The sequence below is a fragment of the Gluconobacter sp. P1D12_c genome (assembly GCF_018812105.1).
In the GTDB taxonomy this organism is placed as follows: Bacteria; Pseudomonadota; Alphaproteobacteria; order Acetobacterales; family Acetobacteraceae; genus Gluconobacter; species Gluconobacter oxydans_A.
Genome location: NZ_JACSIQ010000007.1, coordinates 170,996 through 216,668 on the forward strand (window position 1 = coordinate 170,996; position 45,673 = coordinate 216,668).

Annotated in this window: 36 protein-coding genes and 1 riboswitch (1 of these 37 only partly in view); of the genes, 24 read left to right on the forward strand and 12 right to left on the reverse strand. The window is 56.5% G+C overall.

Annotated elements, in window-relative coordinates:
* The 6 genes in view from pstC to KP705_RS10090 are tightly spaced (at most 17 nt apart) and all read left to right on the forward strand, a layout consistent with a single transcriptional unit that may run on beyond the window.
* On the forward strand, nt 1-445 hold the 3' end of the coding sequence (pstC, locus tag KP705_RS10065) for a phosphate ABC transporter permease subunit PstC (protein ID WP_046900721.1). 524 nt of this gene lie to the left of the window's left edge; only the last 445 of its 969 coding nucleotides appear in the window; its start codon lies off the left edge, out of view; it ends in the stop codon at nt 443-445.
* On the forward strand, nt 442-1,314 hold the full coding sequence (gene pstA, locus KP705_RS10070) for a phosphate ABC transporter permease PstA (RefSeq protein WP_046900722.1): 873 nt from the start codon (nt 442-444) through the stop codon (nt 1,312-1,314). Before pstC ends, pstA begins: the two co-directional genes overlap by 4 nt.
* 17 nt (nt 1,315-1,331) lie before the next feature.
* Nucleotides 1,332-2,102: a phosphate ABC transporter ATP-binding protein PstB gene (pstB, locus tag KP705_RS10075; RefSeq protein ID WP_283092261.1), complete on the forward strand. Its 771-nt coding sequence runs from the start codon at nt 1,332-1,334 to the stop codon at nt 2,100-2,102.
* Nucleotides 2,103-2,108: 6 nt separating this feature from the next.
* Nucleotides 2,109-2,831 carry a phosphate signaling complex protein PhoU gene (gene phoU, locus KP705_RS10080; protein ID WP_046900724.1) on the forward strand — a complete coding sequence of 241 codons (723 nt, stop codon included), beginning with the start codon at nt 2,109-2,111 and terminating at the stop codon, nt 2,829-2,831.
* Complete coding sequence (locus KP705_RS10085) at nt 2,828-3,550, forward strand: response regulator (RefSeq protein WP_046900725.1); 723 nt, start codon at nt 2,828-2,830, stop codon at nt 3,548-3,550. The genes phoU and KP705_RS10085 overlap by 4 nt, the downstream gene beginning before the upstream one ends.
* A gap of 3 nt (nt 3,551-3,553) precedes the next feature.
* A complete protein-coding gene (locus KP705_RS10090; protein WP_046900726.1) occupies nt 3,554-4,813 on the forward strand; it encodes a cell wall metabolism sensor histidine kinase WalK in 1,260 nt (419 codons plus the stop codon).
* Between the two features lie 59 nt (nt 4,814-4,872).
* On the opposite strand, the gene KP705_RS10095 is transcribed toward KP705_RS10090, so the two are convergent.
* Both KP705_RS10095 and KP705_RS10100 read right to left on the reverse strand, forming a co-directional pair.
* Nucleotides 4,873-6,288 (reverse strand): amino acid permease, encoded by a 1,416-nt coding sequence (locus KP705_RS10095; RefSeq protein ID WP_215764401.1) that lies wholly within the window; start codon nt 6,286-6,288, stop codon nt 4,873-4,875.
* 169 nt (nt 6,289-6,457) lie between these two features.
* Entirely contained in the window at nt 6,458-7,699 is a 1,242-nt protein-coding gene (locus KP705_RS10100; protein WP_046900728.1) for a lytic transglycosylase domain-containing protein, read from the reverse strand.
* A gap of 63 nt (nt 7,700-7,762) precedes the next feature.
* Between KP705_RS10100 and fliL the strand changes: the two genes are divergently transcribed.
* The 5 genes from fliL to KP705_RS10125 are packed head-to-tail and all read left to right on the forward strand — an operon-like array spanning nt 7,763 to nt 13,024.
* Nucleotides 7,763-8,236, forward strand: coding sequence for a flagellar basal body-associated protein FliL (fliL, locus tag KP705_RS10105; RefSeq protein WP_046900729.1), 474 nt, complete (start codon nt 7,763-7,765; stop codon nt 8,234-8,236).
* On the forward strand, nt 8,236-9,342 hold the full coding sequence (fliM, locus tag KP705_RS10110; RefSeq protein WP_252348326.1) for a flagellar motor switch protein FliM: 1,107 nt from the start codon (nt 8,236-8,238) through the stop codon (nt 9,340-9,342). The genes fliL and fliM overlap by 1 nt, the downstream gene beginning before the upstream one ends.
* Before the next feature lie 18 nt (nt 9,343-9,360).
* Entirely contained in the window at nt 9,361-9,864 is a 504-nt protein-coding gene (locus KP705_RS10115) for a DUF6468 domain-containing protein (protein ID WP_046900730.1), read from the forward strand.
* Between the two features lie 5 nt (nt 9,865-9,869).
* Nucleotides 9,870-10,589 (forward strand): MotE family protein, encoded by a 720-nt coding sequence (locus KP705_RS10120; RefSeq protein ID WP_046900731.1) that lies wholly within the window; start codon nt 9,870-9,872, stop codon nt 10,587-10,589.
* Entirely contained in the window at nt 10,589-13,024 is a 2,436-nt protein-coding gene (locus KP705_RS10125; protein ID WP_046900732.1) for a hypothetical protein, read from the forward strand. The genes KP705_RS10120 and KP705_RS10125 overlap by 1 nt, the downstream gene beginning before the upstream one ends.
* A gap of 5 nt (nt 13,025-13,029) precedes the next feature.
* On the opposite strand, the gene KP705_RS10130 is transcribed toward KP705_RS10125, so the two are convergent.
* Nucleotides 13,030-13,686, reverse strand: a complete 657-nt coding sequence (locus KP705_RS10130; protein WP_232309175.1) for a TetR/AcrR family transcriptional regulator — start codon at nt 13,684-13,686, stop codon at nt 13,030-13,032.
* A gap of 115 nt (nt 13,687-13,801) precedes the next feature.
* On the opposite strand from KP705_RS10130, the gene KP705_RS10135 reads away from it, so the two are divergent.
* The 5 genes from KP705_RS10135 to KP705_RS10155 all read left to right on the forward strand — a co-directional run bounded on the left by KP705_RS10135 (nt 13,802) and on the right by KP705_RS10155 (nt 22,572).
* Nucleotides 13,802-15,010 (forward strand): efflux RND transporter periplasmic adaptor subunit, encoded by a 1,209-nt coding sequence (locus KP705_RS10135; protein WP_080951443.1) that lies wholly within the window; start codon nt 13,802-13,804, stop codon nt 15,008-15,010.
* Nucleotides 15,011-15,016: 6 nt separating this feature from the next.
* Nucleotides 15,017-18,193: an efflux RND transporter permease subunit gene (locus KP705_RS10140; protein ID WP_215764402.1), complete on the forward strand. Its 3,177-nt coding sequence runs from the start codon at nt 15,017-15,019 to the stop codon at nt 18,191-18,193.
* Complete coding sequence (locus KP705_RS10145; protein WP_046900734.1) at nt 18,190-19,644, forward strand: efflux transporter outer membrane subunit; 1,455 nt, start codon at nt 18,190-18,192, stop codon at nt 19,642-19,644. Before KP705_RS10140 ends, KP705_RS10145 begins: the two co-directional genes overlap by 4 nt.
* Nucleotides 19,645-19,656: 12 nt before the next feature.
* Nucleotides 19,657-19,998, forward strand: coding sequence for a hypothetical protein (locus KP705_RS10150; RefSeq protein ID WP_046900735.1), 342 nt, complete (start codon nt 19,657-19,659; stop codon nt 19,996-19,998).
* Between the two features lie 357 nt (nt 19,999-20,355).
* The gene (locus tag KP705_RS10155; RefSeq protein WP_046901001.1) at nt 20,356-22,572 is read left to right on the forward strand and encodes a TonB-dependent siderophore receptor; all 2,217 of its coding nucleotides are present in this window, start codon (nt 20,356-20,358) and stop codon (nt 22,570-22,572) included.
* 64 nt (nt 22,573-22,636) lie between these two features.
* Here KP705_RS10155 and pnuC read toward each other — a convergent pair whose 3' ends face one another.
* From pnuC to KP705_RS10170, 3 genes are read right to left on the reverse strand one after another with little or no spacing between them, the layout of a single operon-like run.
* Nucleotides 22,637-23,197, reverse strand: coding sequence for a nicotinamide riboside transporter PnuC (gene pnuC, locus KP705_RS10160; protein WP_046900736.1), 561 nt, complete (start codon nt 23,195-23,197; stop codon nt 22,637-22,639).
* Nucleotides 23,188-24,330 (reverse strand): phosphotransferase enzyme family protein, encoded by a 1,143-nt coding sequence (locus tag KP705_RS10165; protein WP_046900737.1) that lies wholly within the window; start codon nt 24,328-24,330, stop codon nt 23,188-23,190. Before KP705_RS10165 ends, pnuC begins: the two co-directional genes overlap by 10 nt.
* A 4-nt stretch (nt 24,331-24,334) precedes the next feature.
* Nucleotides 24,335-26,710, reverse strand: a complete 2,376-nt coding sequence (locus tag KP705_RS10170) for a TonB-dependent receptor (RefSeq protein ID WP_215764403.1) — start codon at nt 26,708-26,710, stop codon at nt 24,335-24,337.
* An 83-nt stretch (nt 26,711-26,793) separates the two neighbouring features.
* Nucleotides 26,794-26,926, reverse strand: a riboswitch (TPP riboswitch).
* 138 nt (nt 26,927-27,064) lie between these two features.
* On the opposite strand from KP705_RS10170, the gene KP705_RS10175 reads away from it, so the two are divergent.
* The 3 genes from KP705_RS10175 to KP705_RS10185 all read left to right on the forward strand — a co-directional run bounded on the left by KP705_RS10175 (nt 27,065) and on the right by KP705_RS10185 (nt 31,072).
* Entirely contained in the window at nt 27,065-29,146 is a 2,082-nt protein-coding gene (locus KP705_RS10175) for a S46 family peptidase (protein ID WP_252348327.1), read from the forward strand.
* 118 nt (nt 29,147-29,264) lie between these two features.
* Complete coding sequence (locus tag KP705_RS10180; protein ID WP_200898329.1) at nt 29,265-30,494, forward strand: MFS transporter; 1,230 nt, start codon at nt 29,265-29,267, stop codon at nt 30,492-30,494.
* Entirely contained in the window at nt 30,491-31,072 is a 582-nt protein-coding gene (locus KP705_RS10185) for a YdcF family protein (RefSeq protein WP_235271765.1), read from the forward strand. Before KP705_RS10180 ends, KP705_RS10185 begins: the two co-directional genes overlap by 4 nt.
* Here the strand turns inward: KP705_RS10185 and KP705_RS10190 are convergent.
* Nucleotides 31,066-32,325, reverse strand: a complete 1,260-nt coding sequence (locus KP705_RS10190; RefSeq protein ID WP_099211765.1) for an AGE family epimerase/isomerase — start codon at nt 32,323-32,325, stop codon at nt 31,066-31,068. The genes KP705_RS10185 and KP705_RS10190 overlap by 7 nt on opposite strands.
* Before the next feature lie 161 nt (nt 32,326-32,486).
* Between KP705_RS10190 and rpe the strand changes: the two genes are divergently transcribed.
* The 4 genes from rpe (at nt 32,487) to KP705_RS10210 (ending at nt 37,289) form a co-directional block, all read left to right on the forward strand.
* Nucleotides 32,487-33,161 (forward strand): ribulose-phosphate 3-epimerase, encoded by a 675-nt coding sequence (rpe, locus tag KP705_RS10195; protein WP_046900742.1) that lies wholly within the window; start codon nt 32,487-32,489, stop codon nt 33,159-33,161.
* Nucleotides 33,161-34,828 (forward strand): heparinase II/III family protein, encoded by a 1,668-nt coding sequence (locus KP705_RS10200; protein WP_046900743.1) that lies wholly within the window; start codon nt 33,161-33,163, stop codon nt 34,826-34,828. The genes rpe and KP705_RS10200 overlap by 1 nt, the downstream gene beginning before the upstream one ends.
* Before the next feature lie 10 nt (nt 34,829-34,838).
* Nucleotides 34,839-35,957 (forward strand): glycosyltransferase family 4 protein, encoded by a 1,119-nt coding sequence (locus KP705_RS10205; protein ID WP_046900744.1) that lies wholly within the window; start codon nt 34,839-34,841, stop codon nt 35,955-35,957.
* Nucleotides 35,958-36,062: 105 nt separating this feature from the next.
* Nucleotides 36,063-37,289 carry an SMP-30/gluconolactonase/LRE family protein gene (locus KP705_RS10210; protein ID WP_046900745.1) on the forward strand — a complete coding sequence of 409 codons (1,227 nt, stop codon included), beginning with the start codon at nt 36,063-36,065 and terminating at the stop codon, nt 37,287-37,289.
* 19 nt (nt 37,290-37,308) lie between these two features.
* Here the strand turns inward: KP705_RS10210 and KP705_RS10215 are convergent, their stop codons facing one another.
* From KP705_RS10215 to tyrS, 4 genes are all read right to left on the reverse strand, one after another.
* Nucleotides 37,309-37,914: a response regulator transcription factor gene (locus KP705_RS10215; protein WP_046900746.1), complete on the reverse strand. Its 606-nt coding sequence runs from the start codon at nt 37,912-37,914 to the stop codon at nt 37,309-37,311.
* The gene (locus KP705_RS10220; RefSeq protein WP_046900747.1) at nt 37,911-39,035 is read right to left on the reverse strand and encodes a sensor histidine kinase; all 1,125 of its coding nucleotides are present in this window, start codon (nt 39,033-39,035) and stop codon (nt 37,911-37,913) included. Before KP705_RS10220 ends, KP705_RS10215 begins: the two co-directional genes overlap by 4 nt.
* The gene (locus KP705_RS10225) at nt 39,032-39,577 is read right to left on the reverse strand and encodes a hypothetical protein (RefSeq protein ID WP_235271766.1); all 546 of its coding nucleotides are present in this window, start codon (nt 39,575-39,577) and stop codon (nt 39,032-39,034) included. Before KP705_RS10225 ends, KP705_RS10220 begins: the two co-directional genes overlap by 4 nt.
* A gap of 94 nt (nt 39,578-39,671) precedes the next feature.
* Entirely contained in the window at nt 39,672-40,922 is a 1,251-nt protein-coding gene (tyrS, locus tag KP705_RS10230) for a tyrosine--tRNA ligase (protein WP_046900749.1), read from the reverse strand.
* Between the two features lie 189 nt (nt 40,923-41,111).
* On the opposite strand from tyrS, the gene KP705_RS10235 reads away from it, so the two are divergent.
* Entirely contained in the window at nt 41,112-43,901 is a 2,790-nt protein-coding gene (locus KP705_RS10235; protein WP_215764405.1) for a TonB-dependent receptor domain-containing protein, read from the forward strand.
* 115 nt (nt 43,902-44,016) lie between these two features.
* Here KP705_RS10235 and KP705_RS10240 read toward each other — a convergent pair.
* Nucleotides 44,017-45,673 (reverse strand): pyrroloquinoline quinone-dependent dehydrogenase (locus KP705_RS10240; protein WP_215764406.1); only part of this gene is annotated, 1,657 nt, incomplete at its 5' end.

Below are 45,673 nucleotides of genomic sequence, written 5' to 3' on the forward strand. Positions count from 1 at the left end.
CGGAACCGGCCTGATGACCGCGGGTCTTGTTCTGGCGATGATGATCGCGCCTTTCATGACGGCGGTCATGCGGGATGTTTTCAGCGCCATGCCAGGCATGCTTCGTGAAAGTGCATACGGGTTGGGGGCAACGCGTTGGGACGTGATGTGGAAGGTTGTCGTGCCCTGGTCCCGGTCGGGCATGATCGGCGCAATTGTTCTGGGTATGGGGCGTGCTCTGGGTGAGACCATGGCCGTGACATTCGTGATCGGAAACGTGACAGCCGTCGGCTGGTCTTTGTTTGCCCCCCGAAGTACCGTGGCCTCTCTCATTGCACTGCAGTTTCCGGAAAGCCCGGCCGGGTCGCTTCGCCTGTCTTCTTTGCTGGCACTGGGTTTCATTCTCATGCTGCTGTCGTTTGCCAGTCTGTCTCTGGCCCGGATGCTGAGAGGGGATAGCAAATGAGCAATATGACTACGCTTTCTCCCGGCTGGGCTCCCAATCCTTGTGGCGCGCGTCGTCGCCGGAAAGATCGTGTCGCGACTATTCTGGGCATGATTGCGGCGGGAATTCTCGTGCTGGTTCTGACGTCCATTCTCTGGACGCTTCTGGCACGCGGTATCGTTGGTCTGTCGGCAGGGGCTCTTTTCAAGCCCATGGGTCCACCAGGCTCTGGAGGCGGGCTGGCAAACGCTATTCTTGGTAGCGTGATTCAGACGGCTTTGGCGCTTGTTATGGCAACCCCGCTAGGGCTGGGTTGCGGCATCTATCTGTCCGAGTATGGCTCCAAGCAGAACCGTTTTGCCTCGTGCGTGCGCTTTGTTTCTGATGTGCTGATGTCTGTTCCATCCATTCTCGTGGGGCTGTTCGTCTATCAGGTTCTGGTGGCGCCTTTCGGTCACTTCTCTGCTTTTGCGGGTTCCGTGGCGCTCGCCATTCTTGCTGTACCCATCATCGTACGCACAACGGAAGATATGCTGCGTCTCGTACCGGTCTCGATGCGTGAAGCCGGAGCGGCGCTGGGTGCAACGCGCTGGCGCGTTACCCTTTTTCTCTGTCTGCGTTCGGCTAAAACCGGCGTTTTGACAGGCATTCTTCTGGCTCTGGCCCGTGTGAGTGGAGAGACGGCTCCCCTGCTGTTTACATCACTCGGTAATCAGAACTGGTCTTTCAGCCTGAACCACCCCATGGCCAGCCTGCCGGTGACAATCTACCAGTATGCGGGTGCATCTTACGACGACTGGGTACAGCTTGCTTGGGCTGGTGCTCTTCTGGTGACACTGGGTGTTCTGGCCATCAATATTGCCGTTCGTTTTTCGGCCCGGCGCGGATGACTTTACAGGATTTCAAAATGAACGAGACCAAGCCGCAAGTGGCCCTCGCCGTTCGCAATCTGAACTTCTACTACGGGCAGAACCATGCCCTGCACGATATCAGCATCGACTTTCCCGCCCGGAAAGTGACGGCGATGATCGGCCCCAGCGGATGTGGCAAGTCCACGCTTCTGCGGATTTTCAACCGTATGTACGATCTCTATCCGGGACAGCGTGCAACGGGAGAGGTGATTTTCGACGGCCGCAATATTCTTGAAACCGGGCTGGACCTGAACATCCTGCGCGCGCGGATCGGAATGGTGTTCCAGAAACCGACACCGTTCCCGATGTCGATCTATGACAACATCGCATTCGGTGTGCGCCTCCATGAGCGCCTGAACAAGGCGGACATGGATGTGCGTGTGCAAGACGTGCTGACACGTGTCGCCCTGTGGAACGAAGTACGGGATCGCTTGAATGCGCCGGCTGCGGGGCTCTCGGGCGGTCAGCAGCAGAGGCTTTGTATCGCACGTTCCATTGCGACACGCCCTGAAGTTCTGCTGTTGGACGAGCCAACGTCCGCGTTGGATCCGATCTCTACCGCACGTATTGAAGAACTGCTGGACGAGCTCAAGGAAGAGTTCACGATCGCGATCGTGACGCACAACATGCAGCAGGCGGCACGTTGTGCTGATCAGGTTGCGTTTTTCTACATGGGACGGCTGATTGAAGTGGACGCGGCAGACCGCATCTTCACTAATCCAAAGCAGCAGCAGACCCAGGACTACATCACCGGAAGATTTGGATAATCCGCCATGGCTGACAGATCTCACATCGTCAAAAGCTACGAGCAGGAGCTGGGTCAGCTCCGGTCCATGATGTCCCAGATGGGTGGCATCGTAGAGAATCAGGTCGCTCTGGCGCTTTCTGCCATAGCCGATCGAAATGAGGAGGCTGCGGATGCGGCGGCCCGTCAAGATCCGGACGTAGACGAGCTGGAGCGGGAAGTCGAAAGTCTCGCCATTCGCCTCTTGGCTCTGCGAAGCCCGATGGCCAGCGATCTGCGCGAGATCGTTGCGGCGCTGAAAATCACCGGCGATCTGGAGCGTATTGGCGATTATGCTTCGTCTATCGCGCGTCGGTCCCTTCGTATTCGCGGCGCTGACGGGCAGATTTCGCTCTCGGGTCTGCGGAGCATGGGGCGTTTGGTGCAGGACAATCTGCGCCGGTCTATCGATGCGATCACGCAGCAGGATTCCAATCGGGCCATGGAAGTCTGGCACGCAGACCGCGCGGTTGATGAGTACTACACCGCGCTGTTCCGCGAACTCGTGACGTACATGATGGAAGATCCACGAAACATCCGTGCCTGCACGGAGCTTCTGTTCATTGCAAAGAATCTCGAACGGATTGGTGATCACGCGACCAATATCGCCGAGCGCGTGTTCTACGCAGTGACGGGAGACAACCTGCCAGCCGTTCGTCCGCGCGGTGCTCCAGCAACTGCCGATACTGCTTCAGAGCAGCCAGACCGGTGAGCGGAAGCACCCAAATCAGGGCAAAAGGCCTTATCCTCGTTGTCGAGGACGATCCCGCTTTGCTCCTGATGATGCGATATAACCTCGAGCAACGAGGTTATCGTGTCGAATCTGCGGCCGACGCTGAGACCGCACTTCAGTTCCTCGAAACGGCGCGTCCAGACGCAGCTGTTCTGGATTGGATGCTCCCGGGAATGTCGGGGCTTGATCTGTGCAGGCGTATTCGCAGCAACCCGATCCTGCGGGATCTGCCGGTTCTGCTTCTGACAGCGCGGTCAGGCGAGCAGGACGCTATCCGCGGGCTGGATACAGGCGCGGATGACTACCTGATCAAACCCTGTAGCGTTGACACTCTAGATGCCCGCCTGCGCGCTCTGCTGCGGCGACACCAGTCTTCTTACGACGTGTTGTCTTTCGCGGATATTACCCTGGACCCTGAAACCCACAGGATTGAACGGGCAGGTCGTCTGCTGTCGCTGGGGCCAACGGAATATCGTCTTCTGGATCTGCTGATCCGGAATCCCCGCAAGGTTTTCTCCCGGGAAGATCTTCTGCGGCGGATCTGGGGACAGAATATCCATGTGGAAATTCGCACGATCGACGTGCATATCCGCCGGCTTCGCAAGGCAATCAATGGCCCGAACGAGCCGGATCTGGTGCGCACTGTCAGGGCTGCGGGTTATGCTCTGGATGATGGTCCTGTCACGGATGGACTTTGACGGGTGAGGGCTGAAAGCCTGGCAGCCGTCTCTCATGAAGGTCTGCCTTTCTGGGCCGGGCTTGTTCTTGTGGGAGCCGCGGTTGCCGGGTGGGGATGTGCATTTCTGGCATTCCGGCGACCGGCATTACCCCTGCCGGTATTGACGGAACACTCAGCTCTGTCATCCGCAGTACCAACGTCAGAGACTGTGCTCCCGATCGAAATTTTCCCGGGCAGTGTTCTTTTGCTGGACCGTCTGGGAGCAGTTCTTCAAGCGAACGAAGAAGCGCTTACACAGTTTGGCGATAGTGTTGGCGCCATTCTCCGTCATCCTGCCGCGCGTTCCGCTCTCTCGGCCGCATTGCGCGTTGCTTCTGACAGCGCAGATGACCTGCCTTCAATGTGCTCGACAACGTTTACGCTGGATGTTCCTGTCCCGCGTACGCTTCATCTGTCACTCAGACGAATTCCTGCCCAGCATGACCGGCATACACGCGTGCTTGTCATGCTGTCGGATCGGAGTGAAGCACAGGTTCTGGACAGGATGCGGATCGATTTCGTGGCCCATGCCAGTCATGAGCTCCGCACGCCTCTAGCCTCTCTGAGTGGATTCATTGATGCCCTGCGAACCGGTGGAAGCAGCATGAATGAAGGGACGCGGCAGCAGTTTCTGGATATCATGGCCCAGCAGTCTGCTCGGCTGAAACGCCTGATTGATCGGCTGCTTTACCTGTCGCGCGTGCAGGCTCACGAACATCAGCGTCCCCGTGATCTGGTGGAAGTCGCGGATTTGATGGCCATTGTGCTTGGCGAAGTGGCGCCCCGTTTTGATGAGCCGGGATGCTCTCTGAACCTTGCCATTGAGGATGACCTGACGATCCGGGCTGATGAGGATGAGATGGTTCAGGTGCTTCTGAACCTGATCGAAAATGCCTTGCGATATGGCCGTGAAGAAGGGCGGCCGTTTGCTGTGACGCTATTCGCCCGACGGGCCCCTGAACGGGATGACCGCTGGCCTGAAGAGGGGGGCGTACTGCTTGGAGTGGAAGATAATGGTCGCGGCATGGAAGCACATCATCTCCCGCGGCTGACAGAACGATTTTATCGGGTGGTGGACAAGGTGGAGCCTGCCAAGCAGGGAACGGGCCTCGGCTTGTCTATCGTTCGGCACATTCTTGACCGACACGGCGGGAGACTCAGAGTTGCGAGTGCCCCTGGGCGCGGTACGACGTGTCTTGTGTGGCTTCCGCCTGTTGGCGCATTACCCGCCGAGACTTCCTGATTTCAACCTGAGCCCATAAAAAAGCGCCCCGATAACGAGCGCTTTTTTTGTAGGGTAGCTCAGTGGGCTTTTCGGGTGCGCGCCAGAAGGAGCCATCCGCCTACGAGGATAAGGCCGATGAGCGGAATGGCGCCGATGGTGATTGTGCCATCTGGATAATCGAAAGCCATCATCAGAAGAACGAATGCCAGAAATCCCAGAGTTGCCCAGTTGGTGTAGGGGGCACCAGGCATGGCAAAGGTTGTTGGAGCAATTTCGCCGCGATTAATGGCTGATCGCAGGCGAAGCTGGCACAGCAGGATGAAACCCCAAGTGCTGATGATTCCGATAGCCGAGAAGTTCAGAACCACTTCAAACACACGGGACGGGATCAGGTAGTTCAGGCCAACGCCCACCAGATAAACAGAAAGCGTCGTTAGAATGCCCATGTAAGGCACGGAGCTTTTGTTCATCTTCGACAGCACCTGCGGGCCAGATCCCCCTAGGGATAAGGCACGCAGCACGCGACCTGTGGAGTATAGGCCTGAGTTGAGGCTGGACAACGCCGCAGTCAGAACGACAATGTTCATGATCGTGCCGACCCCTGGAATCCCAAGAGCCTGAAAGAACGTCACAAACGGGCTGACGCCAGCATGATAAGCTGTCCATGGCAGCAGACAGACGAGCAGCACAACTGAGCCAACATAGAAGAGACCGATACGCCAAATGACGCTGTTCACAGCGCGAGGCAGAATTTCACGCGCATCGTGGCATTCGCCAGCGGCCGTTCCGATCAGTTCAATCGCAGAGTAGGCAAACACCACACCTTGCAGAAGCAGGAAAACCGGCATGATTCCATGTGGGAATAAGCCACCGTTCTCAGTGATCAGATGAAGACCGGTGTTATGACCTGCAACAGGCATCCGGCTGCCGAGAATAAGCGTTCCGGCGATGAGGAATGCGGCAAGTGCCACGACCTTGATGAGTGAAAACCAGAACTCCATCTCACCGAAGTAGCGGACGCCGATCATGTTCATCGTGCCAACGATGCTGAGAGCGCCAAGAGCGAAAACCCACTGGGGGACGTCCACGAAAACGGCCCAGTAGTGCATGTAAAGGGCGACGGCAGTGATATCGACGATACCCGTCATGGCCCAGTTAAGGAATGAGAGCCAGCCCGCAGCATAAGCGGCTTTTTCGCCAAGAAATTCGCGGGCATAGGTCACGAAGCTACCGCTGGTTGGGCGGTACATGACCAGTTCTCCGAGGGCACGGAGAATCAAGAAAGAGAAAACGCCACAAACGGCATAGATCAGCGCAAGGGAAGGACCGGCAACCTGAAGGCGGGAGCCAGCACCAAGGAACAGTCCGGTTCCGATGGCGCCACCGATGGCGATCATCTGAACGTGTCGACGACCAAGATCCTTGTGATACCCTTCTTCGCTGATGACATCTTCCGATGATGGAGTGTGATCGTGAGCAGGGCTGGTCGTCATCTGCGCATCCTGAGGGCCGGGATCGGCGTGGTGAATCAATGTCTGGACGTGGGTCACCTACACTTCGTGCGTGGCAGGTATGTCCAATCTGCATGGGAACATACGGCAAAGTCTGCCCATTGCCAACGAGCATTGAGTTTCCTTACGGAAATTAAGACTTTTGAGACATTTAATGTCCGGGTGGGACCGCCATGCAGGCCATCCCCTGGGCTGTCAGGCTGCTACAGGCACTGGCCGCGCCAGCCCGACTGATGCCAGCAAGACGGGCTCTATAGAAGCGTGTCCCGTGCGACAGAGTAGGCTGGACCTGAATTTGCGAAGCCTGAAGCGGAGAGAATGCAGACTGGCGAGCCATATTCGCTGCAAACCGGGCTTGCCCGGGATTCGCGAATGCTCCGACCTGGATACCCCAGTCTCCGTAAGTTCCAGGGGCGCGATAGCTCACGGCCGTGGGCGTCAGGCTTGCAGAGGAATGGGAGGTTCGAGGTGGTGTGGGAATAACCGGCGCGGGCGGCAAAAGCGTGCTGGCCACGGTCGATTGTTCGACCGTGGCGGCCGGGGCTTCAAGTTGACGGTTGGGGGCCGATACCGGGGTGCAGGCCATGCTCGGGTCATAGGCCGCATCTGGGTCACAGGGACCGAGAGGGGGAAGGTCCGGCGGCATCGTATCTGAGGGTACGGAAGTAATGTGCCGTCTGGACCAGGCTTTCTGGACGCTCTGTTGTGTTGAACCGTACTGCCCTGAAGGCTGCGCCATGGCCAGTTGGGTGCTGGTATCAGGCGCCTCTGCGACTTCCATGGGAGATGCGTTCAGTTGCTGTGACGACGCGTAGGCTGCCAGTGGACCCGTCATGGCGATCTGTGTGCCAAGATGCGGCGTGATACTTGCGATGTAATTGACAGTCTCGTTGGGGAGTGCGCGCCCTTGGTAGAGGTAATCCTCAAGGCGTTGTGGTCCGGCATTGTAAGCCACCAGAAATGCGGGAGCTCCGTATTTGCGAGACAGTATTTTAATATATCCGGTTCCCGCCATGATGTTGTCATGCGGTTCATACGGATCAGAACCCAGCCCGAACCGTCCCTGCATTTCAGCATAGGTCTGCGGCATGAGCTGCATCAGGCCCATGGCTCCGGCGCTGGACGTGATGGGCTGGCCATTCAGATACTGATGTCCCCCCGATTCCTGGTGAATGACCGCTCTGATCCAGGCTTCGGGAATCGAGAAGCGACTGGCAGCCTGCTGAATGTATGGCCCCCAGGGATCACTGGCTGTGCCGGGGGCTTTGTAAGCGCCGTTTGCTGCATAATATCGATTGTAGGGCGAGGGTTGGGAGGCGCATCCGGCGAGAAGGATTGCCGTCAGGCAAAGGCTTCCAGCATACAGGACAAGGGGCCTTTTCCGACGCGCCATAAACCCAATGTTAATCTTTTGCTCAGATGATGCCGTCTGTCCGAAAGAGAAGGCAGACAGGCAGTGACGACGGAGACTCCGGAACTTGAGATCCCGGCGAAAGCTGGCGGAAAACGCAGGATTATCCTGATCGCAGCAGTGCTCTGTGCCATGCTGGCTGGAGGCGGCGTATTCGCCTGGCGGCATTTCCAACATCCTGCGTCCCGTCCCGTAAAAGCGGCGTCCCAGCCGATATCCCTGACACTCATTACCATCCCGACGCTGGTGTCCAACCTCGATACCGGAGATGGCAGGGCGCGTTATGTTCGGATCAGTGCGCGCCTTCAGGTTGAAGACAGCAAAGATACGGCAAAAATCGGGCCGCTCATGCCTCAGATACAGGATGCCTTCCAGACCTGCCTGCATGGGATGCGCCCGGACGAGCTAACCGGAGCGGGAATTTATCGTCTGCGGGAAACCATGCTGGCGCAGATTTCCAATATTCTTGCTCCCTTGTCCGTGCGTGATCTCTTCTTCGTGGAAGTGCTGGTGCAGTAATGCCAGACGCACAGAAGGCTACGTCGGAAGGTGATGCAAACGATGCGCCGATGCCACGTTTTGCCCTTTCAATGGATGATCTTGGTTTTTCAGAGGATGACGGTGCGGACCGGATTCTGAACCAGGACGAGATTGATAGTCTCTTTGGTAGCGACGCCCACGTGAGCGGTGGCGGCGAAGGGAGTGGTCTGGAAAAACTGCTGAGCACGTCGTTCGTCTCTTACGAGCGGCTCCCTATGCTTGAAGTGGTTTTTGACCGCCTCGTCCGGATTCTCACGACCAGCCTACGGAACTTCACCAGCGATAACGTTGAAGTCTCAATGGATCGCCTGGCTTCCCAGAGGTTTGGAGATTATCTGGAAAATGTTTCCGGGCAATCCATGTTCGCCGTCTTCAAAGCGGAGGAATGGGACAATTACGGGATTCTCGTTCTCAGCTCGTCCCTTGTTTACAGTGTCATTGATGCATTGCTTGGAGGGCGTGATCGTGTTCGTCCTCATGGCGATGGGGAGAGGCGCGCAGAAGGCCGACACCATACGGCGATCGAGCGCGCACTGGTCGAGCCTCTGATTCGTGTGATCCTCTCGGACCTTTCCATGAGTTTCAGCCCTTTGTGTGCCGTGAATTTTCGCTTTGAACGGCTGGAACTGAATTCCCGCTTTGCGACTATTTCCCGGGCGGCAAATGGCGTCGTGTTGGCACGGTTTGGCATCGATATGGATGGGCGCGGTGGGGATGTGGATCTCATTCTGCCGCATGCAACGCTGGAGCCTGTTCGGGAAATTCTGCTGCAGCAGTTCATGGGTGAAAAATTTGGCCATGACGGCATCTGGGAAAGTCATCTTGCCCAGGAGCTCTGGAATACGGACGTCACGCTCGACGCTGTCCTGGAAGAGCAGAGCATGAATCTTCAGGACATCATGTCCCTCTCGCCCGGCGAGATGCTGGTGCTGCGCCGTGATCCAACGGCTCTCGTTCAACTGCGCTGCGGTGGAAAAACGATCTTTCGGGGGCGGGTTGGCAAAAAGCAGGGTCATGTCGCGGTTCGTATTGAAGAAAATCTTATTGGCGGAGGGGCCGGTGATCGCCCTTCTGCATACAGCTGAAAAGGCGGAGCAGTTTCCATGGACAGGTTCCAGATCGTACTTGAAGTTGCTCTGTCAGCCCTGCTGCTGATTACGATTTTCTACAGCCTCTATCTTGGCCGAGCGCTATCGGTCATCCGTCGAAACCGGGGAGAGCTGGATGCCCTGATTGCGAGTTTGCAAAGTAGTAGTCAGCAGGCTCAGTCTGGTATCGACCATCTGCGTCAGACAACTGAAATGGTTGGACGGTCGCTGGGTAAAACGGTGGAGAGCGGAAAGAGTCTCAAGCGTGAACTGACGATGCTGTGTGAACGATCAGAAGCTGTCGCTCAGGTCTTGGAAAAAACAGCTTCAATCGGTCGTCCCGCCCACTCGGAGCCTCTCAGGGAGGCAGACGCGCCGGATATGGAGGGCCCTCGTTTTTCTGCCCGTCTCAGGACAGATGAAGGACGATGGGGGTCACCCAGCACATTGAAAACGCCATCCGGTAAGACTGCAGCCGAGCGCGAGCTGCTGCGTGCCCTTCGTCAGAAGCAGGTGTAACGCTCATGCTCTTTCGCTTGCTGCACATTGCCTGTGGTTTGATGATCATCCTGTTGGGCGTGAAAGTTTACGATCTGGTTGGGTATGTCGATGCCTCAACGGACTCATCGTTGATGTCGTCTGCCATGGCGCAGCCGGCCGCGACACAAGTGGCGCCTAAGGCTGCTTCTGACGAGGCTGCGAGCAAACGAGCTGAAGCAGAGGACGGGAAGTCTGCTCAACAGAAGGCCCCCTCCTCGGACCTTTGCAAGTCAGGGGGCTGCCAAGGCGCATTGTCTCCGACAGGCACGGTAGACGCTATAACTCCTGACCCGACACTGAAAGCAGAGCTGGCTGCACGGCAGCAGGAACTGGATCGCAAGGCTGCGGCGTTGGAAGATCGGCAGCGACTGGTGGATGCGGCAGAAGAAGAGCTGCAACGTCGGATGACCGCACTCCAGACATCCCGTTCGCAGTTTGAAGAGACAGCACGACATTCGGACGAGCTCCTGAACCAGGATGCGGAAAGACTGGTCAGGATTTATGAGGCGATGAAACCTGTCGATGCGGCCGCTATTTTCAATATTCTTGATCTGCGGGTTGGCGTGGGCCTTTTGAACCGTATGAGCCCGCGGAAGGCTTCAGCGATCATGGAAGCCATGTCTCCACAACGAGCCATTTTGGCGACGCAGCTTCTTGCCAATGCTCATGCGCATCCAGGCATGCATATTGGGGATAACGGGTGATGTTGGCGCGGGGCTGCCTCTTCGCTCTGGCAATACTGCTGCTCCCACAAACCGCAGTAGCTTTGCCGCCAGCCGCAAGTGCGCTTCTTCCCTCAGGATGGTCATTCCTGAACGATCCATCTCCACTTTTATCCAGCCAGGAAAAAGCTAGGGCGTCGGTCGGGCGTACGGATTTCAGTGCGCGGCCTGTCATGCAGGCGAATGAGGGCGTCGTCCCATCCGCAACTGGATTGTGGTTGCCTCTGGGGGAAATGACGCCCGTTGCCGCGTTTCAAAATGGCCGGCGTCTCCTGATCGTTGCAGCCGGTCGCCACGTCATCGACACCGCCGGGCTAACGAATGTTGCTCCATTCGAAGGTGTATCTGCTCGCATTATGGCGGATGTGACAGCTGTCAGCATCCTGTGTCCTGAAGGATCCAGTCCATTAATCAGACCCGTCGGGCATGGATGGACGGTGTCTTTCGGAAGGCAATCAACCCCATCCCCAGATGTTATGTTGTTAGGGCAAGATGAGGGTGCCCTGACTTTCACGCCGCCTCGGGAAGACGGGGCTCTATTTGTTGTCACGTTTCGAGACCCGGATTCGGGCCGGCGGCTGTTGCTCGGTCTCTCACGGTCCGGTTCTGTTTCAGGTGATTTGATCCGGCGGGGAGCAGGCTTTGAGGTCCGTCCTAGTCTGATGGGGCTGGTCATTGCCGCAGATGCCGATGCAATCGAGCTCAGGCAAAACGGAAAGCAGTTCTTTCTTGATAGAGTTGGCCCCAGCGATACTCCGCTGCTTGCTGGAGGGAAAGTTGCTGCTTATGGGGCTTCGGATGCCGGAGTAGCGTTGGCTGGCAGCCCACCGGAAGGTTTGCGAGAGAGTGTGCGTCGCGCTCAAATTGCGGCAGCAATGGCATCAGCGGGACAGCGCTTCGATGCGCGGATCCGTCTGGCACAGGCTGCGGCAAGGCTAGCTAATGGTGCATTGGTTTCACAGGTTCTGCAGGTAGCACTGGAAGATCAGCCTGAAGGGAGCACCCGCAAAGATGTACGAAGGCTGAGACAAATTTCGGCTGTGCTGAATGGTCGTGCTAATCCGTCTCTGTTGTCAGAGGAAGAAGGGGCAACGCCGGAGGACCAGTTCTGGCGAGGAATGGTACGCGCGCAGTTCCCTATTACGGGAGAAGGACCTGATGTCGATGTACAGCGCACCCGGACGGCCAGTTTGATTGCGACGGGACTACCTTCTGTATCGGGATATTCTGAGCCTTTGCGGCATCGTCTGCTGCCGGTGGCTGCAGAGTGGGTCGCGCGGTATGGCACAGCAAAAGATCGGGGCGTTCTCTTATCCCTTCCCTCAGTACCGGAAACCGTTCTTGCGCGTGCCTTAGCAGCAGTTGAGACACATGCGCTGGATGCAAGAGGGCAGCTTGAGACGCTCGCTCATGATCCTTCTCCTATGGTGTGGCCGGTTGCCAGCGAAGCTGCTCTTCGCTTCGATTTTGAAAAAAATGCATCACCCGCGAAAGCAATTGGTGAGCGTGTGGATGGTCTTATGCCTGCCTTCAGAATGGTCGGAAGGGAGCGTGAGGCACGACTGTTGAGTATTGATGCGTTCATTAAAGGGAAAGAATGGCGCACCGCTCAACAGGACGTGCAAGACGGGCAGGCTGTCTATGGGAAAGCTGGTTTTCCTGGTCATGACAGGTTGCTCGTTATTGCCCGTGGGTTCGCAGAGCAGAAAGACATTGAAGCAAAGAGTGCTCTTGCTGAGGTCGAACTGTTGAAAGCAGCAATGACAATTGAGCCGAATGACCCGACATTACAGGCGTATCGTTTGAAGGCTCTGGAGCGTCGATATGCGGTGCTAGGTCTCCCAGAGGCTCAAAGGACGGTATTGCGTGGTCTTCTTCAGAAGCAGCAGGGACCTGAACATCAGGATACTATGGTGAAGCTGGTTCGTCTGGATCTTGATGCGAAAGACCTGAGCGCTGCACTCTATGATTTACCGGCGGAAAACCCCGCCGATGTATCTGTGCTGCCGGGAGGTCAGCCAGAAGCATTAGAGGTATCATTGCTTCGTGCTGAAGTCGCGCGTGAGCAACACGATTTGCCTAAGGCTGAGCACTACCTCATAGGCCGGACAGAGACACAGGCATTGAAAATGCGTGCGCAGTTGATGGAGCAGGCGAAGGACTGGGTTGGCGCAGTTTCTGCTCTGAAACCTGTCATCGATGCAGCCTGGACAGGGCGTAAAGAGGCTTCAGTTCTGTCGCCGGATCTGGAAGCGTTGGTTCTGGAGCTGGCTGGCGATGCCTCAAGGGCCCATGATGATACTACGCTCGCTCTTCTAAAGAGGCAGTATGGTTCCCTCATGGAGCGTTCGGCGTCCGCAGGGGTTTTTAAGCTTCTGGTTGGTGAAAGTTCGGCCAAGTTGCCTGCCGGTGGATAAGGCCGCTAAGTGCTATGAGCCTTGAGAAAGGTCTGTATGCCGTATGCGATGAACTGGACCAGGTTTTCGCCTTCTTTGGGCGGCTTGCAATGCGTTAGGTGCGCCAGTAGCGGGCCACCCAGGGTCATGCTGAAAAGCAGATCTGCCGCTTCTTCAACGTTCTCGATATGGAGATGGCCGGCCTCGGCCTGTTTGGTCAGCCACTGCTGAACGGGAAGGGCCCGTCCGGAAAGATGAAACAGGTCTGTTACGATTTGTCGTACGGCAGGATTTCGCGTGGTTTCCGTGATGATGGACTTCAGAAGGCCAAGGCGCTCTTCATTTAGAAGTTGCTCCGCGAGGAGTGTCATCATCATCTGGAGCTGCTGGGGAAGAGGATCTGTTTCAACCGGGGTATACGGAAGCGGAGCGAAAAGCCGCTCTATGATAAGGGTCTCGAAAAGAGATTTTTTAGACTCGAAAAACTGGTAGAGCGTCTTCTTGGACATTCCAGAGCATGCGGCAATGCTGTCCATGGACGCTGCATGGTACCCATGAGTCGTGAGCATTGAACTTGCAGCATTCAAGATCCGCGTCTTGCGCTCTACGTCATCCACTGAGCCGTTATGATCGCAGCACCGCAGCTTGCGGGTATCGGGTAGGGCGGAAGTGGGACTGTTCAAGATCAACTCCGGGATTATTTGTACCGGCCGAATTGACGTTCATCAAAGAAACCGGCTAGTTTCCGGAACAACTGGAAACTGCGTGGTTTCTGTATCACAGGATAGCGGCTGTATCATGCCTTCTTTTCAGAAAACATTTTGGATGTCGTCCGCGACTGTCGTCTTGGAGAAAGGTCAGATGCGCCGTCAGGCCAAAACAATGATCCCTTTGCTGGCAGCCGTGCCTTTCTTGGTTGCTGGTTGTCAGAAAAAAGCCGCCGCTCCGCAATTGCCGCCACAGCCCGTGGGCGTCATGACGCTGCAAACCCAGCCGGTTACGCTGGAGACGTCTCTTCCTGGCCGAACGGATGCCTATGAACAGGCGCAGATCCGTCCGCAGGTGAATGGTGTGATTGTCTCGCGTGACTTTGAGCAGGGTGCGGACGTCAAAAAAGGGCAGCAGCTGTTCCAGATTTATATTGCGCCGTATCAGGCTGCTTATGACCAGGCCAAGGCTCAGCTCATGAATGCTCAAGCCGTTGCCACGCGCGCGGCTGGTCAGCTTCGCCGTTATGCGCCGCTGGTCAAGGCGCATGCTGTCAGCTCACAGGACTATGACAACACGCTTGCAACGGCCCGCGAAGCTGAAGCGCAGGTTGCTCAGGCGAAAGCCAATCTTGAGGCCGCCGAAGTCAATCTGAATTATACTCATGTCCGTGCCCCGATTGATGGCCGTATCGGCCGTACGCTTTATACGCCGGGTGCGTTGCTCACGGCAGGGCAGACACAGCCGATCGCAGTCGTGACACGGCTTGATCCGATCTATGTGGACGTCAATCTGGCGGCCTCTGACATGCTGCGTCTCAAGCATGAACTGGCGACGGGGCAGGTCGAGCGTAAAGGCGATGATGCCGCTGCTGTGGGGCTGAAGCTGGAAGATGATTCAGATTATCCCCAGCGCGGCAAGCTCCAGCTTTCGGAAGTCACGGTAGATCCTGCAACGGGAACGCTTGTCATGCGCGCCGTTTTCCCAAACCCGGATCATCTGCTTCTGCCGGGAATGTTTGTACATGCCCATATCCGCGAAGGTATCGACCCGAACGGCATTCTGGTGCCGCAAGTGGCTGTCCAGCGTGACTCGAAGGGAAATCCTTTCGTGATGACCGTTGATGCCGAAAACAAGGTGCAGCAGCGCCCGATCCAGACGACCCGGACAATTGGTAAAGACTGGCTGGTGACGGGCGGCCTCAAGGCTGGCGACAAGATTATCGTGAACGGTCTGCAGAAGGTTCAGCCGGGTGCGAAGGTCGCTCCTCAGGAAGTTCCTGCGGGAAAGGCTGAGTAACAGCACATGACGCTCTCACGCTTTTTCATTGATCGGCCGATTTTTGCATGGGTGATCGGGCTGATCATCATGCTGGTTGGTGGTGTTGCCATCACCCGCATGCCGATTGCCCAGTATCCCAGCATCGCACCGCCGCAGATCGCCATTTCTGTCATGTATCCGGGCGCTTCGGCGGAAACCGTGAATAATACGGTTGTCCGTCCGATTCTGCAGCAGATGTATGGTCTGGATCATCTCGAATATCTGTCTGCCTCGTCCTACGCGAGCGGACAGATGGAAATCGATCTGACCTTCGAGCAGGGGACCAATCCTGACATTGCTCAGGTTCAGGTTCAGAACAAGCTCCAGCTTGCCCAGCCGCGCCTGCCGTCTGAAGTGACGGCTCAAGGGCTGAGTGTTACGAAGGCCACCAAGAACTTCATGATGGTTCTGGCCTTCATTTCCGAAGACGGAAGCATGTCCGGTCAGGACATTGCCGATTATGTGGCGTCCAATATTTCTGATCCGCTGTCGCGTGTGTCAGGTGTGGGCGATCACACACTGTTCGGCTCAGAATACGCGATGCGTATCTGGCTTGATCCGTCCCGGCTGTATAATTACGGCCTGACGGTCGGCGATGTGCAGTCTGCCATTCAGGCTCAGAATATTCAGGTTTCGTCCGGTGAGTTGGGTGGTTTGCCCGCTAAAAAAGGCATCGGATTTGACGCGACGGTCATTGGTCCGACGCGTCTGAGTTCGCCTGAAGAATTTAACAAGATTTTGCTCAAGGTTCAGCAGGACGGTAGCCAGGTTCGCCTGAGCGACGTGGCCCGTGTTGGGCTTGGTGCACAGAGTTACGCTCTCGGTTCCGTCTATAACGGTCATCCTGCATCTGCGATGGCTCTGAAGCTGGCGCCGGGCGCCAATCAGCTTCAGACAGAAGCCGCAGTCCGTAGCCGAATGACAGATCTGCAGCGCTATTTCCCGCATGGTCTGAAGCTGGTCTACCCGCTTGATACGGAGCCGTTCATCACGCTCTCTATCAAGGAAGTTATCGAGACGCTGGTTATCGCCATCATTCTCGTGTTCTTCGTGATGTTGATCTTCCTTCAGAACTTCCGTGCCACGCTGATTCCGACGATTGCTGTCCCGGTTGTTCTTTTGGGCACGTTCGGGCTGCTGTCCGTGATGGGATACAGCATCAACACGCTGACCATGCTGGCTATGGTTCTGGCTGTTGGTCTGCTCGTGGACGATGCGATCGTCGTTGTTGAAAACGTCGAACGTGTGATGACGGATCAGGGCCTGTCTCCCAAGGAAGCTGCTCGTCAGTCCATGGATGAGATTTCCGGTGCCCTGATTGGCATCGTGCTGGTTCTGACGGCTGTGTTCTTGCCGATGGCCGCCTTCGGTGGTTCTACCGGCGTGATTTATCGTCAGTTCTCCATCACCATTGTTGCCGCCATGTGGTTGTCTGTTCTGGTGGCTATGGTCATGACGCCGGCACTCTGCGGGTCCATGCTGAAGCCTACCCATAAGGGCCATGAGCGTGGTCCGGCAGCCTGGTTCAATCGTAATTTTGACCGCCTGACCAATGGTTATCTGAGCGGTGTGAAATGGCTCATCCGCGCGCCTGTTGTCAGCATGGTCGTCTTCCTGCTGCTGACTGCCGGTGTGGTGTTCCTGTTCAATCGCGTGCCTGGCGGGTTCCTGCCTGACGAAGATCAGGGAATCATCTTCGGTCAGGTCACGATGCGGAATAACGCAACGCAGGAGCAGACCGCTGCCGTCAACAAGAAGATCACGGATTACGTCCTGAAAAATTATGGAGACTACGTTCAGTCTGTCTTCACGATGAACGGCTTCAGTTTTGCGGGGCAGGGTCAGTCTGCGGGTGCATTCTTTATTCGAATGAAGCCGTGGGATCAGCGCCCCGGTGCTGCTCATACGACGATGACCGTGTCTCGTGAAATCATGATGCATTTCTGGATGGATCCGGACGCGCAGATCTTCGCAGTTAACCCGCCAGCCGTGATGGAACTGGGTAACGCTACTGGTTTCGATCTGGAACTTGAGGACACAGGCCATCTGGGGCACGCAGCACTGCTGGCTGCACGGAATCAGGTGCTGATGGAAGCGGCTAAAAATCCGCTCCTTCAGGCTGTTCGTCCGCTCGGCATGGAAGATGCACCACAGTTCAAGCTGGACATCAACCGTGAACGTGCGAACGCACTTGGTCTGACCAATGCTGACATCAACACGACGCTGGAAGGTGCTCTTGGCTCCATCTACGTCAACCAGTTCATGCGTGATGACCGTGTGAAGCAGGTCTATATTCAGGGTGAACCCTGGGCGCGTATGACGCCGGAAGATCTAAACCGCTGGTACGTCCGCAATACGACGGGCACGATGGTTCCGTTCAATGCCTTTGCTTCCGGTACGTGGGAAAGCGGCCCGCAGAAGGTCGAAGACTACAACGGCATGAACTCCTACGAGATTCAGGGGCAGCCCGCCGTTGGGTCCAGTTCCGGTCAGGCTATGAGCGAGATGGAAAAAATCCTCGCCAAGCTGCCACGTGGCATCGGGTATGAGTGGACGGGTCTGTCCTACGAGCAGCTTGCATCCAGTGGTTCAACGGGGCCGCTTTATGCTCTGGCCGCTATTGTGATCATGTTCTGTCTCGCAGCGCTTTATGAAAGCTGGGCCATTCCGTTTGCCGTGCTTCTGGTGCTGCCACTTGGTGTGCTCGGAGCGATTGCCGCAACGCTGGGCCGTGGCCTTTCTAACGACGTTTACTTCCAGGTTGGTCTGCTGACGACAGTTGGCCTGTCTGTGAAGAACGCGATCCTGATTGTGGAATTTGCCAAGGCTTTCTTTGAAGAAGGGCAGTCTCTGGAAGAGTCCGTGATTGAAGCCGGGCGTGAACGTCTGAGGCCAATTCTCATGACGTCCATTGCGTTCGTCTGCGGTGTGTTCCCGCTTGCGATTGCAACGGGCGCAGGCTCTGCTGCACGTGTGGCCATCGGCACCTGCGTGGTGGGCGGCATGTTGTCTGCAACCTTGCTTGCGATTTACTTTGTGCCGGTATTCTTCGTAGTGGTGCTGCGTCTGTTCCGTGTGGTCCGCATCCGGGACCGGAAGGACGCCTATGCCCATCTGGATAATAAGGCGACACCTGCTATTGAAGGGGAGCACGGCGCATGAAGGCCCGTCTTGGATTTGCCGCGCTGCTGATGCTTTCCGGCTGTAACATGGCTCCCAGATATCATCAGCCGACGCAGGCTGTGCAGAATGGGTATCCTGCAGACACAGGTGCAAAAAATGCGCCTGCGGCTCGCAGCGTTGCCAATCTCGGCTGGGAAGATTTCTATACTGATCCGCGTTTGAAAGCGCTTGTTCAGTTGGCTCTGAAAAACAACCGCGATCTGGCGGCGCAGGCAGCTGCAGTTACGGTTGCGCGTGGACAGTATGAAATCCAGAATGCATCCCTGTTCCCCATTATTTCCGCTGGTGGGCAGGGTATGTTTATGGCGCCGTCGAGTACGGCAGGTTTCTCTTTTGCGCCAGGCTTGGGTACTTCTATCTCCACTTTGCGGCTGTACCAGACGTCCATCGGATTTTCCTCTTATGAGGTAGATCTCTGGGGGCGCATTCGCAATCTGACAAAACAGCAGGCAGAAACCGTTCTTAATAGCGTGGAAAATGCCCGGAATGTTCTGCTCACCACCGTGTCACAGGTGGGGACAACCTATATTCAGTGGCTGGCTGACAGAGAGCAGCTCCGCGTCACCCGTGATACGCTGAAATCGCAGGGAGAGACCCTGCGTCTGACGCAGTTGTCGTATGACAATGGTGAAACGGATGCCCTGACGCTCGCACAGGTCAAGACGCAGGTAGAGCAGGCTTCAGCTAATGAATCGCAGTATTCGCGTGCTGTAGCAGACGACGAACATGCGCTGCAGTTGCTGGTGGGCACACCGTTGCCAGCAGATTTGCCGTCACCGGCGCCTTTTGGGGCGCAGACGATGATTGCGAATCTTCCGGAAGGGCTACCGTCTGATCTGTTAGCACAGCGGCCTGACATCGTGGCTGCCGAACATACCCTGATCGGCGCCAATGCGAATATTGGTGCCGCACGCGCCGCATTCTTCCCGAAAGTCACTTTGACGGCTTCGGAAGGCACAAGCTCACTCCAGTTTCGCAAGCTGTTCACACCTGGAGCGGAAACGTGGACTGTTTCACCATCCATCAGTTTGCCGATTTTTACCTGGGGACAGAGTGAAGGCAACCTGTTGATGGCGAAGGCGCAGAAGCTTCAGTATGCGGCACAGTATGAAAAGACTGTGCAGACGGCTTTCCGTGAAGTGTCGGATGCGCTGACGGCACGTGAGACGTATCTGTCTCAGGACCGTCATATGCAGTCGCTCGTTGACCAGTCACAGAAGGCCTATGATCTGGCAAAGATGCGATATGATGCAGGGATCGACAGCTATCTGACGACGCTTGAGCAGCAGAGAACGCTTTATCAGGCTCAGCAGAATGCCATTCTGGTTCAGGCTGCCCGATTCCAGAATCTTGTTACGCTTTACCGTGCGCTTGGCGGTGGGTGGAGCCAGAAGACGGTTTCGCCTACAGTGCCTGCCGCAACGCACTGACCGGAGAGCATCATGCGCAGGATCCTGACTACCACTTTGGCCGTTCTAGCCCTGACGGGCACGGCTGTCGCGCAGGATGCCGATGGTGACGGGCCCAAGAAGCCGAGCATGCACGAGCTGTATCATAGCTCTTCGCTGCCCCGGAGCCATGCTGACTTCAGTCGCTTCAAGTATCGCCCGCCAGGGGACAAGGTGGTTGAACAGCCGGATGCTTTTCGGCTGCTTTTCCGCACGCGTGACGGCCAGCCCGATGGTTATGCCGAACGTCGTGGCGATGCTGTGATCTACTATGATCGGTATGGCAAAGTGACGCATGTTCAGCCGCTCGCGCCGGACGATGAAACGCCGAACTGACCTGTTTCTTCGACGACTGTTTTTAGAGAGCCCCGCCCTGTTTTCAGGTGCGGGGCTTTTTTTTGTGTTCGTAAGGAAATACAGGCTTATTCCGCTTCGCTCGTGACGAGGTTTGTCGGAAATTAGAAACACTTCATCAAAAACTAGTTGAGAATGTTTCTCATTACCAATATAGGAGTTTCGAAATGTAAAGTTGTTTATCTGAATGAAGAGGTTCCGGTGACTGGTTCGCTGCGCACACACATCACGTCTCTTTCAGTTGCCGGTACGCTCCTGATGTCTTCGCAAGGCTATGCTGCTGCACCTGTGAAGCATGAGAAAAAGCCAGATCGTAAACCGGAGTCATCAACGCGGCATCTGGAAGACAGTGCTGGGGTTGAAGGGTCGGATGTCGAACATCTGACAGTTCAGGGGCATGGCTTTAACACCATGCATCAGTCTCTCGGGTTGTCCCGGATGCCACAGGACGTGATGCACACGCCGCAGAACATCAATGTTGTGCCGCAGGCCCTGATGCAGCAGCAGAATGTCAAATCTCTTGATGAAGCTCTGAGGAATGTGCCCGGTGTGACAACGTCCATCGGGGAGGGCGCTGGCGGCATGAACGGTGATCAGTTCCTGATCCGCGGCTTTCAGGCCCAGAATGATATCTATGAAGATGGACTGCGGGACTTCGGTGTCTATTCCCGTGATTCATTCAATTTCGAAACTGTGTCCGTCATCAAGGGGCCGTCTTCCGAAGTGTTTGGGAATGGCACGACGGGCGGTGCCATCAATATGGTGACCAAAACTCCTGGTCTGAAAAATCACTATTCGGCTGATTTTTCAGGTGGTTCAGGCAGTTATTATCGCGGCACACTGGATGTGAACCAGAAAATCAATGACTCTACGGCCTTCCGCATTACGGGAATGGGCGATGAGCATAATGTTGTGGGACGAGATTATATTTTCTCTCATCGCTGGGGTGTTGCTCCGTCTCTTGCATTCGGGATTGGCAAGAGAGCAACGCTTGTTCTGCAGTACATGCACCAGCAGGAAAACTCCGTGCCTGATTTCGGTGTACCGGTTGTCAAGAAACCGGGCGCAAAATATGGGCAACCTATCACGGAATACGGTATCCGGCGGACGAACTGGTACGGCACGGATAACGATCAGAACGCCACAAATTCCAACATGGAAACAGCGCGGTTCAGCTTCAAACTGAACAGGCATGTTACGTTCTATGATGACTTGCGGGGTGGGGAGTATTACCGGTCTTTTGCAGCCTCAAAAGCGACCTGCGATACAACGTGTGTGAACAACTACTTCAACGGGGATGCGTCAAAAGCGCTCGTTGCACGGTCCGGGCCAGTGGGTGCGGGAGCGGGCACAGGAGCCGGAACCTACATGGCGCCGCTGCCGTATGAGCAAACGAGCTGGTCTGTGCAGAATGTCGGCTCAATGGTTGCAGACTTCCACACAAGCTTTCTCAGGCATCAGGTTGTCGCCGGGTTTGATGTCGAACGCGTTAATGATGTTCGCTCACAGTCGACGTATCTGAAGCCAAAACCGTATGCGAACCTTGTTAATCCGAAGGGGAACGTCGGCAATCTTGATCTGGTACCGGGTGATATGAATCCGGCCGGTCTGGTGTCTCTGGGGTCACTGGGTGCGAAGTCGCATAGCAATGGCTATGGGTTCGATACGGGCCTGTTCCTGTTCGACCAGATCTGGTTCACCAAGTGGCTTTCTGTGAAAGGGGGCTTCCGCTGGGATCGTTGGCAAACGAGCTACAATCTGACGGGAGGAAATGTCGCGAAGAACCCTGATCAGCATTTTCATGACGTGACGGGCGTGTTCAATCCGAATGCCAGCCTCGTTGTCACCCCGGACGACCACCAGACTTATTATTTTACCTGGGCCAATTCCACGACCCCGATGGGAATGTACGTCACCAATGGGTCTGTTCCCATTCGTCCGGGGACCAATTCTTTTGCCAGTCCTGAGAAGGCTCAGCTTTATGAGCTTGGCGCCAAGTACAGCATTCTGCATGACCGGTTGGGTCTGACGGCGTCCCTGTTCCGCCTGGACAAGGGTAATGCATTGAACGCTGATCCGGTGACGGGTGAAATTCAGGGCTCTTCTGACCGGCAGCGTAATCAGGGGCTGGAACTGTCCGTCGGCGGTGTCATTCTGCCGGGCTGGAACGTGTCAGCGACCTATGCCCTTTATGATAGCAGCACGACGTCTTCTGCGACCAAGGCGAACCGCGGCAAGAATGTTCAGTATGTGCCACACAATCAGGCAACCCTCTGGTCAGCGTACAGCGCTTTCCCGGACAAGCCGTATAATCTGACAGTCGGCGGTGGGCTGACCTGGCGTGAGCATGTCTGGCTTGATACCGCCAATACTCTGCGTGCTCCGGCAAATCTGGACTTCAGCGCCATGATTTCCCATCGCTTTAACCGGCACTGGAAAATCTCCATGAATGGCTACAATCTTGCCAACAAACTCAATTACCAGAGCCTTTTCTCGAACCGTGCGACTCCCTCTGCAGGGCGTATGTTCCTGGGCGAAGTCAGCGTTGCGTATTGAGCGGCCAGTGTTTCGATTTTAAGCCAGCGTTTGGCATGGTGGGAAAACGCATTTTGTTTTCCCATTACGCTTGGGAGGCTTTTTGCCATTTGCGCAGTCCATTAGCTGCCAGAACGACGAATATCGTGTAAAGGGCGGCTGTCGGGTAAAGGTCGCGACTGACGAACATTGCAACGTAAGCTGTGTCGATCACGATCCAGCAGGCCCAACTGATCGTATGCCGCCGTGCGGCCCAGATCTGTGCAACCAGACTGTAACTGCTGAGCAGGGCATCAGCCACGGGGGTGGGATCGTCTGTAAAGCGCGCCAGACAGAAAGCCCACAGTCCGCCCCCAAGTGCGCCGATCAGAAGGCCAAAGAATAACCCGCGTTCCGAAAGTGGCCGAATATGCAGGGTCTCATCGCCCTGCGCACCGTCTTTTATCCAGCGCCACCACCCATAGAGCAGACAGCCACAGAATACGGCCTGAAGACAGGCGTCGGCGTAAAGATGAGCTTTAAAAAACACCCACCCGTATAAGAGAGCGGCAAGAAGAGAGAGTGGCCAGCAAGCCATATTGCGGCGTGCCGTCAGCCACACGCCGATGGCACTCAGAAGGGCCGCGATGAGTTCCGTCAGGGACATGCGGCAATGGCATCCAGAGTTTCGCGGAGCCAGTTTAGAAAATGTTGACCGTCACGGCCTGCAAACCAGTGTGCATGACCTAAAAGATAGTCTGCGTAGGCGACACGGGCTGATGCCTTATCCTGAACAAGCGTGCTGTAATACGCGACCTCAGATAATGCGAATTCGACATGAACAAGCGGCAGGAACGCAACGACCAGTTCGCGTTCTCGCAAAGTGAGGGGACGGACACGGTGATAGCCCGCTAACAGGGCGCTCAGCTGGCTCCACGAGACAGCATAGTGCGAGGACAGCCAAGAGATGGCAGTGCGCTCGATAGCTACTGCGAGATCGTACGCAGCGCAGGTGCGATCAGACATACCAAAATCAAAGATCCCGCAGATTTCGGCGTCTGGAGTGGCGGACGTCCAGAACTGGTTAGACGGATGCCAGTCTCCGTGTCCCCAACAGGGGATAATCTCCGTCAGGAGTGGTCGCAGTTTTGCGTGGAAAGGTCCCAGGACACGTAGGATCTGCTGCCACGCCTCTAAATTCAGTGCTGTGTTGAGACCGGGTTGAGACGCGGCCCAATGACGGAGGCCAGTCTCAAGATCGGGGTTGGTAATAGCGTTGAAGCTGGACAGCAAAAGCCGATCAGGCCGGGCGGGGGCGGCGTAATCTGTTGCTGCAAGATGAAGACGTGCGAGTGTGCCTCCTGCAGTATGCGCATGTTCTGAACAGAGAAACGGCTCCCAGGACTGAACATCTCGATAAAGATCCAAGCCGGGTAAGGGAGGGAAAACCTCATAAACCCAACCATGTTCTGTCAGAGCGCAGTGTTGTTCCCGCGTTGTAAACGCCGCCGTGACGGGTAAGCCGTGGCGGCTAAGATGCGCCATGAAAGCCTGTTCTTCCGTCAGGGCGTTCTGATCGCGAAGGCGCGGGTCATGGCGCTTCAGAAAAAGCATCGTGCCGTCGGTAAGGCGGGTCAGGGCTGTCGCGGAGAACGGGCGTTGTCCATGCCCTAGAACAGTTTCCGGAACGGCGGTAATGGGAAAAAACGTCAGAACACGTTTCGCCTCGTCGAGTGTCAGCGGCGGCCAATGCCGTTCAGCCTGCACACCATTGACGCCGAACTGTCCGGGAGCAGTCACGGGTTCAAAAGCCTGTGGACGCTGTGAACAGGGCCGCAAAACCGCCGCCGATATAATAACTCGGGGCGCTCCCGCTGATCGTGCTGCCGTAAATGCCAGTCGTGTCCTTTGCGTTCAGGGTCGGGCTGGCAACGCCGGACAGGGAGCGCTCATTGGTGATGTTAATGAAGTTCAGACGCAGGGTTGGCTTGTGCAGGCGGGATACATCGCCGAAGCGATAGCCGACGGAAATATCGCCTGTCGTTCGGTCTGACATCCGCTCATCATTCATGAACGTTGCGTATTGGTGCCCGGTGTAATGCAGGGTGGCCACGCCGAAGATATGCCCGTCATCGTAGCTGATGCCAGCAGCGGCCTGAAGCGTCGGGCTTCGAACGGCGATTTTGCCTTTGGTGGGCAGAAGATCGCCGCCAGAGGCAATGTTGTTATCAATGGTGGCGTGCAGATACTCGCCGGAAACATAGGGGCTGAAGTGGTGCCAAGGGCGCAGACCGATTTCCACATCCACACCGCGGGAGGTTTGGCCTCCGGCATTCATGGTCGTCTGAATGATGGAGCCGTTCTGGGAGGCCAGCGTTGAGATCTGGCGGTTGGTAAAGTTGTAGTTGAACAGCGTCAGGCTGCCGATGATCCATTGTCCTGTGCGGCGATATCCCAGTTCTTCGGAAATGGAATATTCGTTGCGGACGTCTGCGCTGCCTGTCGTCGCGAGTGCACCGGAGGTTGGGTCGTAGCTGTTGTAAAGCGCCGTCTGGTCTGGCGCGCGGAAATTGGTCGTGGCGTTGAAGAAGATCTGGTTCTGCTCATCAATGCGCCAGCGGGCGCCAAGACGCGGCAGAGGCTCCATGCTGTTGGATGCCACACGATACTGAGGGCCGGGAACATTGTTCGTGCCAGCGCGGCTCATCATGACGGCCTTGAAACCCGCTTCGATGGTCAGACGATCATGCAGAAGCGAGATATGGTCGCCCAGATACAGTGCGTTGGTCTGGGAAATAGTGTGGAAGCTGCCGCCCAGCAGTTTCTGCCCGTTCGCAAGATGGATCAGACTACTGCTGTTTTCCGCCCAGATATCGCCCGAAGCGCCGGTGGCGGAAACGGTTGTGAAGGGCTGCTGCTCGTTGTCGTCTCCGTAATCGTACCAGTAACCGAGCACGAAATCGTTCCAGCCGGTTTTGTAATGCAGGGTGGAATTGAATCCGGAGCGATAACTGCGTTGCGTGTAGTTAGCACGTACGACAGCGGTCCCGTCCTGCGCATTGGGGAGCGTGATCGTGTCACTCAGGGGCTGAGTGCCGTTATAGAGACCGGTTTCCGTCAGTGTGGAGCCACCCGGAACGTTGCCATAGGCGAACTGTGCGTAGGGTGTGACGTCGAGGGAAAGCTTATGCGTCAGATGCAGATGGACGGGCGCGCCTGCATAGAAGGTGCGTTCCGGCGCGCGCCACAAACGCCAGTAATTGACGGCGTTGTCTGCGTTGGAGGCGTCATAATGGCCTGCAAGGTTGTTCGCGCCATGAATGCCGTCGGCTTTCCAGCTTTCCATCGTGACCTGCGGATAATAGCTGGTGACGGTGGTGTTGAAGGAGCCAATCAGACTGGCGCGGTTGCCCTGGCTCCATTCCTTCAGGAATTTGAAATCGACATGCTGGCGTTTGTCCCGCCCCGGTCCGCGCCAGTTGTCGCTGGCGCTGTAGGAGTAAGACACAAAGCCACGAATGCCGGAATTGCCGATGTTGCCTGTTTCAAGGCGAATGAATTCGCGGTTGGTGTCGAAGGAGCCATAGGAGACGCTGGCGAAACCCCCTGCCTTCTGTGACGGATCGAGAAAGGATAGGCTCATCAAACCGCCGGCGGCGTTCAGGACAGGGCTATCCAGATCGGCCGAACCCTGGGCAAGTGCGACCTGACTGTAGTTCTCACTGTCAGCGAACTGGCTCGGATAGCCGGAATAATAGGCGACATCGTTCAGCGGTGTGCCTTCCAGTACATAGCCGATGGCATCATTGTTCAGGCCGCGCACGGTCAGGTTGGTGTTGGGCGAAAAGCCGAACGGATCGGATGTGGCAACATTCGCACCGGGCAGCATGGAGGCGAGCTGATAGGCCGTCGCCATCGGGGGCTGCTTGTCCATGTAATCGCGGCTGACTGTGCTGATAGAGCGCACGCTGTTTTCCGGTCGGATCAGGCCGCCGCCGGGCTGGTGCCCGGGTGCGCTGTCAGAAACGCGGTGAACGGTGATGTGTTCGGCCTTCGGGGCGATGGACGCAGGCGGGGTGAGGGCTGTGGTGTCCGCCGCGCGCACTGTACCGGCACAAACGGTCAGGCCGAGCAGAAAGACAGGAACCTGGCGGGATTTGCGCGCAAATACGATGGTCATGATGGTGCTGTCCCGCCTGCAATACTGCGATCCCCTCATGCGCAGCGGGGACGACGAGAGACACCGAAAATCCAGTCTTTGGATCTGTCAGTAGCCACCATCCCTCCGCCAGCATGAACTGGATCAGGTTCGATGGGTCACTGCGCTGGTATGGCTCTAAAGCGCATACCCTCAGCAGTCTCTCAGCCCTTTGTCAGGGCACCCCAAGGTGAAGAAGCACTCCTTCATGGGCTGCGAGAGAATGTCAATAAATTCCATAAGGCGTGGGGGGATCAAAATTTCGTCGGCAGGGATGGAGCGGCGATGCAGAGCAGGATAGAGTATTGTTATAAGATAACATATTTAGGATCTGTCATGCGTGTTGTGAAGCGCTTGTTGCCTGCTCTGCTCATTGCCAGCACGGCCCTTGGTTCAGCTCAGGCCGAGGAAGGAATGTGGACGTTCGACCATCTGCCAGCCCGTCAGTTGAAGCAGCAATATGGCTTCGAGCCTTCGGCTGAATGGATCAACCACGTCATTCAGTCTTCAGCACGTCTGGCAGAGGGATGCTCGGCGTCTTTTGTCTCTGGTGATGGGTTGGTGATGACAAATCATCACTGTGCCAATACCTGCCTGACCGACCTGTCGGACAAGACGCACGATTATTTTCATGATGGTTTTTCGGCAGCAGATGTTTCCAAAGAACCGCAATGTCCGGGTATGGAGCTGGATCGTCTGGATCAGGTGAAAGATGTGACAGGCCGTGTCGCTGATATGACCTCAGGCAAGCACGGTGCGGATTATGCAAAGGCGCTTCAGGCCGCCAGTAGCGTTCTGACGAAGGAATGTGCGGGCGGAGATGCAACACACTGGCGGTGTGATGTCGTAACGCTCTATCACGGTGGTCAAACTGCGCTCTATCGCTATCGTCGATATCAGGATGTGCGTCTTGTGATGGCGCCGGATCAGGATATCGCATTCTTTGGCGGCGATCCGGACAATTTTACCTTCCCACGGTACGATATCGATTTGTCGATGTTGCGGGTGTTTGAGGACGGTAAGCCGGTCCACACACCTTTCTTCAAGTTTGATCCGAAAGGGCCAAAAGCGGGAGAGTTGGTGTTCACGTCTGGTAATCCAGGGCGAACGCAGCGGTCTCTTCCGGCCAGTGCATTGACGTTCCAGCGGGACGTTATCCTGCCAACCATCATTGGCGTGTATTCGACCAGTGAAGGAGCCCTCTGGCAGTATTCGCGTGAAAGCAAGGAACACCTGATTGAAGCGCAAAATACGCTGTTCGGCGTTCAGAACGGCCTGAAATCTCTGTCGGGCACCGTGAAGGCCCTGCGGGAACCCGGCGTGATGGAAAAGCGTGAAGCGGAAGATCGTACTCTTCAGGCCTGGATTGATGCGGATGCCGAGCGCCGCAAGATCTATGGCGAGCCGTTCAAAAAAGTGGAGGCTGCACTGGCCATACAGCGCCAGTCTTATGGCCATGACTTTGCCATTGCCCGTATAGTTCATGGCCTGCTGGGTGATGCTGTCATGCTGGTATCAGCCGCGCAGGAGCGACAGAAGCCGGATGCCGAGCGTCGTGCGGGCTACCACGATGCCGAACTGGCTGAACTTGAAGCTGAAATTTTTGCCAAAGTGCCGGTGCATATCGATCTGGAAACCATGACGCTGGCTCTGGGTATGACCGCGATGCGTCAGATGTTGGGTGAGGATGATCCGGCCGTGCATCTGGTTCTCGGCACAAAAAGCCCGGATGAACGCGCTATAGAACTGATGCAGGGAACGAAGCTTGCTGATCCTGCGCAGCGCCTTGCGTTGTATAAGGGCGGTGCAAAGGTCATTCAGGCCTCTACGGACCCGATGATTGTTCTAGCCCGTCAGTTGCAGCCGGTTCTAGATGTGATCCGCAATCGAAGCCGTGATCAGATCGAAGCACCAATGCATGAAGCTCAGGGTGCGATTGCCCGTGCCCAGTTTGCGCGCGCACAGGCAGAAGGAAAGGCAGATACGCTTTATCCGGATGCTACATTCTCACCAAGACTGTCTTACGGCACCGTCAAAGGTTGGCAGGGTGGTGCCAAGACCATTGCGCCCTTCACAAATTTTGCCGGAATGTACAAACATGCGACCGGGAGCGATCCGTTCCGCCTTCCGCAGGTCTGGCTTGATGCGAAACCTCATCTGACACTGTCCACGAATCTCGATTTTGTTTCGACGAATGATATTGTGGGTGGAAATTCAGGCTCGCCGGTCATTAACCGGCAGGGCAATGTGGTGGGCCTGATTTTCGACGGTAATCTCGATAGTCTGGCTGGCGATCTTTATTACGATGGCGAGCGCAATAGAGCGGTTTCGACGGATACAAGCGCTATCATGGCTGCACTCAAGACCGTTTATCATGCCGATGCCCTTGCTCAGGAACTGGAACAGGGACACCTGTAATCATGATGTGAGGGTCATTCCTGCGGAATAACCCTCGACATCCAATGTAAGATTCCTGACAGTGGGTGGATGCCAGTCTGTCCGTCTTCCTGTTGTTTTCAGTCTGGAGTGTCCCCTGATGCTGGGTGACACTTTCCGCTCTCTGGGGCGGCGCAATTATCGTGTCTGGGTTTGGGGAGCTCTGTTCTCCAACATCGGGACATGGATGCAGTTCACGACGCAGGACTGGCTTGTTCTTACTGAATTGACCCATCACGATGCCATGGCCATTGGCATCGTGATGGCCCTCCAGCTTGCCCCGCCTCTTTTGCTTATGCTCTGGACCGGACTGATTGCGGACCGGGTTGAGAAGCATCGATTTCTGCTTTTTACCCAAGGTGCCTTGGGTGTGCTGGCTGTTGCACTGGGCCTTCTCGTCGTTACGGGATCGGTCCGTCTCTGGCAGGTGGATCTGTTTGCTTTCCTGAGTGGCTGTGTCGCCGCGTTTGACAGTCCTGTTCGTCAGACGTTTGTTGGTGAGTTGGTGGGAGAGACCGATCTTCCAAATGCAGTGGCCATCAATTCCATGTCCTATAATGCTGGACGGATGATCGGACCTGCGGTGGCAGGGTTCTGTATTGCGGAAATTGGTTCAGGCTGGTCGTTTGTTTTGAACGGGCTTTCGTTTTTCGGCGTCATGGGCTCTTTGCTCTTTATTCGCCGTGAAGACCTGTTTCGGCATGCCAAGGCGAGAGAAACCGAGCGCAATGCCCTGACCAGCGGATTGCGATACGTCTGGGCGCGCGAGGACCTTCGGACCATTCTGATTATGTTGTTCATTATCGGAGCGTTTGGTCTCAATTTCCCGATCTTTATTGCGACCATGGCAGTTGGCGTGTTTCACGTCGGCGCGCATGGCTATGGAATTCTGAATTCCGCCATGGCCGTGGGCACCATTCTGGGGGGCTTTCTGGCAGCCGGTCGTAAAAAGGCAGATTTTGATGTTCTGCTGAATGGCTCATTGATTTTTGGTGTGGGGTGCCTGTTGGGAGCATTGGCCCCGACATACTGGCTTTTTGCCTGCACGTTGCTCATTACCGGCGTATCATCTCTGACATTTACAGCCACCAGTAACAGCTTCATGCAGCTTTCGAGCGACCCGTCCATGCGAGGGCGCGTGCTGGCCATCCGGTTTGCTGTTTTTGCAGGGTCATCCCCATTTGGTGCCCCTGTTGTGGGATGGGTTGCCAATTATTTTGGGCCGCGGTGGTCCCTGGGTGTCGGAGCAATGTCCGGGTTTTTGGCGGCAGTGGTGGCGTTGTTATACATCCTGCGCATGCGAGAGCAGCAGGGCGAGAAGCACTCGTGACTCTTTGGTGGGGAAAGCGGATTGCGGCAGTTGCGCTGGCTGGTGGTATTGTGTGTGCGAGTTGGTGCACATGCGTTGCCGTGACCGGCGTGCGTGCTTCTGCCAACCCCGCAGAAATGGGTGTCATTTTCGGCACAGCCGTCACGGATGCGGGCGTGCCAAAGCCAGCTTTGCAGGACCGTTTGGAAACCGGATTGTCACTCTGGAAGGAAAAGCGCGTTCGGGAACTGATGGTGAGTGGAGCTGTAGAAACTGCCAATCATCAGGATGAAGCTGAAATCATGGCGCACTGGCTGGAAAATCACGGTGTTCCGGCAGAAGCGATCATCGTTGATTCACAGGGAAACAATACCTGGCTGACGGCTCTGCATGTTGCGCAGGAAGCGCCGGAAGGGGCTGTCGTCGTTTCGCAGTGGTTTCATATCATGCGAGCAGAATGGGCATTGCGGCATGCTGGCGTGAAAGACGTGTCAGGCGCGTATCCAAAAGTCTTTCGGCTGCCAGAGCTCTATTATCTGTTCCGGGAGGCCGTGGCGCTCCCGGTGTATTGGGTGACGAAACCGACCCCTGCTCAGTAGGGCACACCAATCTGTTCGATCGCTGTTGCGAGTGACGGAGCCAATGGCATCATTGGTGCCAGCGTGGACTGGTAGGCGTGGTAAAGGTCGCCCTTACCTTTGTAGATATGTTCTGTCGGCTCGCCTTCCGGGCTGACCTCGTTGAACCAGCTTCCAAAATCCCGATCGATCAGGGTTGTGTCGATATAGTCCCAGATCGTGCGATACCAGTGCTCATAATGTGGATTTCCTGTGCGCTTATACAGGTTGATCGCCGCCGTCAGGGCTTCTGCATGAGCCCAATGGACGCGGGAAGGCACATGCGGTTTGTGATCCCAGTCAATCGTGTAAACCATTCCGGGAAGACCATCGACGTTCCAACCTGATTTCATGCCGGTTTCGAAGAGCGCCTGTGCGTCATGAAGCATCCAGCCCGGTGCTGTTTCGCCTCTGCGGAGTAGAGCTGCTTCCAGTTTCACGGTCAGGTGAGACCATTCAACGAAATGACCCGGTGTCATGCCGTAGGGGCGTAGATCGTCCGTAGGCTTGTCTTCATGATAATTCTGCAGCAGATCCCAATTTCGGTTGAAGTGCTCGGGCATTGCGAAGCCCTGCTGTGGGGCCAGCTCATGCACAAACCGGGTGACGATCCGCAGCGCGCGGCGCAACCACTTCACATCGCCTGTAACGTCCGCAAGAGCCATGAAGGCTTCTGTGGAATGCATGTTACTGTTGGCCCCGCGATAGTTCTCTTCGTCTGACCAATCATCTGCGAAACTCTCGCGCATGACGCCTTCGTCTTCAGACCAGAAATGCGTCTCGATCTGATGGATGGCATCCTTGAGAAGTGCGTTGGCACCTTCCACCCCGATCAGAACAGCAGAGGACGCGGCAAGTGCGACGAACGCGTGCAGATAGGCCTGCTTGCGCTCATGAGGCTGATCCGCGAAGTGGTTCCAGCCTCCGTGTTGCTGGTCCCGAAAGGATGTCATGAGCGCATTCACGCCATGTGCGACGAGCGGTGCGCTTCCTGGAATGCCCTGGAGCTCCGCAGTCGCATAAGCGTGGACGCATCGCGCAGTCAGGGTTGCTTCTGCCTTGGCGCCTTCAGGAAGATGACCTTCCATATCCAGCCCTGCAAAACCCCCGTCGATACAACCTTCCTTGCTGAAATCCAGCAACCGACGGCCCTGCATTTCGAGCCATGCCCGGTGAGATGGTCGGCGGATCCAGGCGTCTCTACTAAGCAGAATGGGGGAGAGGCGATCGGTCATAAAAACTCCATACTACGGTGGTAGTAGTCAGACAGTCTGATGAGGACGCATCAGCAGCGGTTGGGTTCCTGAGGGCCTCGTTGGCGATACTCGCTCACGAACGCGCGGGGATGTGCGGAACTGTCTTGCGTCTGGAGGTTGCTTTGCCGATACATAACAACATGACAGAACGATCCCCGATCATTGTCGCCCCCAGCCTGCTGGCTGCCGACTTCGCCCGTCTTGGAGATGAGATTGCATCCATCTCCCGCGCGCCCTGGTTACATCTGGATGTAATGGACGGTCATTTCGTGCCGAATATCTCGTTCGGTCCTGGGGTGATCTCGGCCTTGCGAAAGCACACGGATGCGAAGTTCGACGTGCACCTGATGATCGATCCAGTGGATCCGTATCTGGAAGCAACAGCCAAGGCTGGCGCGGATCACATTACGGTGCACGTGGAAAACGCTCCCCATATTCACCGGACTCTTCAGACCATCCGTGCGCTCGGTTGCCGGCCGGGAATTGCGATCTGTCCGGGAACGCCGCCAGAAGCACTGTCAGAGGTGCTTGATCTGGTAGACATCATTCTGGTCATGACAGTGAATCCCGGGTTTGGCGGCCAGAGCTTTCTGGAAAGCCAGCTGCCAAAAATCCGAACCCTGTCGCGCATGATTGAAGACAGCGGACGCGATATTGTTCTGGCGGTTGATGGCGGCATTGACCCGGTCACGGCACCAAAAGTGGTGGCTGCCGGCGCGCGGATGCTGGTGGCAGGGTCTGCCGTCTTTGGTAAGCCGGACCGTGATTCAGCCATTCATGCACTTGAAGGTCCGTTCAAGGAAGACAGCGCCTGATGCCCATTCGTCGCTGGATTCAGGACGCACGACTTTCACTCGCACGACTGCCCGTTGGTGGCGGAACTTCAGAGGGACCGGTTTATATTTATCGTGACCCGTGGAAAGGGGACGCCGAGCAGGGCGCCCGCCTTGTTGCGGGTCGCTTTCGGTTTGAGCGGCAGGACTACGATCTGCCACGCGGAAAGTGGGAACGTGGCCCTTGGCCGGAACCAGCAAAACAGTGGCTGCAAAGTTTTGCATGGCTACGGGATCTGCGCGCATTAGGCAGTGACGATGCCCGCATGACGGCCCGCGCGCTTGTCGCGGACTGGGTATCGCATCCTCCAACGGATCCGTTGGTCAAGGATGCCTGCGTAACAGGTGCGCGCCTCTCATCCTGGCTGGCAAACCACGAGTTCTGCCTGGCGTCAGCGGACCGTAAACTTCAGCAAAAAATCATGGATCGGATGTTGGTAGAGGGGCGGACCATTGCCGCTCTTTTGCCACTTGAACCGCAAGGCTGGCGTGGGCTGACAGCCTTGCGCGGCCTGCTTGCAGCTGCTCTGGCTATGCCGGATCACAGCGGGTTTATGACGCGCTTCCTGCGTTACCTTCCAGCGGAAATTGAACGTCTGATTCTTTCTGATGGGACGGTTGTTGAGCGGTCTCCGGAAGCACAATATCAGACGGCGCGTGAACTGGCAGAAATGTCCGTCATGTTCCGCACAGCGCATTCGAGCGTGCCGCCCTTTATTGATGTGGCCCTAGACAGAGTCTGCCCGGTGTTGCGTGCCATGCGTCATGGTGATGGTGGTCTAGCTGTTTTTAATGGTTCCAACGAGCGTTACAGCGCGATGGTGGAAGATGTTCTGGCGCAGGGCTCCAGGCAGAAGCTGATTGCGCCTGCCATGAATCAGGGGAAATTTACCCGGCTGGCTCTCGGGAAGTCCGTGTTGATTGTGGATAGCGGTGCGCCTCCACCGACCAGTTATGATCAGGCAGCGCATGCTGGAACCTTGTCTTTTGAGTTTTCAAACCAGCGGCATCGTCTTTTCGTCAATTGCGGCAGTGCGCAGGTGGGGGCATGGGCGCAGGCGCTGAGGGCCAGTGCAGCGCATACGGTTCTGGTCGCGGATGGTTTGTCGTCCTCAGACTTCGGGCCTGACGGACATGTCACGCGGCGTCCGGCGCATGTCACCTGCGAGCACCAAAGCAGTGGGGAAGCCCATTGGCTGGATCTGTCTCATGACGGGTATCATCCGCCGCTTGGTATGAAGTGGACGCGACGTCTTTACCTTGGGGCGGACGGAGAAGATCTGCGCGGGCAGGAAGTTCTTGAAGGTGAGCGCGAGACGCCGTTCGCCCTGCGGTTCCATATTCATCCGGACGTACATGTCACACGGGACGACGAAGATATCATTCTTCAGGTGGGCGGCATGATCTGGCGCTTCCGTCAGAAGGGCGGCATGCTACTGCTCGAAGATGACGTCTATCTGGCGCGCGGTCGGCGTGAAAAGACCAAGCAGATCGTTATTGCTTCTCTCAGGCGCATTGTTCCTGCGGCGGAAGAGACAGCGGAGAATGGTGGAGAAGCGCAGGAAAGTACCAAACCTGCGGCCCCCTCAAAACCACTTCAGGTTGTCTCCCAGACAGTAACCTGGCTTCTGGAACGTATCCCGGAATAAAGGTGCTGTTGTGAAAATCCTTGAAATCACAAATGTTGATTTCTCCCTCCGCCAGTTCCTGTTTCCATTAATGAAGGCGCTTCGTGCCGCCGGGCATGAGGTTCAGGGGGCCTGTGCGGAAGGCCCCCATCTGGCGCCAGTACGGGCAGATGGGTTTGTCGTTCATGCCGTGCCGATGGCGCGCTCATTGTCACCGGTTGCGCAGCTTCGCGCATTTGTCGCGCTCATCCGGCTTATTCGCCGGGAGAAGCCTGACGTCGTGCATGGACATATGCCGATCAGTGGCATTCTGGCGCGGTTTGCTGCACGTCTTTGTGGTGTTAGGATCATTGCCTACACCTGTCATGGCTTTCTGTTCAATCAACCTGGATCTTTGGGCCGCCGGTTGCTCTCCGTTGTTCTGGAATGGGCTGCAGGTCGGATCACGGATCTGTACATGACCGTCTCGGTTGAAGAGGCACGGGACGCACGACGACTGCACTTGAATGCGCATCCCGTTGCTATCGGTAATGGCCGTGACCCCAAGTGCTATCATGCCAATCCCTTGGTGCGCGCCCGTATCCGTAGGGAGTTGGGTGTTCCGGAAGATCGCCCCGTAGTTATCGTGGTTTCGCGACTGGTGCGCCACAAAGGCCATCCAGAGCTTCTACGAGCCATGGAAGATGTGCCAAGAGCTGAACTCTGGGTTGTGGGGGAGCGGCTGCCATCTGATCATGGCGATGCCCTCGGGCCCGCGTTTGACAGAGCCAGACAGCTTTTGGGCCCGCGGTTGCGGACGCTGGGTTATCGGGAAGATGTGCCGGATCTTCTCGCCGCCGCAGACGTGTTTGCGCTTCCAAGCCACTTTGAAGGGCTTCCCATGTCCGTCATTGAAGCGATGCTGACGGAATTGCCTGTGGTGGCGACTGATGTTCGCGGTCCACGAGAACAGGTTGTGGATGGACAGACCGGATTTCTGGTGCCTCCCGGTCTCTCTGCACCATTGGCCCGCGCGCTGAGAACAGTGACACAGGATCTGCTTCTGGCGCGCGCTATGGGAGAGCGGGGGCGTCAGAGGGCGGTTGCATCCTATAGCGAAAAACGGATCATGGATCTCGTGGTGCGTCTGATTGAGGCTGAAGCGCGGTAGACGTTTTTCTCGAAATTCTCTGGTATTTCCTGGTTATTCCAAAATTTTGATTTTCGCCTTTTAGGAAAATAACGAGAATAGGCACGTTCTATTTGGAGAGGGACGATGTCTGACGAAACGAGTGTTCCGACTGACGGGAATAGCCGGTCAGGCGTTCTTCTAGCGCGCCGTACGGTTCTTTCGGGAGCGGCAGGGTTGGTCTGTCTTGGTGCCGCCAAAGCCAAAGCGGCTCAGCCTCAGGGGGCAGTAGAGCCGCCGAGTGTTGTCAGCCAGCCGCCTAGAGCGTGGGGCGAGAAAGCAGGTCCCAGTTATCTGCCTGACCCTGACGTGATTGCGATTGACCCCTCGTTTCGGGATCTGACGTATTTCGCGGCCCCCATTCGTCGCGTGTGGGATCAGGGCGGTTGGCTGGAAGGTCCTGCATGGAGCAGTGAAGGGCGCTTTCTGGTTCTCAGTGATGTTATTCGCTCCCGTGCGCTACGCTATATCTGGGAAACTGGAGAAATCACGGATTTCCGCCCCGATGGCTATGCAGCCAATGGGAACTGTTTTGATTTCGATGGCCGACTTGTTGTCTGTGAAGATTTTTTCCGGCGCGTCGTGCGGTGGGAGCACGACGGAAGCGTCAAGGTTCTCGCGGATAAGTTTGACGGGAAGGGGTTAAATTCCCCCAACGATGTTGTGCCTCACCCCGACGGGAGCTTGTGGTTCACGGACCCCGGTTACGGCACGAACATTACGGAAGGTCATGCAGATGAACCCGGTGGGCCCACCAATCCGGACGGAAAAATCCGTTGGAATATTGGCCGTGAACTGACGGGTGAAATTGGCGGGACCGAACGACAGAGTGACCGTGTCTTTCGCATCGCCCCGGATGGAACGCTTCAGGCCGTTTTGCAGGAAAAGGATCTACTTGATCCGAACGGGCTGTGTTTTTCTCCCGACTACAAAAAGCTTTACGTCGTTTCGACGCCTAAAGGGCCGGGGCAGAAAGCGGGTGGCGATCAGGCCATCCACGTCTATGACGTGAATGGCAGTAGCCTTACCAACGGGCGCATTTTTGCGGACATGAAGCTGAATGGCGCGCAGATTAACCCGGATGGCATTCGTGTGGATGTATTCGGGAACTTGTGGTGTGGCGCGTCGGGTCCGCTCGGCTTGTGCGGGGTGTTTGTTTTCAATCCGGCTGGCAAGCTGATTGGTCGGCTTCGGTTGCCTCAGGGGTGTTCGAACCTGACATTCGGTGGCCCAAAACGCGACCATCTGTTCATGTGCGCAGCCGGGTCACTGTTTGTGCTGCAGGTTGGCGTGCAGGGATTTGCGCCGTCCTGAACCGTCGTTGCGGCTGGGGTTAGAGCCAGCCGTTCTGCCGGGCGACGCGCCCGGCTTCAATCCGGTTACGGGCATCGAGTTTCTGAACAATTTCCGAGAAGTAGTTCCGGACTGTCCCCGCGGACAGGGAGAGCTCTTCGGCAATCTCCTTGTTCGTTCGCCCGGCTTCAGCCAGACGGAGCATGGACCGTTCACGGTCTGACAACGGATCGGGCAGGGCATCCCAGACAGACTCTGCCAGATCTGATGCAATGGCGCGGCCACCAGCAGCGACTTTCCGAATAGCATCGGCGAGTTGCGTAATCGGGGCATCCTTGAGCATGTATCCCCGCACGCCGGCCTGAAGAGCACGACGCAGATATCCGGCACGGCCAAAGGTTGTCACGATCATGACACGGCTTGGAAGCCCCTGCTCCCGGATTTTCTCTGCCAGTTCAATGCCTGTCATGTTCGGCATTTCGATGTCCGTGATGATGACATCCGGGCGCAGGTCGGCCGCGAGCTGGAGCGCCCGTTGTCCATCTGGTGCGCGCCCTACGATCTGAATGTCTTCTTCAAGGCCAAGAAGAGCTTCAAAAGCATCCAGAAGCATGGCTTGGTCTTCGGCCAGAATAAGGCGGATCATGGGGTAATACTCGCTGTGAGTCTGAGGCCGCTGGAGGTATGGCTTAGCATCAAGGAGCCACCCGCAGCAGCAAGACGTGTTCTCATGCCACGAAGGCCGTTCCCTTCCTGCGGAGGGGCCGGAGACCGGCCTGACTGCTGGGCGCCATCATCTTCAATGCGAATGGCACAGGGTTGACCCGCAGCATCACAGTCAAAACTGATGGTGCAATGTCGCGCACCGGAATGACGGATCACATTCGTGACGGCCTCTCGCAATGCCATCGCGAGAACGCTGCTTTGTGGGTGATCTTCGAGACGCTCAGCGTGATGAATGGTCAGACTGATGGACGCTGCTTCAAGCGCCTTGCGGGCACGCTCCAGCTCATGCTGCAGGGAGGCACCGTTCATGCCGGTGACGGCCTCACGGACTTCTTTCAAAGACGTTCGGGCAATCTGTGTGATGTCCTGAAGTTCTCGCTGTGCGCGGTCGGGGTGCGTCTCGAACAGGCGGTTGGCCAACTCGGCTTTGACTGAAATGACCGTCAGGGAATGGCCCAGAAGATCATGTACATCCCGCGCGATACGTTCGCGCTCTGCTGTGGCGGCCAGAGTCCGGATTTCGTGTTGTGCCTTGCGGAGTTGCAGGTTTTGCAGGCCCAGCTTCCACTGCATCCACGTCCCGATATAGGTGATGATGCTAAAGAAGGCCCCGATGCTCGCGTGCAGCATGGATTTGTCCTGAAACCAGACAAACGCGAACAGGGCGATCTGCAAACATACAATTGTCAGGACAGCTTGCCGCATCTGCCTGAAACAGGCGCACATGGCGGTGGCATAAATATTGAAGACCAGCCAGTCGCCCTGCGTCCATGCGGTCGCAAAGCCGATAAGGGCCGTGAAGATGATTTCTGGCAGCCCATAATACCGGTCATTGCGGTAGGGCGCGAAATATAGCAGCAGGAAAATGCCTGTTGCGCCCGCAGAAAACAGGGCTGCCGGAAGGGTGGGCGCGCCATGGATCAACCAGGGAATAGGGTAGATCAGAAGATAAACGAGATAAGAGACCCGATACCGGTTGAAGCTCGGCCAGTTGTCTTCCTTGTTTCCAGGAAGCGGGATGAAGGTCTCTATTTCTGTCATGAGGGCAAGGCGTTCTTCGGCAGAAAGGACAGGGTTCCGGAATTGCGCAGACGGATAACGGCACCGACCCAGATGGCCAGAGCGGTGCCAAAGCCTGCGACTTCAAGATGTAGCGGTTCTGGAAGCAGGAAAGAAAGAGCTGACACGCTGACAATCACAAAACCCATGATGACGTGAATGGGTTCGTGCATCGCGCGGCCTATAGGGATGTACGAAAGGCCAATAATGCATCCGAGCAGCGGGTAAAGCAGTTCTGGATGATGCGTGCTGCGGACGGACGTAATCATCACAGTAATGGCAATGATGCGCATGATCTTCACACGGCGCAGCAGGGCGGCGTCCCAAATGCGCTCGGGGCGACACTGGATCAGGTCGCGCCTGGCAAACCCGGCAAGCAGGGCCAGCGTGATGACAGCAATCGGGATGGCCATGGCCATTGTGGAAACATGCGCTGCCATGGCACCGCGTGCTGCCCAGACGACGGCGAACAGCAGTCCGGCGGCATCGGTGGAAAGAGCTTTCCAGTTTTTCTGATTTGTCACGACCGCGGACTCCACTGTTTCGGAAAGATTATGACACAAGCCATGATCCGAAACAGTGAAGGACGTCATAACAAGGTCATGACATCTGTCAGGTTCAGACCGGACGGATAAGAATGTGCTTCTTCTTGCCGGACGAGACCTTCAGCGTGCCTTCGCGTAAATCCTCAAGGGTGAAGGTCTGGTTCTCGTCGGAAATGACGACGTCATTGACGCGGCCACCACCGCCACGGATCAGCCTACGGGCCTCACCGCCACTGGCGGCCAGTCCGGCCTCCTGAAATACGCGGAACGCCGGTAGACCTTCGGCCAGCATATTGGCGGGAAGATCGATTTCTGGAAGAGCGGCCGTTGTGGAGCCCTGTTCGAAGACCTTGCGGGCCGTCTCGGCAGCCTCTTCTGCAGCCGTGCGTCCGTGACAGATCGCAGTGGCTTCCGTGGCCAGGATCTTCTTGGCTTCGTTGATCTCGGCCCCTTCAAGTGCCCCCAGACGGTCGCATTCCTCAACGGGAAGATCCGTGAAGAGTTTGAGGAAGCGGCCGACATCGGCGTCTTCCGTGTTGCGCCAGAACTGCCAGTAGTCAAAGACCGAGCGCTTCTCGGCACGGAGCCATGTGGCGCCCTGTGCGGACTTGCCCATCTTCACGCCGGACGATGTGGTGACGAGAGGCGTGGTGAGACCAAACACCTGCTTGCCATCGGTGCGACGCGTCAGGTCGATACCGGCAACAATGTTGCCCCACTGGTCCGAGCCGCCCATCTGAAGCACGGCTCCATGGCGGCGGTTCAGTTCACGGAAATCGTAGGACTGGAGGATGGAGTAGTTGAACTCCAGGAACGTCAGGCCCTGCTCACGGTCCAGACGCTGCTTCACACTCTCGAAAGACAGCATACGGCTGATGGAGAAATGAACGCCGACGTCCTGTAGCAGGTTGATGTAGGACAGCTTGTCCAGCCATTCCGCATTGTTGGCGAGGATCGCGCCGCTGGACGGGTCTTCATCGCTGAAGGTGATGAACTGGCGCAGGGACTGCTCAATGCCAGCGATGTTGTGCGCGATGGTCTCGTTCGTCATGAGTGAACGGGCTTCGTCACGGAAGGACGGATCACCAATCTTTGCCGTGCCGCCACCCATCAGGGCAATCGGGCGATGACCATGCTTCTGCAACAGGCGCAGCGCCATGATGGACATGGCATTGCCCACATGCAGGGAGTCCGCCGTCGGGTCGAAGCCTACATAGGCAGTAATCGGTCCAGCCAACATGGCTTCATCGAGGGCGTCGAGGTCGGTGCACTGGAAAATCAGGCCACGTGCCTGGGCTTCGAGAAGGAACGGACTCTTTGGCATGGATCGGTCTTGCTGCTGCGCTGTCGGAAAAGGGGAAGGTCTGTCTATCATAACATCACGCAAAGCACGACCGTGTGCCCCATGACACCAGACGCAACGGGATGGTCATTGTTTGTCGCTTGAATGGCGGCACCGTCGATCACTAGAGATATGTTATATCGTAACATAATGTCTGAGTGTGTATCTCCCATGTCTGTCCGTCCTTTTCGGAAAGCTGTTCGTCCTTTTTATCCGGTTCTGATTGGCAGCATGATGTGGAGCCCTGTCGTCTTTGCAGATGACCGGACAGAGACCCTCAAGTCCTCGAAGTCCGAGGATATTGTTGTAACGGGATCTTATCTTGGAGGGGCGGGGAACAAGACCGCCAATCCGGTTCAGATCATTTCGGCAAAGGATATTCAGAAGACTTCGGCCATTTCTCTTGGAGACTATCTGACGCGTCTGCCCTCTGTCGGCTCATCAGGAACACCCAATACCCGCACGAACGGCGGTGGGGGCGTGTCCTGCACAGACCTGCGCAATCTGGGGCAAGGTCGTGTTCTGATCCTTATTGATGGCAAGCGCACGGCGATGAATGCTGGCTCAGAATGTGTGGATCTCAACGCTATCCCCGTGCAGCAGATCGACCGGATCGAGATCCTGAAGGATGGGGGTTCTGAGCTTTATGGAGCGGATGCTGTCTCAGGCGTCATCAATATTCGGCTGAAACATGATCTGACGGGAGGAAACCTGACGATCAAGGGCAGCATCACACAATATGGAGACAGTCGATCGGGGCTGATTTCTGGCTACAAGGGCTTCAATTTCGATCATGGGCGCGGCAACGTCACGCTGTTTGGTCAGTACGATACGACCGGGCCGATTTCGTCACGGGATCGACGATGGGCTGCGCTGCCGCAGAACGACAATCCGGCTTCTGGAGCGCCAGGTTTTGGCTCCTCCATTATCCCATCAGGCGTGGCGTTTAACCCGGTTACGGGGAAGCGCATGGCCCCTGACGGCAATGGCAGTTTTCGGGCCTTTCAGTCTTCAGATCTGTATAATTTCGCTGAAGGTTCAATGCTCCAGAACTATCATCAGAATGCGGCCTTGTCCGGTGATGCCCATTACGATCTGAACTCCCACATCACGCTGTATTCCAACGTTCGTTACAGTCACACTACGGCGTCCCGGCAGCTTTCGCCTTCTCCTGTGCAAGGGAGCATCCCGCCTTCCAGTCTTTCGTCTTCCTGGATCATTCCAGCGGATAGTCCTGATAATCCATGGGATAAGGATTATGCTGTGACGAAGCGGATGGAGGATGTTGGATACCGGCAAAATGATTTTGCTGTGGATACCTGGACGGTCATTGGAGGTGCCAAAGGGCGCATTGTCGGAGACTGGCAGTATGATGCGTCCATGACTTACGGCGTCAGTCAGTTGACGGCACAGACGCAGAATATGGTCAACTATCGCCATCTGCTGGAAACGACAGGCACGGAACAGCTTGATCCATCCCGTTCGTCGAGTACGGTGCGATATAATCCGGATATCTGTGTGGCTGCTTCAGGGTGCGTTCTGCAAAATCCGTTCGCGCCGTATTCGGAGCAAGCCGCGAATTACGTCCGGTTTACGCAGCGCGATCACGCGGATTACCAGATGCGAGATATCAATCTGCGCTTTCATAACAATCATGTTCTGAGCCTGCCATACCGTCACGGCGGTCAGATTGGTCTCGCATTCGGGATGGAACACCGGAGCGAGCAGCTTAGCTACAAGCCTGATCCCGTTGTGGAGCGTGGGGACTCAACGGGCGCAACCACGGCTTATACGGGCGGCGGTTTTCATGTGACGGAAGGGTATGTCGAAGGGAAAATCCCGCTTCTCGAACATGCTTTTCTGGCTCGGGATCTGACTGTGGATCTTCAGGGGCGTGTCTCGGCCTATAATACATTTGGGACGACGAAGAACTGGAAGGTGGGGCTGCACTGGGCGCCTGTTCAGGACATAGCTTTTCGCGCGACGCTGGGAACGTCCTACCGGCAGCCAAGCATTTACAGTCTCTATGGCGGTCGCACGCTGAGCTATCCGTCTGCGTCCGATCCATGCAGTCAGGCGGGAGCTTACGGTGCGCGGGCTGGGACGGTTCGGGCAAGGTGCCTGTCTGAAGGGATCAATCCCGAGACGTTCAATTCGGCGTTCGTGGGGCAGTTGCCCACGCTGTCGGGCGGAAATGCGGCTTTGAAGCCAGAAACGGGCCGTACCTATACAATCGGAACAGTCGTTACGCCGCATTGGGTGCCGCATCTCTCGCTGTCCGTCCAATACTGGCACTATACGTTGCAGAACATGATTTCAGCACCGGGCACGCAGTATATTCTGGACGGATGCTACACGGGAACGGAGCCCCAGCTTTGCTCGCTGGTTTCGCCACGGTCCACAAGCGGGCAGCTTACGGCAATTTCTGCCGTTCAGCAGAACCTTGGTGGCCTGCGGACGAATGGTCTGGATATCGACCTGACATATCGGATGCGTCTGGGGCGGCAGGACAGTCTGTCCCTGTCCGAAAACTATCAGCAGTTGATTGGGTATTTCCAGCAGTACACGCCGGGTGGGGCCTGGCGGAATTATACAGGACGACTGCTCTATCTGTCTGGCAGCGGGATGCCGCGTGAGCGGAGCTACACTACGGTCAGTTGGCAGCATGACGCGTTCAGCCTGACCTACATGGTGCAGTATATTGGCGGGATGCACTGGAATGACGGGACGAACGATCTGGCACCGCAGACGGCCGGGCGTACGCGCTCACCGGGCGTTTTCCTTCAGGATGTGACGGTGGGATATCGGGCGGGTCGATGGACGTTTAATACGGGCATTAACAACCTGTTCAACAGGCAACCGCCGTTCGTGGTGGACGGGGCTTCCAATACGGCTGTGGCGCAGTATTCGGGCTTTATTCCGGGCCGCTATGTGTTTGCACAGGCAGGTGTGGATTTCTGAAAAGTATAAAAGAGAGGCGTCTACGTGTGACGCCTCTCTCGTTTCAGTCCGGGTATTCAGTCTGGGCTGACCTGCCCATACTCAGTTGTACAGGCAGGGGTTCGCATAAGTTTTTTCAGTGCTTGATGGCGTCTGGCAGAGCGTAAACCACAAGCTGGTCCGTAACCGGTGTCATCATGAAGTGATGTCCCCCTGCCATGATGGCAACGTACTGATGTCCGTTGGCTTCGTAGGTCATCGGGTTGGCCTGACCACCACCCGGCAGCACTGCGCTCCACACGACCTTGCCGGTGTGTTCGTCAATGGCACGGATCTGGTTATCCGTAGCCGCGGCAATGAACACCAGACCACCAGCCGTCACGACAGAACCACCGTTGTTCGGTGTTCCAATCTCCCATGACAGGCCGGTGGGAAGCCCCCATGGACCATTGGCCCGAGCCGTTCCCAGCGGGTGCTGCCAGAGCACTTTCTGACCGTGCTTCATGTCGATCGCCGTGATCATGCCGTAAGGCGGGCGATGGCACAGCATCTTGGTGAACGGGTCCCAGAAAGGAGCAATGGCGATGGCATAAGGTGTGCCTTCCATCGGGCCATTCCCTTCAGCCGCCCCGGCACCCGGTTTGTAATGCGGATCATCGATCGGCATCAGCTTCAGCGCATCGGCCTTCCGGCGGGTGATGAGCTGGGCATACATTGGTGATGCATTCCAGTTGGCAATCAGGATGCCGGTGTTTGGGTCGTAGGACATGGAGCCCCAGTCACTGCCTCCATTGTTGCCGGGATACATGATCCAGGGCTTGTCCAGACTTGGGGCCGTGAACTCACCGTCATAATGCGCGCTGCGGAATTTGATCCGGCAGTAGAGCTGATCRATSGGAGACATGCCCCACATGTCTTTTTCGCGGAGTTCCGGCATCCGAAGGGCAGGCATTCCGACAGACCAGGGCTGCGTCGGCGCGCGGCTGTCACCGGGCACATGTCCTGCTGGAGCAGGGCGCTCCTCCACGGGCAGGATTGGCTTGCCCGTCCTGCGGTCCAGCACGAAGGTCTGGCCACGTTTGGTTGGAACAATCAGAGCCGGTGCCAGCATGCCGTCTGGCCCCCGAAGGTCCATCATTGTGACCTGAGAACCCATGTCATAATCCCAGACATCCTTGCGGGTCGTCTGATAGACCCAGCGTGGTGAGCCTGTTTTGACATCGAGCGCAACGATCGACGTGGAAATGGCATTTTCTGCCGGGCTACGCAGCCCGCTGTAGTAGTCGCCGCCAGCATTGCCAGTTGGGACGTACACTAGGCCCTGTGCATTATCTCCGGTCATGGCCGCCCATGAGTTCGGCGTACCACGGCTATAGTGGCGATTGCCCGTTGGCTGGCTGTGATCGTCAGGATTGCCAACATCCCAGGCCCAGACGAACTTGCCGCTTTCAGCATCGTAACCACGGATTACACCAGACGGTGCCCAGCGACGCTGACCGTCAAGAACCTCATGATTGACAACGACAATACCGTTCACCACAGGCGGCGGAGCCGTTATGGCCACGAAGCCGGGGACGGATTCACCCATGCCCTGCATCAGATTGACCTGTCCGTTATGGCCAAACGCGGGGCAGAATTCACCTGTTGCCGCATCGACGGCCACGAGGCGCATATCCAGTGTGCCTTCAATAATGCGGTTGTGGCAGGGTTGACCCTCTGGCACGGCAGCAGACGTGAAATACGTCACACCCTTGCAGGCTGCCGTGTAGGGAATGGACTCGTATTTGACGTTC

Bases quoted from the DNA above. Each gene is read 5' to 3' on its own strand.
- phoU (WP_046900724.1), top strand. From the start codon at position 2,109: ATGGCTGACAGATCTCACATCGTCAAAAGCTACGAGCAGGAGCTGGGT.
- fliM (WP_252348326.1), top strand. From the start codon at position 8,236: ATGCCAGACGCACAGAAGGCTACGTCGGAAGGTGATGCAAACGATGCG.
- KP705_RS10220 (WP_046900747.1), bottom strand. From the start codon at position 39,035: ATGACAGAAATAGAGACCTTCATCCCGCTTCCTGGAAACAAGGAAGAC.
- KP705_RS10170 (WP_215764403.1), bottom strand. From the start codon at position 26,710: ATGACCATCGTATTTGCGCGCAAATCCCGCCAGGTTCCTGTCTTTCTG.
- pnuC (WP_046900736.1), bottom strand. From the start codon at position 23,197: ATGTCCCTGACGGAACTCATCGCGGCCCTTCTGAGTGCCATCGGCGTG.
- KP705_RS10135 (WP_080951443.1), top strand. From the start codon at position 13,802: ATGCCTTCTTTTCAGAAAACATTTTGGATGTCGTCCGCGACTGTCGTC.
- KP705_RS10215 (WP_046900746.1), bottom strand. From the start codon at position 37,914: ATGATCCGCCTTATTCTGGCCGAAGACCAAGCCATGCTTCTGGATGCT.
- KP705_RS10150 (WP_046900735.1), top strand. From the start codon at position 19,657: ATGCGCAGGATCCTGACTACCACTTTGGCCGTTCTAGCCCTGACGGGC.
- KP705_RS10145 (WP_046900734.1), top strand. From the start codon at position 18,190: ATGAAGGCCCGTCTTGGATTTGCCGCGCTGCTGATGCTTTCCGGCTGT.
- KP705_RS10180 (WP_200898329.1), top strand. From the start codon at position 29,265: ATGCTGGGTGACACTTTCCGCTCTCTGGGGCGGCGCAATTATCGTGTC.
- pstB (WP_283092261.1), top strand. From the start codon at position 1,332: ATGAACGAGACCAAGCCGCAAGTGGCCCTCGCCGTTCGCAATCTGAAC.
- KP705_RS10100 (WP_046900728.1), bottom strand. From the start codon at position 7,699: ATGGCGCGTCGGAAAAGGCCCCTTGTCCTGTATGCTGGAAGCCTTTGC.
- KP705_RS10125 (WP_046900732.1), top strand. From the start codon at position 10,589: ATGTTGGCGCGGGGCTGCCTCTTCGCTCTGGCAATACTGCTGCTCCCA.
- KP705_RS10115 (WP_046900730.1), top strand. From the start codon at position 9,361: ATGGACAGGTTCCAGATCGTACTTGAAGTTGCTCTGTCAGCCCTGCTG.
- KP705_RS10095 (WP_215764401.1), bottom strand. From the start codon at position 6,288: ATGACGACCAGCCCTGCTCACGATCACACTCCATCATCGGAAGATGTC.
- tyrS (WP_046900749.1), bottom strand. From the start codon at position 40,922: ATGCCAAAGAGTCCGTTCCTTCTCGAAGCCCAGGCACGTGGCCTGATT.
- KP705_RS10210 (WP_046900745.1), top strand. From the start codon at position 36,063: ATGTCTGACGAAACGAGTGTTCCGACTGACGGGAATAGCCGGTCAGGC.
- rpe (WP_046900742.1), top strand. From the start codon at position 32,487: ATGACAGAACGATCCCCGATCATTGTCGCCCCCAGCCTGCTGGCTGCC.
- KP705_RS10190 (WP_099211765.1), bottom strand. From the start codon at position 32,325: ATGACCGATCGCCTCTCCCCCATTCTGCTTAGTAGAGACGCCTGGATC.
- KP705_RS10200 (WP_046900743.1), top strand. From the start codon at position 33,161: ATGCCCATTCGTCGCTGGATTCAGGACGCACGACTTTCACTCGCACGA.
- pstA (WP_046900722.1), top strand. From the start codon at position 442: ATGAGCAATATGACTACGCTTTCTCCCGGCTGGGCTCCCAATCCTTGT.
- KP705_RS10120 (WP_046900731.1), top strand. From the start codon at position 9,870: ATGCTCTTTCGCTTGCTGCACATTGCCTGTGGTTTGATGATCATCCTG.
- KP705_RS10175 (WP_252348327.1), top strand. From the start codon at position 27,065: ATGCGTGTTGTGAAGCGCTTGTTGCCTGCTCTGCTCATTGCCAGCACG.
- KP705_RS10235 (WP_215764405.1), top strand. From the start codon at position 41,112: ATGTCTGTCCGTCCTTTTCGGAAAGCTGTTCGTCCTTTTTATCCGGTT.
- KP705_RS10140 (WP_215764402.1), top strand. From the start codon at position 15,017: ATGACGCTCTCACGCTTTTTCATTGATCGGCCGATTTTTGCATGGGTG.